We start from the raw sequence: 55,898 nt of genomic DNA, 5'->3' as shown, positions 1-55,898 counted from the left end.
GCACGGTACCGATGGGGCCGTTACGCTGCTTGCCCACGATGATCTCGGCCGTGCCCTTGTCGGGTGAATCGGGGTTATAGACTTCATCGCGGTAGATGAACAGGATCAAGTCGGCGTCCTGTTCGATAGCGCCCGATTCCCGCAAGTCGCTCATTACCGGCCGCTTGTTGGGCCGTTGCTCCAGGCTGCGGTTGAGCTGCGACAGCGCGATAAGCGGGCAGTTCAGTTCCTTGGCCAGGCCCTTGAGCGAGCGGCTGATTTCCGAGATTTCGGTGGCACGGTTCTCGCCGCCGCCATTGCCCGACATCAGTTGCAGGTAGTCGATGATGATCAGGCCCAGTTGCCCGCACTGGCGTGCCAGGCGACGCGCTCGCGCGCGCACTTCCATTGCGCTGAGCGACGGCGTTTCATCGATGTAGACCTGGGCGTCCTGCATGAGCTGTACCGCATGCGTGACGCGCGGCCAATCGTCGGCCACCAGCTTGCCGGTACGCATGCGATGCTGGTCGAGCATGCCCACTGAACCCAGCATACGCATCGCCAACTGCACGGCGCCCATTTCCATCGAGAACACGGCCACCGGCAGGCCCTGCTCGATAGCCACGTGTTCGCCGACGTTCATCGAGAACGAGGTCTTGCCCATCGAAGGGCGGCCGGCCACGATGACCAGGTCGCCCGCCTGCAGGCCTGAGGTCATCTTGTCCAAGTCGGAAAACCCGGTGGGCACGCCGGTGACGTCGGAGTCGCCCTCACGGTGATACAGCTCGTCGATGCGCTCGACCACCTGGGTCAAGAGCGGCTGGATTTCTTGGAAACCAGCCGAACCCTTCTCGCCTTCCTGGGCGATCTTGAATACCTTGGATTCGGCTTCGTCCAGCAGTTGACGCGCTTCCTTGCCCTGCGGATTGAGCGCGGCCGAAGAAATCTCGTCGGCCACCGACACCAGCTTGCGCAGCATCGCGCGCTCGCGCACGATTTCGGCGTAGCGACGGATGTTGGCGGCCGACGGCGTATTGTGGGCCAGCGCGTTCAGGTAGGCGAGCCCGCCCGTGTCGTCAGCCTTGCCTGCGCTGATCAGCGATTCGTTGACGGTAATGACGTCGGCCGGCCGTGCCAGGCCAATCAGGCGGGCAATGTGTTGCCAGATCAGGCGATGGTCGTGACGGTAGAAGTCCGCTTCGCCCAGCACGTCGGCAATCCGGTCCCAGGTGCTGTTATCCAGCAGCAAGCCTCCCAGCACCGACTGCTCGGCCTCGATGGAGTGTGGCGGCACGCGCAGGTAATCTAGCTGGGAATCGGCAGGAGTGTTCATCGAATGGACTAATAGAGAGTTCGCAGGGTGTCGGCCACCCGGAAGAAACCTTGGACATCGCGCCCCGGCAGCCAGCCGGCCACCGGGCGCAGCACGGCCGCGCTGGCGCACACCACCCGGGCCAGCCGCTGCAGCCGGGCGCGCACGGCAGGGGCTGGATGGGCCTCGAAATAGACGTCCAGCATCAGTTTACCCAGCCCGGGCAGATTATCGTCGTGCAACTTGCGCAACGCCATCAGCGAGGACACCAATTGGAATAGATCGTAGGCCTGCGCCAGGGGCAGCGACAAGGCGCCGCCGACGTTTTCTTCGAAGTCTATGCGCCACAAATCGCCGTCGCACAAGGTAATGTTGCGGATTTGAGCGCCGCCGTGCCAGTGCCCACCTGCATGAAAGGCGGCCAGATCGGCCGCCAGGGCACGCACCCACTGCACCCGTTGGGCAGGGTCGGCATGCCTGACCAGCCCGGCCAGGTCGTCGCCGACATGCTCGAGCACCAACAGGCCCGGCTCTTCCCACCATACCTGGGGAACCCGGCAGCCAGCCTGCCGCAAGCGGCGCAGGCGCCCGGCCTCGTAGGCCAGGCCGTTGCGCAGCAACACGCCCGGACGCGGAAATTCGCCCAGGAACAACTTGCAGCTCAGCGCCAGCACCAGCGCGCGCAGGTAGCGCAACAGATAACCCAGCGCCTGCAGCACCCCCGAGCGGCGCCGCTTCACCACGCAGGTCACGCCGTCGATCACGACTTCGCGCACGGATGGCTCGCGTGCGGCATCTACGCTGTCGAGCCATGCCCGCAGGCCAGGAGGCGCTTGATGATGCTGAGGCGACGGCTGGCTCAAGAGTATCCCCGAAGGCTGAGTACAGATGGGCTGCGGATGGGCCGCAATAAACAAAAAAGCCGGCACGGTCGCCGGCTTTTTTGCTTGGCGTAAACGCGGGTACTTAGGCGAGGTCGCCTTCGACCACGACGGTTACGTCCACCGTCACGTCGGCGTGCAGCGCGACCTGGATGGGATATTCTCCCACGGCTTTCAGCGGGCCGTTGGGCAGGCGAACCTGGCCCTTTTCAACGGCTTCGAAGCCGGCCTTCTTCAGGCCTTCGGCCACGTCGCCATTGGTGACGGAACCGAACAAGCGGCCATCGACACCGGCCTTTTGCTGGACCTTGAGCTGGTAGCCGGCCAGGCGGCCGCCCAGCGCTTCAGCGGCGGCCAGCTTCTCAGCCTGGACTTTTTCCAGTTCGGCACGGCGGGCTTCGAATTCCTTCAGGGCGGCGTCAGTGGCACGACGGGCCTTTTTCTGGGGAATCAGGAAGTTGCGGGCGTAACCATCGCGCACCCGGACGATTTCGCCCAGGTTGCCCAGGTTGACGACTTTTTCGAGCAGGATGACTTGCATTTCAGTAACCCCGGATCAGTTGTGGTTGTCGGTGTAAGGCAACAGGGCCAGGAAGCGGGCGCGCTTGATGGCGGTGTCCAGCTGACGCTGGTAGTGTGCCTTGGTGCCGGTCAGACGGGCCGGGATGATCTTGCCATTTTCTTGCACGAAATCGCGCAGGGTATCGAGATCCTTGTAGTCGATCTCGTCGACGCCGGCGGCGGTGAAGCGGCAGAACTTGCGACGCTTGAACAGCGGGTTCTGCTGCGTGAATTTACGTTTCTCTTTGCGTTTTCCGAAGAAAGCCATGATGTGCCTCTTAGTCTAGTCGGGTCGGGGCTTTATGCCGCTGGCCCGTAATCTGTGTCTGGTTCCGGTTAGCCTGTCATCCCACCAACGGATCGCGCCCTGCACTGCCGCCGACTTTGCGGGCAAGCTGCAAGTGCAGCTTGACCTTTACCGAATCTTTGCGGGCAGCGGCCAGAAAGCCCTGCACCTGCAGTTCGGTCCCCAGCGGGGTGCCGGCCAGCAGTTGTGCCAGATCGCCCAGGGCCACGGCGGTAATCGTGAGTTCGACGCGGCGCGGATGCCCTGCTTCGACGATTTCCGATTCGTGGGCCAGCAGCATTTCCAGCGCTGGCACGCCGGCGGGAGTATGGCGCAGAGGCTCGCATTCGAGAACGCGGGCGCTGAGTTCCAGGGTGTTCATCCGGCCGGTGCGTGGTGGTGAAACAGTATTGCCGGGTTACTTAGGCCTGGGCCTGGGCCTGGGCCGGAGCCGGGGCCTGGGCCGGTGCAGTCGCTTCCGTGCTGGCCTTGCGGGCCTCTTCGCGCTCGACCGACTTCATCATGATCGAGGGCGTGGTCTGAGCCTTCTTGGTCTTGATGACCAGGTGGCGCAGGACAGCATCGTTGTAGCGGAACGAATGCTCGAGTTCGTCGAGCGTGGCTTGGCCGCACTCGATGTTCATGCAAACGTAATGCGCCTTCACCAGCTTCTGGATGGGATAGGCCAGTTGGCGGCGGCCCCAGTCTTCCAGTCGGTGCACCGTACCGCTTTGGCCGGTAACGAGCGCCTGGTAGCGCTCGACCATGGCGGGCACTTGCTCGCTTTGGTCCGGATGGACAATGAACACTACTTCGTAGTGACGCATGGGTAAAACTCCTTGAGGATGTCTTGCGCGGCAAACCCGAACGCCTGGCTCGCCGCCTGGCTACCGGATAGCCCGCAAGGGGCAGCCCGCCACCCCACAAATAGGGCGATCGAGCAAAGAAAGCCCACGATTATCGCTGATCTTGCGCCATTGCGCAAGCTACGGCCACCTGGGGCGCCCCACCCGGCGCCCTGGGCCGGTTTACCACGCTGACCATCACGTAGCTGATGATCATGAGCAGGAACCACGATCCCAGCTTGGCCGGCGAGACCCAATCCCAGCCGTGCTGCTGGTTGGGGTAGCGCCAGGCATGCGCGAAGGTGCCGATATTCTCGGCAAACCAGATGAACAGCGCCACCAGCACGAAGCCCAGCAGCAGCGGCATGCGCCGGTGCACCTGCCAGATGCGGTAGTGCACCCAGGTGCGGGCAAATAATATGGCGGTCAGCACGAACAGCGCCACGCGCAGGTCGACCACGTAATGGTGAGTGAAGAAATTCGCGTAGATCAGCGCCGACAAGGCCAATGTGGCGCCCAGCGGGGGGTGCGCCGTGAAGCGGAAGTCGAACAGCCGCCAGACGCGCGCCAGATAGCTGCCCACGGCGGCATACATGAAACCCGTGAAGAGCGGCACGCCGCCCAGGCGCAGCACGCTGGCCTCGGGGTAGATCCAGGAGCCGACCGAGGTCTTGAAGAGCTCCATGGCCGTACCCACCACATGGAACATCAAGATGACCCGGGCTTCCGCCCAGGTTTCCATGCGCAAGGCCAGCAGCAGCGCCTGGACGGCCAGGGCCGCCAGCGTCAGGAAATCATAGCGCGCCAGCGCGGCGCCAGGTGGATACCACCAGTGCGTGGCCAGCAGCAGCGCGCACATCAGGCCGCCGAACAGGCAGGCCCAGGCCTGTTTCACACCAAAGCGAAAGAACTCGTACAGCGCCGCCGCCACGCGGCCACGCCCGGCCAGCCGCAAGGCCAGCCGGGATTCCCAGCCCTCGAGCCGCGCGATCAGCGGCCAGTCGCGGGCCGCCGGAGCCGGCGCCATGGCCGCGTTCAGCCCTCGACGACGGCGTACGCGGAATGGTTATGGATGGACTCGAAGTTCTCGGCCTCGACGCGATAGCGCGCCACGCCGGGATGCGCCGCCAGCCGGGCAGCCACGTCGCGCACCAGGTCTTCCACGAACTTGGGGTTGTCGTAGGCGCGCTCGGTGACGAATTTCTCGTCGGGGCGCTTGAGCAGGCCCCACAGTTCGCACGAAGCCTCGTCCTCGACCAACCGGATGATGCGGTCCATGGCCACGTCGCCGTTCAACACGGCCGAGACGGTGACATGCGAACGCTGGTTGTGCGCGCCATATTCGGAAATTGCCTTGGAACACGGGCACAGGCTGGTAACAGGCACCTGCACGACCAGCTCGAATTCGACCTGGTCGCCGGCTGCACGGGCTACCCACTGCACTTCGTAGTCGAGCAGGCTTTGCACGCCCGACACCGGTGCCGACTTGTTGATGAAGTACGGGAAAGCCGCCGTGATATCACCGCGCTCGGCATGCAGCAACGGCAGCATGTCGCGCGCCATGGCCGCAAACAGGGCCGGCGTCATGGGCACGCTGCGGTATTTTTCGAGCAGCGCCATGAATCGCGACATGTGCGTGCCCTTTTCTTCGGCGGGCAGGGCCACCGTCAGGGTCCAGGTGGCCACGGTGGGCTGTGGCGCGCCGTTGGCGTCCGCCACCAGCATGGGGTGCCGCACGCCACGGATGCCTACGCGCTGAATCGGGATGTGCCGCGTATCAGCCGAGCTTTGGACATCGGGCATGACCAGGGCGGGATCGATCGGAGAATTCATAGGGTTACCTGTCAGGGCGGAAAGGAATGAGAATCGCTGTTGCCCTGAAATATGTTAGCGGAGCCATTATTACCGAAAAGCCAGGCCGAAGGTGTGGAAAACCCTCCTACTAGTAGGTTGGTAATTCGGCTTCGCCCCCTATTTGGCCTGCGCAGCAGCCGGGCGGCGCTGCTTTTCAAAGCGGGCACGGATCGAACGCTCGATACCTGCCGCATCCAGCCCCACCCCGGCCAACAGGGCAGACTGCTCGCCATGGTCGATGAAGCGGTCGGGCAGGCCCAATTGCAGCACCGGCACGCCGAGGCCTTCCTGGTGCAGCACTTCGGTCACCGCGCTGCCCGCCCCGCCCATAATGGCGGCTTCTTCGAGGGTGACGATGGCCTCGTGGCCGGCAGCCAGTTCGAGGATCAGTTCGCGGTCGATGGGCTTGACGAAGCGCATATCGGCCACCGTGGCGTCCAATGCTTCAGCCGCGCCCAGAGCCGCCTGCACCAAGGTGCCAAACGCCAGAATGGCAATGCCGCGGCCTTGCCGCCGGACTACGCCCTTGCCCACGGATACGGTATCCAGGCCTGGCGATACTTCGGCACCACGGCCGGCGCCGCGCGGATAGCGCACCGAGGCCGGGCCGGGATGTTCATAACAGGTCGACAGCAGCAAGCGCGCCTCGTTTTCGTCTGAAGGCGTGGCCACCACCATGTTGGGCACGCAGCGCAGGAAGGCGATGTCGTAGTTGCCGGCGTGCGTGGCGCCGTCGGCGCCGACCAGGCCGGCACGATCCAACGCGAACGTGACATCCAGGTTTTGCAGCGCCACGTCATGAATGAGCTGGTCGTAGCCGCGCTGCAGGAAGGTGGAATAAATGGCCACCACCGGCTTCTGGGCCTCGCAGGCCAGGCCCGCGGCAAAGGTCACGGCATGCTGTTCGGCGATGCCCACGTCGAAGTAGCGGCGCGGGAAGCGCTGCTCGAATTCAACCAGGCCGCTGCCTTCGCGCATGGCCGGGGTGATGCCCACCAGGCGCTCGTCGTGCTCGGCCATATCGCACAGCCATTGGCCGAACACTTGCGTGAAGGTCTTGCGCGTGGACGGCTTGGCCTGCTGGATACCGATGGCCGGGTCGAACTTGCCCGGCCCGTGATACAGCACGGGATCGGCCTCGGCCAGCTTGTAGCCCTGCCCCTTGCGCGTCACCACGTGCAGGAACTGCAGGCCTTGCAGGGCCTTCAGGTTCTGCAGGGTGGGCACCAGGGCGTCGAGGTCATGGCCGTCGATCGGGCCGACATAATTGAAGCCGAACTCTTCGAACAGGGTGGCCGGCGTGACCATGCCCTTGGCGTGCTCTTCGAAACGGCGCGCCAGCTCGAGCACCGGGGGCACATGCTGCAGCATGGCCCGGCCCACGTTCTTGGCCGTGGCGTAGAAGCGCCCGGACATCAGGCGGGCCAGGTAGCGGTTCAAGGCCCCCACGGGCGGCGAAATCGACATGTCGTTGTCGTTGAGCACCACCAGCAGATTGATATCCGGCGTGACGCCGGCGTTGTTCATGGCCTCGAACGCCATGCCCGCCGACATGGCGCCATCGCCGATGACCGCGATGTGCTGGCGCTGCACGCCAGCATTGCGCGATGCGACCGCCATGCCCAGCGCGGCCGAGATCGAGGTCGACGAATGCGCCGTGCCGAAGGCGTCGTATTCGGACTCGCTGCGCCTGGGAAAGCCCGAGATGCCGCCTTCCTGGCGCAGGTGGGCCATGCCGGCACGGCGGCCGGTCAGGATCTTGTGCGGATACGACTGGTGGCCGACATCCCAGACGATGCGATCATGCGGTGTGTCGAACACGCTATGCAACGCCAGGGTGAGCTCGATCGTGCCCAGGTTGGACGACAAGTGGCCGCCCGTCCTGGATACGGATTCCAGCACGAAGCCGCGCAGCTCTTCGGCCAGCACCTTGAGCTCGCGGCGATCCAGTTGGCGCAGGTCGGCCGGCGTGTGGATACGGTCCAGTAAGTCTGTCGTCATGCTTGGTATCAACGATCTCTGAGTACGATGTAGTCTGCCAGGCGAGCCAGCATCAAGCCGGAATCACCCAGTGGCGCCAGGGCCGCATGCGCGGCAACGCGCAGCTCTTCGGCCAGCGCGCGGGCCTGGTCCAGGCCCAGCAGCGACACATAGGTGGGCTTGTTGCCTGCCGCGTCTTTGCCGGGTGTCTTGCCCAGGCTGGCGGTATCGGCGGTGACGTCGAGAATGTCGTCAACCACCTGGAATGCCAGGCCGACGGCCTGGGCATAGTCATCCAGCGCCTGCCGGGTACTGGAACTGGCACCGGACACGATGCCGCCCAGGGCGACGCTGCATGCCAGCATGGCGCCGGTTTTCATGCTGTGCATGGTTTGCAGCTCGTCGTGCGACAAGGCGTAGCCGACGCTGTGCAAATCGATGGCCTGCCCGCCCGCCATGCCCTGGCTGCCGGCCGCACGGGCCAGCGCCTGCGTGGCCTGCACCACCAACGCCGGTGCGATGGGCATGTCGGCCAACAGTTCGAAGGCCAGCGGCTGCAGGGCATCGCCAGCCAGCATCGCGGTGGCTTCGTCGAACTGCACGTGCGTGGTGGGACGGCCACGGCGCAGCGTGTCGTCGTCCATGCATGGCAGGTCGTCGTGGATCAGCGAATAGGCGTGGATCAATTCCACGGCGGCGGCGGCGCGGTCCATCGAGGCCTGGATGGCCGCTGCGCTGCCATTGACGGGGCAGGCCTGGCCCGCCGCATAGACCAGCGCGGCGCGAATGCGCTTGCCGCCGCCCAGCACGGCATAGCGCATTGCCTCGTGCAATCGCACGGGCAATGCGTCGGCGGCAGGCAGGCATTCGTCCAGCACGGACTCGATGTGCTGCGCGCGGCCCTGCAACCAGTCCGCGAACGCAAGGTGTTGTTGCTTCATCCGGTTATTCGTCGTCGAGCGCGCGAGGATCCAGCGGCCGCAGCAAACCGTCTTCCAGCACCTTGACCTGCTGCTCGGCTTGCGCCAGGCGCTCTTGGCAGACGCGGGTCAGCTCGACGCCGCGCCGATAGGCTGCCAGCGATTGCTCAAGGGGCAGCGATCCGTCTTCCATGGCGGCGACCAGCGTTTCGAGCTCGGCCAACGCCGTTTCGAAATCCTGGGGCAAGGGGCGGTCGTCATGCTGCGGATCGGTTTGCGGGGAAGTGGCCAAACGGGGGCTCCGTGCGCGGGAATGAATTCGATCCGTGAATTGTAGATGATGCGCGCTGTCCCGCCCGCTTTGCCGCGAACTCAGGAAGGATTGCCCGACAGTTGCCGTACCGCGGCGCGTAGTGCCGGGGCCACCCGCTCGCGCAGCACCGAGGCGGGCAGCAGCGATGCCGGCCCCCCGCAGCTCATGACGAGCAGGCCTTCGCCGGTCACTGACTGAAAGGGCACGGCCACCGCGTTGATATCGGCACGCCAGGCGCCCAGGGCAAAGCAGCAACCAGAGGCTTGCAGGTCGGCATGGGCTTGCGCCACGATGGCCGAGTCCGGGGCGCCCTGCCCCAGGCGCTCAAACAGCGCCGCGCGCTGCGTTTCCGGCAACGCCGCCAAATAGGCCCGTCCCATGGCGCTGTCCAGGCTGGCCCGGTACCCCACGGGTAGCCGCAAGTACAGCTCAGACGAGCCATGAATGGCCTCGACATAGACCATGGCGTCGCCATCGAACGCCCCCAATGCCACCGCACCGCCCGTATCGCGGGCCAACTGGGCCATCGATGCCTTGGCCAGTTCGCGCACTTCCAGCCCGGCCAGCAGCCCGAACCCCAGGGCCAGCACCGCGTAGCCAGGCGAATACTTGCCGCTGTCGGGGTGATAGCGCAAGTAGCCCAGTTCGGTCAGGGTATAGGTGATGCGGCTGATGGTGGGCTTGGGCAAGCCGGTCAGGCCGGCCAGATCCTGGTTGCCCAGTGTGGCGACGCCCGGCCCGAAACAGCGCAGGACGTCCAGCCCGCGCGCCAGCGCCACGATGAAATCGGGCGTGGTCCGGCCCTGGCTGCCGCCGCGGCGGCGCCGGGCCGGGCCACTGCGCTGCGCGAACTCGGCAGCGGGATCAGAAGAATCGAAAGGGGCTTGCATCGCGGCGGCTTCGTTCTTATAGTTTATTTCGTTTAACAAAATTAAATTCCATTCTACGGAATTTACGAGAGGCCGACCACCTCTTTTCACCACTGCTCAGGGGAAAACATGTTCAAACGCATTTCTACACTGGCGGCCGCCGCGGCCCTGTCGGCCTGCGCCGGCCTGGCCCATGCCGCTTATCCCGAACGGCCCATCACCATCATTTCGCCGTTTCCTGCCGGCGGCGCCACCGACGTGCTGACGCGCATCCTGGCCGACCGCATGAGCAAAGCACTGGACCAGAGCATCATCGTCGAAAACAAGGCCGGAGCCGGCACCACCATCGGCGCCGCTTATGTCGCCCGCGCACAACCCGATGGCTACACCCTGCTGATGGCCACCAACTCCACGCTGGTCACCAACCGCTTCCTGTACAAATCGCTGCCGTACGACCCGGACAGCTATGCACCGGTCGGCATGGTGGGCGTCGGCCCGCTGATTCTGCTGTCAAACGACAAGCACGGCTTCAAGAGCACCGCCGACGTCGTGGCACAGGCCAGGCAGCATCCCGGCAATCTGACCTTCGCCACCTTCGGGCCGGGTACTTCTTCGCACCTGGCCGGCGAGCTGTTCAAGCAAGAGGCCGGCATCGATTTGCTGCACGTGCCCTTCAAGGGCGCCACGCAGGCCTTGCCGGCCTTGATCAACGGCGACGTCGACCTGTTCTTCGACATGGTGGCCACCGGCATGCCGCAAGTCGAGGCAGGCAAGCTGAAAGTCTTCGGCATCACCAGCAAGACCCGCCTGCCCAGCTTGCCCAACCTGCCCACCTTGGCCGAACAAGGCTATCCGGCGTTCGACCTGACCGCCTGGTTCAGCTTCGTGGCCCCGAAGGGTACTCCGCCCGACGTGCTGGCCACCTTGCAGCAAGCCCTGACCACCACGCTGCAAGATCCGCAGGTGCGCGACAAGCTGCTGAACATGGGCATCGAGCCGCGCTCGGGCACCGCGCAAGAACTGACTCAGCAGATCCGCAACGAGCAGCCGGTGATCGAAAAGCTGGTCGAACAGGCGGGCCTGGAGCGTCAATAAAGCCGCGCCAGTTGCAACAAAATGCCCCCGTGCCGTGCGCATCGGCGGGCATGCTTGCGTTTGCAAGCCGGGGTTAACGGTTCGAAACATCGCTCCTGGCGGGCACTGATAAGGTAGGGAAGACCCTAAGGCCACCAGGCCGCAGGGCTACTTTCCTGCAACTACCGCCGCACACGCCATGCCCCTCAGCCCAGACCGCCTTGATCGACTTGACGCCGCACGCTGGCTCGCCGCGTTAGCCGTGGTGCTGCTGCACAGCGCAGCCCAGGCCGTCTCGGATGCGGGCGCCTACGGTAGTGGCGACTGGCTGGCGGCCAACCTGTACGACTCGGCCGTGCGGTGGTGCGTGCCGGTATTCGTGATGGTCAGCGGCGCCCTGCTGCTCGACGGCGACCGGCCGCAAGATGCGCGGCGCTTCTACCTGCGGCGCGCCACGCGCATCTGCGCGCCACTGGTGTTCTGGACCTTGTTCTACCTGTGCTGGCGCAGCCTGCTCGACTGGTGGGACGATGGCCGCATCGATTTGTCGTTCTGGCCTCGCAAGGTCGTTGAAGGCGCGCCCTATTACCACCTATGGTACCTGTACATGATCGTGGGGCTGTACTTGTTCGCCCCGCTGGTGCGCGCGCTTTACCAGCGCAGCACGCCGGCAGCCCGCCGCTTGTGGGTGGTCGGCATCCTGGGGGTCGCCATCCTGGATGCGCTGTATCGCCAGGCGCTGAATGCAGGCCAGGGCTTTTTCCTGACCTGGTTCTTGCCCTACCTGGGCTACTTCGTGGCCGGGCGCATGATCTACGAGGGCGAGCTGCGCGTGCCACGCCCCGGCCTGGTACTGGCCATCAGCGTGCTGGCGACCGCATGGGGGGTGTCGACACTGTCCGAGGCCGGCAACCTGAACCTGTACTTCTACGATTATTTCAGCATCACGGTGCCGTTCATGTCGCTGGCCGCGTTCCAGTGGATCATGAACACGGCGCGCGTGCCACCGCTTTCGACATTGGCGCCGCTGACGTTCGGCGTATACCTGATCCACCCGCTATTCCTGGATCTGGCCGATCGCGCCGGTGCCCATGCGGGGCCTGGCGCGGCCTGGAATGTGCCCCTGCTGGCCGCGACAGTGTTCGGCCTGTCGGCGGCCAGCAGTTGGCTGCTGCGCCGCCACCCTGTGACACGGCGGCTGGTATAGCAGCGATGCATGGTGCGCATCGCAAGGGGTGCCCCAACGTAAGGGATAGGGTACAATTCACTGTTTGATCGGCCAGACCGATTTTTCTTCGCGCCAGAACGGAAACCCTGCCGTCCTGGCTTTTTTATCCGAGCGGAGGGAATCATGACCGACATTGGTCGGATGGCGCATGTCGTGCCAGCTCGCACCCAGCTACCCGTCAGCGCATACTTTGACGAAGCCCGCTTCAAGCGCGAGCAAGAACTCATCTTCAAGCAATCCTCGTTGTATGTCGGCCACCAGAAACTGGTACCCGAAATCGGCGATTGGCGCACCCTGCCGCACGAAGACGGCGGGCGCGTCTTGGTACGCAATGCCCAAGGCGTCGAATTGATGTCGAACGTCTGCCGCCATCGCCAAGCCCTGATGCTGGGCGGCCAGGCAGGCAACGTCACCGGCCCTGCCCCCGGGCATGGCAGCCTGAAAGAAACCGGGGGCAATATCGTTTGCCCCCTGCATCGCTGGACCTACAACAATACCGGCGAACTGCTGGGTGCCCCGCAGTTCGAATCCACGCCCTGCATGAACCTGCAGCGTTTCCGCCTGCGCGATTGCCATGGCCTGCTGTTCGAAGGCCCACGCGATCCGGCCAGCGACCTGGCGCCGCTGTTCTCCCGGCCCGAATTCGATTTTGGCGATTACGTGCTAGACCACGTCGAGGTGCACCAGTGCAATTACAACTGGAAGACTTTCATCGAGGTCTACCTCGAGGACTACCACGTCGGGCCATTCCATCCAGGCCTGGGCCGCTTTGTCACCTGCGACGACCTGAGCTGGGAATTCGACGACTGGTACAGTCTGCAACGCGTGGGCGTGCACAAGGCGCTGGCTCAGCCCGGCTCGGACATCTACAAGCAATGGCATGACCGCGTGCTCGACTACCGGGCAGGCGACGCGCCCGATTTCGGTGCGGTGTGGGTCACCTACTTCCCTACCCACATGATCGAGCTCTACCCGCACGTGCTGGTACTGTCCACGCTGTACCCCAAGAGCCCGCAAGAAACAGTCAACGTCGTCGAGTTCTATTACCCCGAAGAAATCGTGGCCTTCGAGCGTGAATTCGTCGAGGCGCAGCGCGCGGCCTATATGGAAACCGCGGTCGAGGACGACGAGATCGCCGAACGCATGGATGCCGGCCGCAAGGCCCTGATGCTGCGCGGCGTCAACGAGGCCGGGCCATACCAGTCGCCCATGGAAGACGGCATGCAGCACTTCCACGAGTGGTACCGCCGCATCATGCAAGAACACGACTCGGTCTGAACCCGATACATTGCTGCCGCTTGCAAGGGGCGGGCCTGCGGCCCGCCCTTTTTTCTTGCGCGCCTGGCGCATCGTCATCAAACCGTCAACTGCCTGCGATCTACTGACCCTCCTGCCCCGCGATGGTGCACCCGTGCGGGGCCGCACCGGGACTATCCCAGGGGCCCATCATGGCTTTTACTCTGCAAGACATCGAACAGTTGTTCGTCGAGCGCGGACACCGCGCCTATGATGGCGAGCCCATCACCCAACTACAGCATGCGCTACAGACGGCCACCCTGGCCGAGCAGGCGGGCGCATCGCCGCAATTGATCACAGCCGGCCTGCTGCACGACCTGGGCCACCTGATTGCCGACCGGCCGGGTACGCCATCGCTGGACGGCCTGGACGACAAGCACCAATACTTTGTGCTGCCCTTCTTGCGTGGCCTGTTCGGCGCCGCCGTGCTCGATCCGATCCGACTGCACGTCGAGGCCAAGCGCTACCTGTGCTTCGTGGAACCCGACTACGGCGACCTGTTGTCGGCCGATTCCCGTCGCAGCCTGGCCCTGCAAGGCGGCAGCTTCGACGCCGGACAGGCCGTCGATTTCGCCAGCATGCCCGGCGCACCCGACGCCATCCGGCTACGCCGCTGGGACGACCAGGCCAAGACCCCTGGCCAGGCTACCGAATCGCTGGACTATTTCCTGCATATCGCCGAGCAGGTGGCGACCCGCAGCCCGCAGCCCGCGACCGTCTGGTAGCGGCCGGTCAGGCGCCGCGCGCCACCGGCCGGGCCGGGTCGCTGCACCATTCGCTCCAGGAGCCGGGATACAGGCGTGAGCCCGCCAGGCCGGCAATTTCCATGGCCAGCAGATTGTGGCAGGCGGTGATGCCGGAACCGCATTGGTGCACCACCGTGCGTGGATCACGCTCGCCCAGCAGGCTGGCGAATTCGGCGCGCAGTTGCGCGGGCGTCTTGAAACGCCCGTCGGCCCGCAGGTTTTCGCCATTGGGACGGTTCAGCGCACCCGGGATATGTCCCGCCACCGGGTCCATGGGCTCGACCTCGCCCCGATAGCGGTTGGCGGCCCGCGCGTCCAATACGGTGAATGCCGGCTGCGCCAGGTTGGCCAGCACCGCCTGGGCATCGACCGTGTCGGCCAGCGCTTGCCCTGCGGGCGTCGCGGCGCTGTTTGCGCGAGTGGCCAGGACCGCCTCGCCGCTGACCGGCAACCCATCGGCTGTCCAGCCCTGCCAGCCGCCATCGAGCACAGCCACCTGCTCGTGCCCCAGCCAACGCAGCATCCACCACAGGTGCGCGGCAAACATGCCGCCGCTGGCGTCGTACGCCACGACCAGCGTATCGGGGCGGACGTCGTGGGCGGCCATCAGCGCCGCCAGGTCGGCCCGCGACGGCAAGGGATGCCTTCCGTTCTTGCCGGAGCGCGGTGCCGCCAATTCCGTTTCGTGGTCCAGGTAGCGGGCCCCGGGAATATGGCCCTGTTCGTAGGCACGGCGGCCGGCCGCGTGGTCGGCCAGGTCATGGCGCACGTCGAAAATGCGTACGCCTGGCGACTGCAGGCGATCGGCCAGGTCGGCGGCGGAAATCAGCGTCATGGTCATGCGAGCTCCTTCGTGGTGTTTGGCTCAGGCCTCGGGCGGCATCCGCATGGTGCGCCAGACCGACAGCAGGCCCGCCGCGATGATCAGGCTCATGCCTGCCCAGGCCAGATTATCGGGCCGGTCGCCCCACAGGCCCATGCCCAGCAATGCGGCGAATATGATCGTGGAATATTGCAGCGCGGCCGTCAACAGGGCCGACCCGACGCCAAATGCCCGCGTCATGGTCAATTGTCCGAACAGGCCGGCCAGCCCCACGCCCACCAGCGCGGCATAGCCTGCCGGGTCGGCATGGCCCCAGCCCTCGATGCCCAGCCCTGCCGTGCTGCTCAGGCATACCGCCAGCGAGAAGAACAGCACGGTGCGCCATTCGGGCTCGCCAATGCGGCCAAGCTGGCGGATCTGCAGCATGGCCACCGCGGACATTGCGCCGGCGCCCAGGCCGAACAAGGCAGCCAGCCATTGATCGTCGTTGATGCTTGGACGCAGCACCGCGATCACCCCGCCAAACCCCAGGGCCACGGCGGCGATGCGCACCGGGTCGCGCTGCGCCCCGCCCCAACCCAGCATCCAGCAGGCGATGAACAGCGGCGCCGTGTAGTTCAGGCTGGTGGCAGTGGCCAGGGGCAGGTGCGAAATGCAGAAAAAGCCCAGCCACATGGACGTGACGCCGGCCACATTGCGCCACAAGTGCAGCCGCCAACTGGTGGGAATGATCGACTGCCGGGCGGCGCGCGCCCACAGCAGGAGCAGGATGACCGACGGAAACCCGCGAAAGAGAACGATCTGGGGCAGTGAAGCGCCGTGTTCGGTTGCCAGCTTCACGAATGACCCCATCATGGCGAACATGGCGGACGCCACCAACATCCAAAGAGCCTGCATGGGGGTCTAAATGACGAAAAAAAAGAGGGAAATAAGGGAAAGCGATACTATACTCCGGGTCCGGAAAGCCTACCGCCGCCGCGGGGGGAACTGCCCCTTCCCGGTCCGGTCAAAACAGGCGCTCATCGCTCGCAGAGGACCAAAAAAGCATGAAACGCATTTTCCTGTTCGTCGTTACCAACCTGGCCGTCATGGTCGTGCTGTCGGCTACGCTGCGCATCCTGGGCGTAGATCGCATCATCACGGCGCAAGGCATCAATTTCCAAGCGCTGCTGATTCTGTCGGTGGTCATCGGCTTCGGCGGTTCCATCATCTCGCTGTTGATCAGCAAGCCCATGGCCAAATGGAGCACCGGCGCGCAAGTCATCGACCCCGCCGCCCCTGGTGACGCGCGCGCGGCGTGGCTGCTCGAGACCGTGCACCAACTGGCCGACCGCGCCGGCATCGGCCATCCCGAAGTGGCCATCTACGAAGGCCCGCCCAATGCCTTCGCCACGGGCGCCTTCAAGAACGACTCGCTGGTGGCCGTATCCACCGGGCTGCTCGACAGCATGACCGAAGAAGAAGTCGCGGCCGTGCTGGGCCATGAAGTCGCGCACATCGCCAACGGCGACATGATCACGCTTACCCTGATCCAGGGCGTGGTCAACACGTTCGTCGTGTTCCTGGCCCGCGTGGTGGGTTATTTCATCGACCGAACCGTCTTTCGCAACGAACGCGGCGTGGGCATCGGCTACTTCGTCACCGTGCTGGTCTGTGAAATCATTTTTGGCATCCTGGCTTCTATCATCGTGGCCTGGTTCTCGCGCCAGCGCGAATACCGCGCCGATGCCGGTTCTGCCCAGTTGATGGGCTCGCGCGAGCCCATGATGCGCGCCCTGGCGCGCCTGGGCGGCCTCGAACCGGGCGAGCTGCCCAAGTCGTTCGAAGCCTCGGGCATTACCGGCAAGGGTGCGCTGGCAGCCATTTTTGCCTCGCACCCGCCCATCCAGAACCGCATCGCCGCCCTGCAGCAGATGCGCGTGGCCTGAGCGCCACTTTGCAAGGGGCGACCCGGCGGGCCGCCCCTTGCCGCCCCGGTCAATCCAGGGTCAGCACGGTCGCGCCCGTGGTCTTGCGGGCAGCCAGCGCGGTCTGCGCCTGGCCGGCCTCGGCCAGGCTGTAGCGCTGGTCGATACGCACCTTGATCTTCTTCTTCAAGACCAGGTCGAACATTTCGCCGGCGGCGGCATTCAGCTTGTCCTGGGTATTGACGTGCAAGCCCAGCGACGGGCGCGTCACATACAGGCAACCCTTCTGGTTCAGCGTGGCCAGGTTCACGCCCGAGACCGGCCCCGACGCATTGCCGAAGCTGACCATCAACCCGCGCGGCTGGATGCAATCGAGCGAAGTTTCCCAGGTATCTTTACCCACGCCGTCGTACACGACCGGCACCTTCTTGCCGCCGGTCAGCTCCAGCACCCGCTCGACCACGTTTTCACGCGAGTAATCGATGATTTGCCAGGCGCCATTGGCGCGCGCCAGTTCGGCTTTTTCAGGGCTGGACACCGTACCGATCAGCTTCACGCCCAGCGCCTTGGCCCATTGGCACGCGATCAGGCCGACGCCGCCCGCGGCCGCATGGAACAGAATGGTCTCGTTTCCTTGCAGGCGATAGGTTTGGCGAAACAGGTATTGCACGGTCAGGCCCTTGAGCATCAACGCGGCGGCTTCGTCGAAAGCCACGCCCTTGGGCAGCTTGACGACCTGCGCGGCCGGCACGTTGCGGGCCTGGGCGTAGGCGCCGATGGGGCTTTGCCCGTAGGCCACGCGGTCGCCCTTCTTCAAGTGCGCCACATCGCTTCCCACCGCCTCGATCACGCCAGCGGCCTCGAAACCCAGGCCGTGCGGCAGCGGGTGCGGATACAGGCCCGTGCGGTAGTAGATATCGATGAAATTCAGGCCCGCCACATGCTGGCGGATGGTGACTTCGTTGGCAGCCGGCGGCGGAACTTCGACCTCGACGACTTTCAGGACCTCGGGTCCACCATGTTGCTCGATGCGCACTGCCTTGACGAGATTGCTGGCCATGCCGGCCTCCTTTGCGTGTTGAATTCTCAGACTGCGATACGGCGCCACGCCGCGATAGAGCTCAATACCGGTTTCATCCACCCGCGCCCACCCGGCGGCGGCCACCCATCAGCACGAATATGCCTGCCAGCACCAGCGCCGTGCCTGCCAGTTGCCAGCCCGTAATGGGCTCGTCGAGCAGCCACGCCGCCAGGAACAATACCGACACCGGCCCGACCATGCCCAGCAACGACGCCATGGGCGCCCCCACCAGGGCCACGGCCCACATCAGCATGAACACAGGTACAACAGTATTGAGGGTGGCGTGTACGAACGAATAACCATAGACGCCAGCCGGCTGCACCAGCATCGATGGCGGATGAATCAGGAAAAACTGGACGACGCAGGCCAGGCAGGACACCAGCATGGCGTAGGCCACCAGGCGCGTCGCCCCCACCCGCTTGACCAGTTCGCCCGAACAGATCAGGTACACAGCATAGCTGAGCGCCGACCCGAAAATGAATAAAGCCCCGAGCGCTACGTGGGAACCGGCGCCAAGCGCCAGGTCTCGCGCGAAAACCAGGACCACTCCCAGGTACGACGCCACCATGGCCACCCACTGGCGCGGCGACACCGGGCGCTTGAGCCACCAGGCGGACAACAGTACCACCAGCGTGGGCGACAGGAACAATATCAACCGCTCGAGGCTGGCCGAGACGTAGCGCAGGCCAAGGAAATCGAGAAAACTGGAAAAGTAGTACCCCAGCAGGCCCAGCAGGCATACCTGCATCCGCTCGCGCCGGGTCAGCGTGGGTATTTCGCCGCGCGCGGCGCGGCGCGATTCACGCCAGGCCACGATGGCAAAGAACGGCATGGCAAACATCATCCGAAACGCGATCAGCGTGACGGCGTCGATGCCATACCGGTAGGTGATCTTCACGACAATTGCTTTGGCCGCGAACAGCACGGCACCCAGCGTCGCAAGAAAAAAGCCCAGTGAACGGGACGAAACGAGGGTCATGACAAAGACCAGGCTGGGCGATTCATGCGATGATTTTATATTTTTCGGCGCGTGCCAGCGCGCCGGCCTTCGCCCACCTTGCCTCGCATGACTCGCCAACGCGCTCTCGTCTACATTCACTTTGCCGCCGTGCTGTTCGGCCTGACCGGCGTCTTTGGCGAACTGATCCAGGCTAGCGCGGCAGTGATCACGTTGGGGCGGGCGGTGTTCGCCGTGCTGGCGCTGGCGGGATTCGCGCGCATCCAGCGCCGGCCGTTGTTCAAGGCCCTGTCGCCGGCGCAATTGTTCGTGCTGATCGTGGCGGGCGGCCTGCTGGCCGCGCACTGGGTCACATTCTTCATCTCGGTCAAGACCGGCGGCATCGCCATCGCCACGCTGGGGTTCGCCAGTTTTCCTGCCTTCATCACCCTGCTCGAGGGCCTGCTGTTTCGCGAACGCGTGCGCCAGGCCGAATGGCTGCTGCTGGGGCTGGTCACGGCCGGCCTGGTGCTGGTGACCCCATCGTTCGATATTGCCGACCAAGGCACCATCGGCCTGGCCTGGGGCATCCTGTCGGGTCTGTCCTTCGCGCTGCTGGCCCTGACCAACCGGCGCTCGGCAGCGGGGCTGGATCCCATGCAGGTAGCCTGCTGGCAGAACATCGTCGTGGTGCTGGCCATGCTGCCCTTCGCCACTAGCCAACTGCCGCTGTTGCCCGCGCTCGACTGGTTGTGGCTGGCCTTGCTGGGCATCTTTTGCACCGGCTTGTCTCACTATCTGTTCGTGTCCAGCCTGACGCGGCTCAACGCACGCAGCGCCGGGCTGGTCATTGCGCTGGAACCTGTCTATGCCATCGGGTTCGCCTGGCTGCTATTCGCCCAGCAGCCGACCTTGCGCATGATCGCAGGCGCCGCCCTCATCGTGGCCGCCATCGTGTGGTCCGGGTTGCGCAAGGCCCAGCGCTAGGCCGGGCCTTCCGGCCAGTTTTATTGCATTGCAACAACACCTTGACAATATTTGCCTAGGCAATAAAATACGCCGCATGAACCCTCCCCGCTCTCCTTCCGGGTCCGACACGCCGGTACATTACCGCGGCACGGCGCGCTGCACCACTGACGACAACGTCGGCTTCATGATCAAGCTGGTGTACAACTCGCTCAACCGCATGCTCGACCTGGAAATGGCCCCGCTGGACCTCACTGCCATGCAATGGCGGCCCATCGCCATGGTGGCGCGCGGCAGCGCCGACACCCCGGCCGAACTGGCGCGCCTGCACGGCGTGGATACCGGCGCCATGACCCGCACACTCGATCGCCTTGAAGCCAAGGGCCTGTTGCGCCGCACGCGCAGCCAGGAAGACCGCCGGGTGGTAAAGATCGAGCTCACGGAATTGGGGCAGGAAAAGGCCAAGGCCATTCCGGCCAACATCGCCCGCGTGCTCAATCATCATTTGCGCGGGTTCTCCACCGACGAACTGGCCCAGCTCCAGCATTTGCTGGGGCGCATGCTGGCCAACGGCTCGGCCTCGGGTTCACCCGAGTCCTGACGGCGCGGCCCTCGGGTAAACCCGGGACCGGATCGGGGAGATTCGCACCCCATTTCCCAAATTGCGCCACACTACCTGCCTAGTCAAATACAGTTCAATCAACAACTTTCAGCAAAACGTCAGGATGAAATCCCTAATTCCCATGGTTCTGTTACTGGCCTTGGGCGGTTGCGCCTCAATGGACCCCGCCACCGAACCCGTGGCACAGCTCGACGCCGCGCGGCTCGGCCTGCAGGGCAAGTCTGTCACTTGGCCTGACACGCAATGGTGGCGGCGCTACGGCGACAGCCAGCTCGATACGCTGATGGCCGAAGCCCTGGCCAGCAACCCGTCGATGACCGCGGCGCAGGCAAGGCTGGCCCAGGCCAATGCCGCCGTGCGCGGTGCACGCGCGCCGCTGTTCCCGCAGGTGGACGCCAATTACGATCTCACCCGCCAGCACCTGCCCGAGAACTACATCTACCAGCCGCCGCTGGCCGGCAGCGTCAGTTCCGACAACCGCCTCGCGCTGGACTTCAGCTATGAGCTGGACTTCTGGGGCAAGAACCGCGCACGGCTCAGCGCTGCCGTCTCGCAGCAGGCGGCCGCCCAGGCCGACGCGCAGGCGGCGCGCAACCTGCTGGCACGCGCCGTGGCGCGCAGCTACCTGAACCTGCAGAATGCGTTCGCCCAGCACCAGGTACTGCAGCGCATCGTGGCCCAGCGCGAAGACGTGCTCAAGCTGACCCAGGGCCGCCAGAATGCCGGGCTGGACACGCAGGTCGAGGTCAAGCAGGCTGAATCGTCGCTGGCAGCCGCCAAGGTCGAACTGACCCAGACCGAGACCACCATCGCGCAATTGCGCAACCAGGCCGCGGCGCTGGCCGGTGCCGGCCCGGCACGTGGCCAGCAGTTGCAGCCGGTGGCGCTGGCCGCGCCGGCCGGCGTGGTGCCCGCCAGCGTGCCGCTGGACCTGCTGGGACACCGTGCCGATATCACGGCGGCACGGTGGCGTGCCGAGGCCGCCCGCCGCCATATCGATGCCGCGCGCGCCGAGTTCTACCCTAACGTCAACCTGGTTGCCTTCGCCGGTTTCCAGGCGATAGGCACCGGCAACCTGCTCGATGCCGGCAGCCGCAGCCTGGGCATCGGCCCGGCCATCACGCTGCCGATCTTCCACGGCGGCGCCCTCAATGCCAACCTGGCCGGCCGGCGTGCCGATGCCGACCTGGCGGTGTCGGATTACAACCAGAGCGTGCTCGACGCGGTACGCCAGGTGGCCGACGCGCTGGACGCGCTGGGGTTGCTCGGCCGCGAGACCGCCCAGCAACGGCAAGCCCGCGAGGCCATCGACGCCGCCTACGGCCTGGCCGTACAGCGTTATCGCGCCGGCATGGGCAATTACCTGACCGTTCTGGTGGCCCAGACCGGCGTATTGACCCAGGCCCGCCTCGATACCGACCTGCGCTTTCGCGCCTACCAGCTCGACGCCGACCTCGCCTATGCGCTAGGCGGTGGCTACACGCCGCCGGCCGCCGACCAGGCCCAGCCCTCTTCTCATTGACCGACCCGGATCCCGAAGTCATGACCGCAACTCCCGTAGCCAATCCCGCCCGCAAACGCCTGCTGCTGATCGCCGCTGGCGCCTTCATCGTGCTGGCTGTCCTGTATGCCATCTGGTGGGCACTGTTCGGTTCCCGCGTGGAAAGCACGGACGACGCCTACGTACACGGCAACCTGGTGCAGATCACGCCGCAAGTACCCGGCACCGTCATTGCCATCGAGGCCGGCGACACCGAACTCGTGCGCGCCGGCCAGCCGCTGGTGCGGCTGGATCCGGCCGACACCGAAGTGGCGCTGCAGCAGGCCGAAGCCCAACTGGCCCAAACCGTGCGCCAGGTACGCACACTGTATGCACAGAACGACTCCCTGGCCGCCGACGTCGACGTCCGCCAGGCCGATATCGCGCGCGCCCAGGCCGACCTGAACCGCGCCCAGGCCGATCTGCAGCGCCGCCAGACACTGGCCAAATCCGGCGGCGTCAGCGGCGAAGAATTGCTGCACGCCCAGACCGCGCTGAAATCGGCGCAGTCTGGCCTGGCCCAGGCCAAGGCGGCCCTGGCCGCCGCCCAGGCCAGGCTGGCCACCAACCAGGCCCTGACCGACAACACCACCATCGCCGACCATCCCGACGTGCGCCAGGCCGCCGCCAGGCTGCGCGACGCGTGGCTGGCCCGCTCGCGCACGGTGCTGCCGGCGCCGGTGGACGGCTTGATTGCACGCCGCAGCGTGCAGGTGGGCCAGCGCGTCGCCCCGGGATCCACGCTGATGAACGTGGTGCCGCTGGACCAGGTCTGGGTCGAGGCCAATTTCAAGGAAGGTCAGCTACGTCGCATGCATCCCGGCCAATCGGTCACCCTGACGGCCGACATGTACGGCAACTCGGTCACCTACCAAGGTACCGTGGCGGGCCTGGACGCGGGCACCGGCAGTGCCTTTGCGCTGCTGCCGGCGCAGAACGCCACCGGCAACTGGATCAAGGTGGTGCAGCGCGTGCCCGTGCGCATCGAGCTCGACCCTGAAGAACTCAAGACGCACCCGCTGCGCGTCGGCTTGTCCATGGACGTCGAGGTCGATGTCAGCAAGGGCGGCGACCAGCTCGCCCCACTGCCGCAGCGCCATGAGCCGGCATGGTCCACCCAGGCCTTTGCCGATACACAAGCCGAGACCGACGCCCTGATCGCCAAGATCATCAAGGCCAACCTGGCATCATGAGCATCACGTCCCGTCCTTCTTCGGCAGGCGGCGCACCGCCCCCCCTCGAGGGGGCAACCCGCATCATCGGCTCGATCGCGCTGTCGACCGCGGTGTTCATGAATGTGCTGGACACCTCGATCGCCAACGTCTCGATCCCCACGATTTCGGGCGACCTGGGCGTAAGCACCAGCCAAGGCACATGGGTCATCACATCGTTCGCAGTGGCCAACGCGATCACGGTGCCGCTGACCGGCTGGCTGACCCAGCGTTTCGGCCAGGTGCGCCTGTTCCTGACGTCGACCCTGCTGTTCGTGATTGCCTCGTGGCTGTGCGGGTTCTCTCCATCGCTCGAGGCCCTGATCGCCTTCCGCGTACTGCAGGGCGCCGTGGCCGGCCCCATGATCCCGCTGTCGCAGGCACTGATGCTGTCGAGCTTTCCCAAGTCGAAGGCGGGCATGGCGCTGGCCGTGTGGTCCATGACCACACTGGTGGCGCCCGTGGCCGGGCCATTGCTGGGGGGATGGATATCCGACAACTACACCTGGCCATGGATCTTCTACATCAACGTACCCGTAGGCTTGCTGGCGGCATGGATCAGTTGGCGCATCTATCGCGACCGTGAATCGGCCACCCGCAAGCTGCCGATCGACAAAGTCGGGCTGGTGCTGCTGGTCGTGTGGGTGGGCTCGCTGCAGATCATGCTGGATAAAGGCAAGGAACTGGACTGGTTCGCCAGCCCGGTGATCCTGGGCCTGGCCCTGGTGGCGGTTGTCGCCTTCGTGTTCTTCCTGATCTGGGAACTGACCGACGCGCACCCGGTAGTCGACCTGCGCCTGTTCAAAGAGCGCAATTTCACGGTAGGCGCGCTGACGCTGGCCGTGGCCTATGGCGTCTTCTTCGGCAACGTGGTGCTGCTGCCGCTCTGGCTGCAAAGCAACATGGGCTACACCGCCACCTATGCCGGCCTGGTAACCGCGCCGGTCGGACTGCTGGCCATCCTGCTCACGCCCTTCATAGGCAAGGCGCTGGCCACGCGCGACGCGCGAGTGCTGGTGACGGGGGCCTTCCTGATCTTCGCGCTGGTGTGCTTCATGCGCGCCAACTTCACCCCGCAAGTCGACATACGCACGCTGATGATCCCCACCATCATCCAGGGCGCCGCCATGGCGGCGTTCTTCGTGCCGCTGACGTCGATCACCTTGTCGGGGCTGGAGCCCTGGCGCATCCCGGCGGCGTCGGGCCTGTCGAACTTCGCCCGGCTGACCGCCGGCGCGTTCGGCACCTCGATCGCCACCACGCTTTGGGAAAACCGGGCCTCGCAGCACCACGCCCGCCTGACCGAAATCGCCTCCCCCGGCCACCAGCCGTTCGACCAGGCCGTTGCCACGTTGCAGAACAGCCTGGGGCTGTCGCACCAGGAAGCCATCACGCGCCTGGACGGCATGATCAACACGCAAGCATTCACCATGTCCGCGCTGGACGTGTTCTATGCGTCAGGGGTGATCTTCATCCTGTTGACCGGCCTGGTGTGGTTTGCCCACGGGCGGGAAAAAACCGCGGCCGGCGGCGGTGGCGCGGCCGAGGCTGCCGCCGGAGCGCACTGAGCAGGCCTACGACGGCACGGCCAGGGTCTGATACCGGGGCAGCGTAGCCTGCCGGGTATCCGACACTTGCGGTTCAGGCGATCAGCCTGCCGCCACCAGTTCGGCAATGGCCTTGCCCACATCTTGCGTGGAGGCCGTGCCTTTCATGTCGCGGGTACGTGGCCCGTTGGCCAGCACGGTTTCAATCGCGCTGACGACGGCCTGCGAAGCCTGCGGATAGCCCAGGAAATCCAGCATCAGCGCACCGCTCCAGATCTGGCCGATGGGGTTGGCAATGCTCTTGCCATAGATGTCAGGCGCCGAACCATGCACCGGCTCGAACAGCGACGGGAACTTGCGCTCGGGATTCAGGTTGGCCGACGGCGCGATGCCGATGGTGCCGGTGCACGCCGGCCCCAGATCCGACAGGATGTCGCCGAACAGGTTCGAGGCCACCACCACGTCGAACCAATCGGGGTGCTGCACAAAGTGCGCGCACAGGATGTCGATGTGGTACTTGTCCCAGCGCACGTCCGGATACTGGCCGGCAATGTCGGCCACGCGCTCGTCCCACCAGGGCATGGAAATGGAAATGCCGTTGGACTTGGTGGCAGCGGTCAGGTGCTTGCCGCGCTTTTGCGCCAGTTCGAAGGCAAACTTCAGCACCCGATCGGCACCCACGCGGGTGAACACGCTTTCCTGAATCACCACTTCGCGCTCGGTGCCCGCGAACAGCCGGCCGCCGCTGTTGGAATACTCGCCTTCGGTGTTCTCGCGGACGATGAAGAAATCGATATCGCCCGGTTTGCGATCGGCCAGCGGCGACGGCACGCCCGGCATCAGCCGCACGGGGCGCAAGTTGATGTACTGGTCGAAGTCGCGGCGAAAGCGAAACAGCGATCCCCACAGCGCCTCGTGGTCGGGCACGGTGGCGGGCCAGCCGATGGCGCCGAAGAATATCGCTTCGTGGCCGCCGATCTGGGTAGCCCAGTCATCGGGCATCATCTTGCCGTGCTTGGCGTAGTAATCGCAGCTCCAGTCGAAATGGTCCCACTGGAAGTCGATGCCGAAGCGCGTGGCCACGGCATCCAGTACGCGCAACCCCTCGGGCACCACCTCTTTGCCAATGCCATCGCCAGGGATGACCGCGATCTTGTGTTTATTTCCTGCCACCGATGTTCTCCAGTTGATGTCTGCCTTGGTCCGGCGCGGCTGGCGGCACAACAGGGTGCTGCTAGGCTCCGCTCCACGCCTCGGCGTTCAGTTTATCGCTGTATACGGCCTGGCGCTGCGACCGTTGCATATGCTCCAGCGCGGGCGTAATCACCTGCACCAGCCGGTCGAAGGCCGGACGGATCTCCGCCTCGGGCACACAAGCGTACCCCAGCAGCAACCCGGGCCGGGCATCGCGCTCACTGGCATAGTAGCGGGACAGGGGCCGTGCGTGCAGGTCCAGCGTGCGTGCCGCGATGGAAATACCCAGGTCATCGGTGCCGTCGGGCAGGTGCATGACCAGGTGCAGGCCCGCCTCATGGGTGGAGATCGGCCAGTCGGTGCCGAAGCGTGCCGTGATGGCGTCGCGCAACAGCGCCTGGCGGGCCGAGTAGCGTTGCCGCATGCGCCGGATATGGTTGGCGTAGTGCCCGCCCTCGATGAAATCCGCCAGCACCGCCTGATCCATCAGGCGCCCTTCCCGGTATAGCTCGGACAACCCCGTCGCCATGTGGCTGGCCAGCGGCTTGGGCAAGACCATATAGCCCAACCGGAAGCCGGGGAACAGGGTCTTGGAAAACGTGCCCAAGTACAGCACCCGGTCATGCTCGTCCAGGCCTTGCAGCGATGCAATAGGCCGGCCGTCGAAGCGGAACTCGCTGTCGTAGTCATCTTCGACAATCCACGCGCCACGCGTATGGGCGTATTCGAGCAACATGCGGCGCCGCGCCAGGCTCATTACCATGCCCAGTGGATATTGATGCGACGGGGTAACGAAAATGAAGCGTGGCGGCTCGCGCAGTTGCAAAGTACTGGGGGCCATGCCCTCGCCGTCGACCGCCACCGGTACAGGCGTAATGCCACAGGCTTCCAGGGTCGAGCGCGCGCCCCAATAACCAGGGTTCTCCATCCAGGCCGTATTGCCGTGGTCGCCCAGCAGCCGCGCCAGCAGGCTCAATGACTGGTGGATGCCGCTGGTCAGCACGATCTGGTCGGCCTCGCATTTCACCGAACGCGACAACCTCAGGTGCTCGGCCAGCGCACGGCGCAACGGCATATACCCGGCGCCGTGCGCATAGGTCAACAGTTCGGGCTGGGGTTGCCGCCACCGGCGCCCCTGCAGGCGGGCCCACACGGCACGCGGAAACAGCGAGACATCGGGTACGCCCGGCACAAAGGCGCCCCATTGGCCGTCCGAGGCCGATGCCTCATGTACCAGCCGCGACCCGCGCCGCGACAAGGCGAACTGCGGCGGCAATACTGCCCCGGGCTGGCAATCGGCAGCGGGGGGTTGCTGTGCGGCCGGCACGGTATCGGAAACAAAGGTACCACTTCCGAATGCCGAAACCAGGTACCCCTCGGCCAGCAACTGATCGTAAGCGTGCAGGACGGTATTACGGGATAACCCTGTATCCGTGGCCAATGCGCGGGTGGCGGGTAGCTTGGTTCCGGCGGGCACGTCGCCGTCCAGGATCAGCCGCCGCAGAATGTCGTAGATCTGCCTCGACAGTGGAATGGCTGTACCGCGTTCCAATCGCTGCAACAGGCACTCGGACAGAATCAGTTCTTTCAAAGTGGCACCAGAAACAAAAAACGATTTGGACCTATTGAGAGTACCAAATATCCGATACGCTGCCTCAGCGCAAGCAGAAAACGTCCACATAAACGCCAAGGGGAAAACCATGCAACCGGACTTGCCGCAACTTGCCGCCGTCGTGCCCTGGCCCGCTTGAGGCCCGCGCAACACATCACGCTTTACCTGTTCCACCCGTAGCACCCGCGTGGCGGCGTGGCACGGTTGCCCGCGCACAGGAGCCTGGCGCCGTCCACTCGCCTTCCATTCAATGCCCGGAGGTTCACAGTGAAACTAACAACACGCCTCAAACTGTCCCTAGGCGCGCTCGCCCTGATAGCCGCCGTACCCATGGCCGCAGTGCAGGCTCAGACGCGCGGCGGCACGCTCAGGATGATCGTCCAGCCCGAGCCGCCCATCCTGATCCCCGCGCTCAACCAACAGGCGCCCACACAGTTCGTGGCGGGCAAGATCTACGAAAGCCTGCTGACATACTCCTTCGACCTCAAGCCGCAGCCCGGCCTGGCCAAATCGTGGGAAGTCACGCCCGACGGCATGGCCTACACCTTCCACCTGCAAGAAGGCGTCAAGTGGCATGACGGCAAGCCCTTCACTGCCGACGACGTGGTGTTCTCGCTCAGCGAACTGCTGCCCAAGACGCATGCCCGCGCCCGCGTGATCCTGGGCCGTTACCTCGACAAGGTCGAGAAAGTCGACGACCACACAGTCACTATCCGGCTGAAAACTCCCTTTCCCGCCTTCATGCTGATGTTCGAACCGGGCTTTGCCCCGATGATGCCCAAGCATATCTACGCTGGCACCGACTACATGAAGAATCCGGCCAACCAGAAGCCGGTGGGCACGGGCCCGTTCATGTTCAAGGAATGGAAGCGCGGCGAATACATCAAGCTCGAGCGCAATCCGAACTACTGGAAAGAAGGCCAGCCCTACCTGGACGAGCTGGTGTTCAACGTGATTCCCGATTCGGCCTCGCGCGCGGTGGCCTTCGAGCGCGGCAGCGTGGACGTACTGCGCGGCGGCGATATCGACAATGTCGACGTCAAGCGCCTGCGCGCGCTGCCCAATGTCGAGTACACCACCAAGGGCTGGGAAATGTTCTCGCCCCAGGCCTACTTGATGTTCAACATGCGCACGCCGCCCTTCGACAACGTCAAAGTGCGCCAGGCCGTCATGGCGGCGCTGAACCGCAAGCTCATCGTCAACAACATCTTCTTCGGCCTGGGCCAGGTGGCCACCAGCCCGTTTGTGACCACCGAGATGTTCTATGACAAGAACATGCCGCCGATCGATTTCGACATGAAGAAGGCGCGCGCACTGATCAAGGAATCGGGTATCGACCCGGGCGCTTACACCGTGCGATTCCTGGGCTTTCCGTATGGTCCCACCTGGGACCGGCTGGGCGAGTACATCAAGCAGTCGATGGAACAGCTGGGCTTCAACATCAATATGGAATCCACCGACGCGGGCGGCTGGGCCAGCCGCACCGGCAACTGGGATTTCGACCTGACGCTCAACTACACCTACCAGTACGGTGACCCGGCGCTGGGCGTGCAGCGCCTGTATGCCGCCGCCAACATGGTCAAGGGTTCACCCTTCGCCAATGTGCAGGGCTACGACAATCCGGAAGCCGACAAGCTCTGGACCGCGGCAGCCTCGGAAGTCGATCCCGCCAAGCGGCAAGAGCTCTACAGCAAGATCCAGACCATACTGGTCAACGACGTGGCCAACGGCTTCCTGGTCGACATGGAGTTCCCGACGCTGTATCGCAGCAACGTCAAGAACCTGGTGCAGACAGCCATCGGCATGAACGAGACGTTCGGCGACGTCTATATCCAGAAATAAGGGCGGGCGCGCCTCGCGCGCCCGGTCTGCCGCGGGGCTGTCCTGCGGCAGACCGCCGCAACCCGCGGCCCGCCGGGCCGCGGTGTTCCGACGGAGATGCATCGCATGAAATTCCTGTCCTTTTTCATCTCGCGCTTGAGCAAGGCCCTGGTGGTGGTGCTGGGCGTGGTCATCATCAACTTCTTCATGATCCGCCTCGCGCCTGGCGATCCGGCCGCCGTGCTGGCAGGCCAGGCAGGCGCGGGCGACGCTACCTACGTGGAAAACCTGCGCGCCGAGTTCGGCCTGGACCAGCCGCTGCTGACCCAGCTCTGGCTGTATCTGAAGGGCGTTTTCCAGCTCGACCTGGGGTTCTCGTACCGCAATCATGTACCGGTACTGGACCTGATACTCGAGCGCCTGCCGGCAACCTTCCTGCTGATGTCCTGCGCGTTCCTGTTCTCGATCGTGTTCGGCGTGCTGCTTGGCGTGATTGCCGCCAAGGCGCGCTACAGCAACAAGCGCCGCTGGATCGACAGCAGTGTCATGACCGGCGCGCTGCTGCTGTACGCCACGCCGCTGTTCTGGCTGTCGCTGATGGGCATCCTGCTGTTCTCGGTACTGCTGGGCTGGCTGCCGGCCTTCGGCATGGAATCCGTGGGCGCCAGCCTGACCGGCTGGGCGCGCGTGCGCGATGTTGCCATGCACCTGGTCCTGCCCACCGTGACCCTGGGCTGCTTCTTCATGGCGGTCTACGTGCGCCTGACGCGCGCCTCGATGCTGGAAGTGATCGGCATGGATTTCGTCAAGACCGCCCGCGCCAAAGGCGTCAGCCCCAACCGCGTGATCCGCACGCACGTGCTGCGCAATGCCTTGCTGCCGGTGGTCACGTTCGCCGGCATCCAGCTCGGTCAGATGGCCGGCGGCGCCATACTGACCGAGACCGTATTCGCCTGGCCCGGCATCGGCCGGCTGATGTTCGACGCCCTGCTGCAACGCGACTACCAGTTATTGCTGGGCATCTTCCTGGTCACCTCGATCATGGTGGTGGTGTTCAACCTGCTGACTGACCTGCTGTACCGGTACATCGACCCCCGCATTTCGGCGGGTTCGCCGGAGGCCGCAGCATGAAGCCATTCCTGAAACGCTACATGCGCAACTACGGCGCGGTGGCCGGCCTGGCCGTGATGCTGGTGGTCGTGGCCGCCGCCCTTGCAGCGCCGCTGCTCTACCCCGAATCGCCCTGGATGATGGTGGCCGAACCGCTGATCAAGCCATTCGCGGATCCGGCCTATCCGTTTGGCACCGACATGCTGGGCCGCGACATTACTGCCGGGCTGGTATGGGGCGCGCGCGTATCGTTGCTGGTGGGCCTGCTGTCCACCGGCGTGGCCCTGGCGTTCGGCATCCTGGTGGGCGCCATTGCAGGCTACTGCGGCGGCCGCATCGACGATGCGCTGATGCGGTTCACCGAGTTCTTCCAGACCATCCCGCAACTGGCCATGGCAGTCGTGCTGGTCGCGATCCTGAACCCCACGGTGTATTCGATCATGGGCGCCATCGCCCTGGTGTCATGGCCGCCGGCAGCGCGGTTGGTGCGCTCCGAGTTCATGACGCTCAAGCAGCGCGAGTTCGTGCAGGCCGCCATCGTCATCGGCCAGACGCCCTCGCGCATCATCTGCACGCAGATCCTGCCCAATGCCATGTCGCCCATCATCGTGTCGGCCTCGTTCATGGTGGCCACGGCCATTCTTACGGAATCCGCGCTGTCTTTCCTGGGGCTGGGCGATCGCAATCTGATGAGCTGGGGTTTCATGATAGGCGCGGCCCGCACCATGATCCGCGAAGCCTGGTGGATGAGTGTCTGGCCCGGCGTCGCCATCCTGCTGACTGTGCTGGCCATCAACCTGATCGGCGAAGGCCTGAACGACGCCCTCAACCCCCAACTGCGCAAGCGCGGCGAATAAGAGGCCACCATGAACGACAACACCCCTTTGCTGTCGGTGCGCAACCTGACCATCGCCTTGCCTGCGGGCGGCGACCGCCCCTATGCGGTGCGCGATATCTCGTACGACGTGCGCGCGGGCGAGATCCTGTGCATCGTGGGCGAATCCGGTTCGGGAAAATCCATGAGCGCCAACGCCATCATGGGCTTGTTGCCCGATTACCTGACGCCGCAGGGCGGCCAGATCCTGTTGCGCGGTACCGACTTGCTCAAGCAGGACGAAGCACGCCTGCAAGCCATGCGCGGCAAGGACATGGCCATGATCTTCCAGGAACCCCTCTCGGCGCTCAATCCGCTGATGACCGTGGGTGAGCAGATTGCCGAAGTCATGCGCGTGCACAATGCCTACCCCGGACAGGCACGCATGCGGCGTGTGCACGAACTGCTGGAGTTCGTCGGCCTGCCCGACCCGGCCACGCTGTATCACGTCTATCCTTTCCGTCTGTCCGGCGGCCAGCGCCAGCGCGTCATGATTGCCATGGCCCTGGCCCTGGAGCCGTCGCTGCTGATCGCCGACGAGCCGACCACTGCCCTGGATGTGACCACCCAGGCGCAGATACTGGCGCTGATCGCCCGCATCCAGAAAGAGAAAGGCATGGGCGTCATGTTCGTGACGCACGACTTCGGCGTGGTGGCCGAAATCGCGCATCGCGTAGCGGTGATGGAACATGGCGAACTGGTCGAGCAAGGTCCGGCCGAACAGATCTTGAATGCTCCCCGGCATCCCTATACCCAGCGCCTGATCGGGGCGGTGCCGCGGCGTCGGGCCGATGCCGGCGACACGGCCGGCGACGGCCCGCCCGTGCTGGAAGTGCGCAACCTCAGCAAGACATACGTCACGGGCCGCGGCTGGTTTGGCCACAAGCGGGTGGTGCGGGCGGTCGACGGCGTCAGCTTCACCGTCAGGCGCGGCCAGACACTGGGCATCGTCGGCGAATCGGGTTCGGGCAAATCCACGATCGGCAAATGCCTGCTCAAGCTCATCGGAGTCAATGGCGGCGAACTGATCTTCGACGGCCGCGACATCGCCGGCCTGAGCGAAAGCCAGTTCCGGCCGATGCGAAAAGACATCCAGATGATCTTCCAGGATCCGTTCGCCTCGCTCAACCCGCGCCATACCGTGGGCCGCATCATCAGCGACGGCCCCGTCGCCAGCGGCCAGCCACGCGCCCGGGCCGAAGCCCGCGCCCGCGAACTGCTAAGCCTGGTCGGCCTGGACGCCTCGACATTCGACCGCTATCCCAACCAGTTCTCGGGCGGCCAGCGCCAGCGTATCGGCATCGCCCGCGCGCTGGCGCTCGAGCCCAGGATACTGGTGGCTGACGAATCGGTGTCGGCCCTGGACGTATCGGTGCAGGCCCAGGTGTTGCAACTGCTGCACCAGCTTCAGCAGCGGTTGCAGATCGCGCTGATTTTCATCACCCATGATTTGCGGGTGGCCGCGCAGATCTGCAACGCGGTACTGGTCATGCACCAGGGCAAAGTCGTGGAATACGGCAGCCCTGGCCAGATCTTCGACCAGCCCCAGCACGCCTACACGCAGAAATTGATCGCGGCCGTCCCCGGCCAGCACTGGAATCCGCCGGCCGCGCTGCAACCGGAGCCTGCCCCATGAGCAACGCCGACCTGACGCGCCGCAAGGACGCCGCCACGCCGCGCGGCGTGGGAGTCATGTGCAATTTTTACGCCGACCACGCCGACAACGCCGAATTGTGGGATATCGAGGGCCGCCGCTATATTGATTTCGCCAGTGGCATCGCCGTGCTGAATACGGGCCATCGCCACCCCCGCCTGGTCCAGGCCATCGAAGCGCAGCTCAAGCGCTTCACCCATACTGCCTACCAGATCGTGCCCTATGCCAGCTATATCGAGCTGGCCGAGCAGATCAACCAATTGGTGCCAGGCGATTTTCCCAAGAAGACCGCGCTCTTCACCACGGGCGCCGAGGCAGTCGAGAATGCCGTCAAGATTGCCCGCAGCGCCACCGGACGCTCGGCGCTGATCGCCTTCAGCGCCGCGTTTCATGGCCGCACGTTGCTGGGCATGGCGCTGACCGGCAAGGTAGTGCCCTACAAGGTGGGCTTCGGCCCGTTTCCCGCCGATATCTACCACGCGCCCTACCCCGATCCAGCGCATGGCGTTTCAGTAGCCAACGCGCTGGCCGGCCTGCAAAAGCTGTTCAAGACCAATGTCGACCCGCGCCGCGTGGCCGCCATCGTCATCGAGCCCGTACAAGGCGAAGGCGGCTTCAATATCTGCCCGCCCGACTTCATGCAGGCGCTGCGCGCGCTGTGCAGCGAGCACGGCATCCTGCTGATCGCCGACGAAGTCCAGACCGGCTTTGGCCGCACCGGCAAGATGTTCGCGATGGAACACTACGGCGTCGCAGCAGACCTTACCGCAATGGCCAAGGGCCTGGCGGGCGGCATGCCGCTGTCAGCCGTGTGCGGACGCGCCGAAGTCATGGACGCGCCTGCTCCGGGCGGACTGGGTGGTACCTACGCCGGCAATCCGCTGGCCGTGGCGGCAGCCCTGGAAGTCGTGCGGCTGATGCAGGCCGGCGGGCTTCCGGCGCGTGGCGCAGTCCAGGGCGAACGACTGCGCCGCCATCTTGAAGCGCTGCGCCCGCGCGTGCCCGAACTGGCCGATGTACGTGGGCTGGGAGCCATGGTGGCAGCCGAATTCCGTCATCCCGCCGATGGCGGCCCGCATCCCGACTATACGAGTAGGATCCAGGCGCGCGCGCTCGAAAAGAACCTGCTGCTGCTGAGCTGCGGGGTGGACGGCAATGTTATCCGCTTCCTGTTCCCGCTGACTATTGCCGAGGACACCATGAGCGAAGCCATGGACATCCTGGCCCAGGTCCTGCCCGCATGACCCTCGCCCCATCACAAGGAGACAGCCTCATGAACCGCCCCGGCGCAGTGCCCACGGTACAGATCGACAATGAACATGTCAGGGTGACCGAATGGCGATTCCCGCCCGGCGGCGAAACCGGCTGGCACCGCCACGGCATGCCCTACGTCGTGGTGCCCCAGACCACCGGGCCACTGCTGCTCGAGACAGCCGAAGGACAGGTCTCCAGCGCGCTGCGCACAGGCATCTCTTACTACCGCCCCATGGGCGTCGAACACAACGTCATCAACCCGAACAGCACGGAATTCGTCTTCGTGGAAATCGAGCTCAAGCAAGCCTAGCCACAGCGAGGATCCTCATGAAGGCGTTTTTTTGCGAAGAACAGATGCTGCATGCGCCGCAGCAGTTCATGCGGCTGGGCCGCCTGTGCGCACCCACGGACACGCCGGCCCGCGCCCAGACGCTGCGCGCGACGCTGGCTGCCCGCGGCGTGCAGGTGCAGGCGCCGCCCGACTATGGGCGCGGCCCGCTGCACGGCGTGCACAGCCCCGACTACCTGGACTTCCTGGAGCATGCCTATACGCGCTGGCTGGCCCTGCGCGCCCAGGGCATGGACCCGGGCGACGAGGTACTACCCAACCTGGCTCCCTACTACAGTGGCCGCCCCGAGCAGGCCGAACGCGGCCCCTGCCCGTCGGGTTGTATCGTGGCGCAGGCTGGCTATTATCTTGGCGATCTATCTTGCCCCATCGGCCCGCACACCTGGCGCTCGGCCCTGCGCTCGACCCATAGCGCCGTCGCCGCGGCCGACTGGGTCGCGCAGAACCAGGGCATGGCCTATGCCCTGTGCCGACCCTCGGGCCACCACGCCCACCGTGACCGCGCCAGTGGTTTCTGCTACCTGAACAGCAGCGCTGCCGCAGCCCAGCGCCTGCTGCAGACATACGGCAAGATCGCCATCCTGGACGTCGATGCCCATCATGGCGATGGCACGCAACAGATCTTTTATCAGCGCCCCGATGTCATGACCTTGTCGCTGCACGCCGATCCTACCGGGTACTACCCCTTCTATACCGGCCATGCCCATGAGCGCGGCTACGGTAGCGGCCATGGCTACAACCTGAATTTCCCGCTGGCTCACGGTTGTCCCGGCGAAACCTTCCTGGAAGCCCTGGACAGCGCTTTGGTGGCGCTGCGCGACTACCGGCCGCGCGCGCTGGTGCTACCCTTGGGATTCGATACCCACAAAGACGACCCTATCAGCGTGCTCGCACTGGACCTCGACGCCTACCGGCACATTGGCGAGCGGGTCAACGGGCTGGGCTTGCCCACGGTGGTCGTGCAAGAAGGCGGCTATCTGATCGAAGCGATCGGCCCCGCCCTGGATGCGTTCCTGCAGGGCATGGCCCAGGCTGTGTCGCACTAGCCATGCCTCCCCACCTTGCCGCCGACCTGCCCGGCCCGCCATCCTCGCCCCGGTCCGGCATCGCCTTGTACCTGGCGGCGCTGGTGCTGTTCGCCAGCTTCGATGCCGCGGTCAAGCACCTATTGACGCTGTATCCCGCGCCCTTCCTGAATGTCATGCGCTACCTGGCAGTTGCCACCATCGCCATATGCCTGGTGCTGCGCCACGGATTGCCCCGCCTGCCGGCCACGCCCGACAAGGGGCTGCTGCTGTTGCGCGGACTGATGCTGGGCACCGTGGGCACGTGCTTCATGACGGCCCTGATCTGGATGCCCCTGTCAGAAGCCACCGCCATCTATTTCACGTCGCCCCTTATCGTGGTGGCCCTGTCGCCCTGGCTGCTGCGCGAGCGCGTCGGCGCCACGCAATGGGCCGCCGTGGCGCTGGGTTGTGCCGGCATGCTGCTGATCGTTCGGCCGGGCAACAGCCTGCCATGGCTGGGCACGGTCTTGATGGCGGTATCGGCGGTCAGCTATGCGCTTTTCCAGGTGCTGACCCGCAAGCTGTCGGGGCGCGTGCCCAGCCATGTGCAATACGCGTATACCGCCTTCGTGTGCCTCGTCATCACGGCGGTGCCGGCGCCGTTCTTCCTGCCCGCCCCCTGGCCCGACCTGCGTGACAGCGTGGTGATCGTGCTGCTGGGCATCACGAATGGGTTGGGCCAGGTATTGCTGATCGCCGCATTCCGGCGCGTGCCCGCCTCGACCCTGGCGCCATTCAATTATTGCCACCTGCTGATGGCCGTGGCCTTCAGTACCTTTGTGTTCGGCCGTCCGCCAGACCTGCTGGCCATCGCCGGCATGGCGCTGATCGTGACAGCCGGCTTGTTCCTTGTGTCGCGTGCCCGCCACCCCGGCAGCCGCGCGAAGGCGGCAATCTAGACGATGCGCGAATACTGCGCCTGGGTACGGCGCTCACGCAGATGGCGGTCAAATATCATGGCTACCGCACGCACGAAATACCAACCCAGTCCGGTAACGTGCAATGCGCCCGGTTCGCGCTGCACCAGTCCCATGCCGGCCAGGTCCTGCAGCGCTTCGAGTTCGGCAGAAAAATAAGCGTCGAACGCGATGCCGTGCGCCTGCTCGATGGAATCGAATTCCAGGCCACCCTGGCACATGATGGCCATGATGACGTCGCGGCGCAGTTGGTCGTCGGCGCTCATGGCCAGGCCGCGCTCGACCGCGAACTCGTCTTGCTCGATGCGCGCGTAGTAGTCGTCCAGTGTCTTGGCGTTCTGGCCGTAGGCAGCACCCACCCGCCCGATGGCCGATACTCCCAGGGCGATCAGGTCGCAGTCGGGCTGGGTGCTGTAGCCCTGGAAATTGCGATGCAGGCACCCCTCGCGCTTGGCGCGGGCCAAGGCATCGTCGTGCAATGCAAAATGGTCCATGCCGATATAGTCGTAGCCGGCATCCAGGAAGCGCGCGATGGCCGTGCCCAGCAATGCGACGCGCGTCTCGCCGTCGGGCAGTTCGGCCGACACGATGCGGCGCTGCGGCTTGAAGCGTTCCGGCAAGTGGGCGTAGCCATACAGGGCGATGCGATCGGGTCGCAGGCCACAGACCTGGTCCAGCATGCGGGCGAATGACTCCGGCGTCTGCAAAGGCAGGCCGTAGATCAGGTCCATGTTGACCGAGGCGAACCCCAGCGCCCGGGCGCTGTGCATCAGGTCGCGCACGCTTTCGTACGACTGGATGCGATGCACGGCGCGCTGCACCGCCGGATCGAAGTCCTGGACGCCCAGGCTCAGGCGGTTGAAGCCCAGCCGGGCCAGCTGCGCCAGGCGTTCGGCCGACACGGTACGCGGGTCGACCTCGATCGAGACCTCGGCATCGGGCAACAAGCGGAAATGGCTGCGCAATGCCGCCATCAGGCCCCCGAGCTCTTCGTCAGACAAGAAAGTGGGCGTTCCCCCGCCAAAGTGCAGTTGCGACACGGGTTCGTCATTGCCGATCAGGCCCGCGTGCAGGGCCATTTCACGCTGCAGGGCGTCCAGGTAGCGTACGGCGCGCTCGTGGTGACGCGTGATGACCTTGTTGCAGGCGCAGTAGTAGCACAGCGACTCGCAAAAAGGGATATGCACGTACAGCGACAACGGCCGGGGGCCGTCCTGGGCAGAACCTTGCGCGCGACGGATCAGCGCCTCGCGGTATTGCGCTGGCCCGAAGCCGGTGTCGTAGCGATCGGCGGTGGGGTAAGAGGTATAGCGCGGGCCGTTTTTGTCGAGCCGGGCCAGGATCTCGCGCGAGAACGAAGGGGGGGATTGCATGAAGTGATTATGCAAAGCTCGACGGCCCGGCATCTTGATCAAACGCAAAATTAATGCAGATGAATGCCGCAGTTGCGTTGCATCAATCAGCCAGGCATTACTCACCGCCACGCCTTTCAGACCACATGATGTAGTAGTAGTCTACCCAGACCAACACTACATGAAGTATCCCGCCATGATGCCCCAGCAAATCCTCAAGCGCGACGGCCGCATCGTCGATTTCGACGGCGCCAAGGTCGTCCACGCCATCGCCGCGGCCGGCCAAGCCACCGGCGAAGTCGATCCCGCCGCCGCCGAGATACTGGGCGCGCGGGTGGCCGCGCGCCTTGCCGGTTATCCCTGCCCTGGCATCGAGGCCATCCAGAACCAGGTCGAAGACGCACTGGTCGAAGCCGGCTGCTGGCAGACGGCGCGCGCCTACATCGTGTACCGCGAACGCCACGCCCGCCTGCGCTCCCTGCAGCACACGCTGGTCGACGTCGAAAGCTCCATGGAAGAATACCTGGACCAGCGCGACTGGCGCGTCAACGCCAACGCCAACCAGGGGTACAGCCTGGGCGGCCTGATCCTGAACGTGGCCGGCAAGGTCACCGCCAACTACTGGCTGTCCCACGTCTACGCCCCCGCGGCCGGCCAGGCCCACCGCGACGGCGACATCCATATCCACGATCTGGACATGCTCAGCGGGTACTGCGCCGGCTGGTCGTTGCGGCAACTGCTCACCGAAGGCTTCAATGGCATCCCCGGCAAGGTCGAGGCCACCCCGCCACGCCATATGTCGGCCGCCATCGGGCAAATCGTCAACTTCCTGGGTACCCTGCAAAACGAATGGGCCGGCGCCCAGGCATTCAGTTCGTTCGACACCTACATGGCGCCCTTCGTGCGCTGCGACAGCATGAGCTATGCCGAGGTCAAGCAGGCAATGCAAGAGCTCATCTACAACCTCAACGTGCCCAGCCGCTGGGGTACCCAGACGCCTTTTACCAACCTGACCTTCGACCTTACCTGCCCGGCCGACCTGCGCGAGCAGATCCCGTATATCGGCGGCCAGGAAATGCCGTTCAGCTACGGTGACCTGCAGGTCGAAATGGACATGATCAACCGCGCCTACATCGAAGTCATGATGGCCGGCGACGCCAAGGGCCGGGTATTCACGTTCCCCATTCCCACCTACAACATCACCGCCGATTTCGACTGGAACCACCCCAATACCGAACTGCTGTTCGACATGACCGCCAAGTACGGGCTGCCGTACTTCCAGAATTTCCTCAATTCCGACCTCGAGCCGCACATGGTTCGATCGATGTGCTGCCGGCTGCAGCTTGATCTGCGCGAACTCCTCAAGCGCGGCAACGGTCTGTTCGGTTCCGCCGAGCAAACCGGCTCGGTGGGCGTGGTCACGATCAACTGCGCCCGCCTTGGCTACCGCCACGCCGGCGACGAAACCGCGCTTCTGCAGCAACTGAATGCGCTGCTGGAACTGGGTCGCGACGTTCTCGAAGTCAAGCGCAAGGTGGTGCAGCGCTATATCGACCAGGGCCTGTACCCATATACCCGGCGTTACCTGGGTACGTTGCGCAACCATTTCAGCACACTGGGCGTGAACGGCATCAACGAAATGGTACGCAACTTCAGCGGCGATGCCTACGACATCACCGCGCCGCAGGGCCACGCGCTGGCCGTGCGGCTGCTTGATCACGTGCGGGCCCGCATGACCGAATTCCAGGAATCCACCGGCCACCTGTATAACCTGGAGGCCACGCCGGCTGAAGGCACCACGTACCGCTTTGCCCGCGAAGACCGCAAGCGCTGGCCCGATATCCTGCAAGCTGGAACCGACGCCCAGCCCTACTACACCAATTCCAGCCAGTTGCCCGTGGGCCACACCGACGACCCCTTCGAGGCGCTGGCCATGCAGGAAACCCTGCAAAGCAAGTACACCGGCGGCACCGTCCTGCACCTGTACATGAACGAGGCCGTCTCTTCCGCCGCCACCTGCCGCCAACTGGTACGCCGGGCGCTCGAGAATTTCCGGCTGCCCTACATCACGATCACGCCCACGTTCTCGATCTGCCCCACCCATGGCTATTTGTCAGGCCGGCACGAGTTCTGCCCCAGATGCGATGCCGAATTGCTATCCCGGCAACAGGCATGCAGCAACAGCTAGGCGCCCCGCGCCCGGCACAGCCGGCCTGGCATCGTCGGGCCGGGCCATTCCCTCAACCCAGGAGCCGCTATGCAATCTCTTACCACCGCCCCCACCCGCACCGACATCCAACTCGACGACAGCCAGCGCGTACGCTGCGAGATCTGGACCCGCGTCATGGGCTATCACCGTCCGGTCACGTCATTCAACACAGGAAAACAAGGCGAATTCAATGAACGCCGCTTCTTCACCGAACGACGCGCCGCCTGACGTTCCCGAAACAGCCTCCAGGCGCACGGCGGCACCCGCCGCGGTGCCGTCCGTGCCGCGCGGTGAACCCGCCATCGGCGGCATCGTGCCTTATTCCAGTGTCGACTGGCCGGGTATGCTGGCCGCCGTGGTCTTCATTTCCGGCTGTCCATGGCGCTGCAGCTATTGCCACAATCCGCACCTGCAACGGCGCAGCGGCCACTACGACTGGAAGGCCGTCCTCGAATTCCTGAACGGACGGCGAGGCCTGCTCGATGCGGTGGTGTTTTCGGGGGGCGAACCCCTGAGCGAACCGCGCCTGCCGCAGATGGTACGCGCGGTCAGGGCGCTGGGGTTCCGCGTGGCCCTGCATACCGCCGGCATCTATCCATCACGCTTGCACGACCTGCTTGCCCACCTTGATTGGGTCGGCTTCGACGTCAAGGCCGATGCCGCAGGCCACGACGCCCTGACCGGACGCCCCGATACTTATGCAGCCACCCAGGCCTGCCTGGAATCGCTGCTGGCCAGCGGCATCCCGTTCGAATGCCGCACCACCTGGAGTCCACGCTGGCTGACCGAACCCGCGCTTGTCGATCTTGCCCGCGACCTGGCCCGACGCGGTGTACGCCATTACGCCGTGCAGAACCATCGCGCCTCACCCGAAGCCCCACCTTCGGCCGTGCTCAGCGCTACCACCCTGGCCGAGCTGCAGGCGCTCTTCTCCTGCTTCGCTTATCGCTAGTTGACATCGCGCAATACGCAGCATTGCCTCATCGCCTACTGTTGCGCAATCGCCCAAATTAGGGATTCTGTATCCATGTGGTTCAAAACACTGACTCTCGCCGGCCGTGACCTGCTCCCCATTGTCCAAGGCGGCATGGGCGTCGGCATCTCGGCACACCGTCTGGCCGGCGCAGTCGCAAGCGAAAACGCCGTTGGCACCATCGCCAGCGTCGACCTTCGCCATCATCACCCCGATCTGCTCGAGCAAACCATCAAGTGCCGCGACCGCCTGGCCATCGATCACGCCAATTGTGTCGCGCTCGACCGTGAAATCCGCGCCGCAAGAAAAATCTCCGGCGGCCGTGGCCTGATAGCCGTCAACGTCATGAAGGCAGTGCGCGATCACGCCGCCCTGGTGAAACAGGCCTGCGAAAGCGGCGCCGATGCCATCGTCATGGGCGCCGGCCTGCCGCTGGACCTGCCCGAAATGACGGCCGACCACAACAAGGTCGCCCTGATCCCCATCCTTTCGGAAGCACGCGGCGTGGGCATCGTGATCAAGAAATGGCTCAAGAAGGGCCGCCTGGCCTCTGCCATCGTCATCGAACACCCGGCCCATGCGGGTGGCCATCTGGGCGCCACCAAATTGTCCGAACTTGGCGACGATCGCTTCAGCTTCAGTCGCGTACTGGCAGAATGCCGCGCACTGTTCGACGAACTCGGCCTGAACCGAGATGCACCCAAGCTCATCGTGGCTGGCGGTGTAGGCAGCCATGACAAGGTCAGGCATTGGCTCGCCAATGGCGCCGACGCCGTGCAGGTCGGCACCGCCTTCGCCGTTACCAAAGAAGGCGATGCACACCCGAATTTCAAGCAAGTCCTGATCGGCGCCGACCCCACCCAGTTGAAGGAGTTCATCAGCGTGGCAGGCCTGCCGGCCCGCGCCGTGGCTACGCCATGGCTTACCCGCTACCTGCGCCAGGAAAAAAAGCTGCAAGACAATGCACGCGCCGATCCCCGCCGCTGCACCCAGCGCATGGACTGCCTGACGCAATGCGGCTTGCGCGACGGCCTGGCACGATTCGGACAATTCTGCATCGACTTGAAGCTGGCAGCTGCCGTGCGTGGCGAAGTCGACAAGGGCCTGTTCTTCCGCGGCGGTTCCAAACTGCCCTTCGGTGATGCCATCCGTCCCGTACGTGAACTGATCGACTATCTGTTGCACGGTGTCATGCCACCTACCCAGCCCGAGGCAGGCACGGACACGCAGCTCGCATTCACTTGAATCCGCGTCCCCGCCAGGCTGCGCCCCACTGGCAGGTGGCAGCCTGCCCCAAGCTCGCCTACGGCTGTGTGCTGGCCACTTCGCCCATCTGCTGCGCCATGATGAACACAGCTTGCCAAACCACAGTCCGCTCTGCTTCCGTACTTTCCTGGTGATACCGCTTGGTAGCACCAAACTGATTCAGCACCATATGGCGGGTCGGCTCAACGCCCACTTTTTCCAGGCAGGCCTTGACACAAGCCAGTACGCAACCATCCAAGGCCAGAATGGGCCGCCCGCTGCGAGCCCGCTTTACCAGCAGCGGCACACCCCCGCCCACACCACTGATACATGACATTTCGGCCACGCTCTCGTGGTCGAGCCGCACGGCCAGATAGTTGGCCAACTGAGCCACGCTCGAACAACCCGAGCAAGAGTAAACCAAAGGCAAGGTCGGACTGGACATGGCTACAGTGTCAAGCCGGTTGGTCGCAGCCAACTGGGCCGTTCGGTGGCATCAAGCCAGTTCTTGACAATCAATCCCAGTTCGGTATCGCCAGCAATGCGCAGGCGGCGCTGAAAGAACAAGGTATCCGCATCTGAGGTTCCGCGCACCAAGGCCAAGAAATCACCCAGAGAGGCGCCCAGTTGCAGGTCGACCTCGGTCGTCCATAGTGGCCGGAAGCGACCCCGCCGACAAGTGAAGCAACTGCGCAGGCCCAAGTCGTCGACCTTGATGGCAAAGCGCTTGCCTTCGATTTCCACGGGAGGCAGCAGCCACTTCAAGTATCTTGCGATTTCCAGGCCCAAGGCAAAGTGCGCCGAAACCAGGGGCGCGGGCAGCACGCGATCAAGACGTGCGAGAACGGCGGAAAATCGATTCATGTAGAAGTTTCCAGGTAGTCAATGCCAGCGCGGCCATGCCAGTATCCATTGCAGCGGCCGATGTCCGCAGGCGGCGACACCGGGTCGTACCCCTGCCCTTGGCGTATCTGATCCAATGCAAGCACAGCCTGCAAAGTATTTTGCGACTGCGGGCTGACACGCAATACGTCGACGCCCATGGCAACCAGATCGTCCGTGTGTTCAAGCAGGTCGAGACAGGCAGCCGATTGGGTCTGGATGCCGTTGAGAGCAAGGAATTCCTGGCCTTCGCGCGTACGCATGTTCATGCCATCGGGGTAATCGATACAGCGAAACTCGCAGGCGTCTTTCTTCAGGCGAAAATGGCGCGCGGTAAAGCAGCGAGCAGAAAAGGCCAACGGCAAGCGCCCCCACACCATGACTTCCGCCTGCAAGCCAGCCGGCCGGTCTTGTAGCAGATATTGCAAGGTATCGCGGTCCATTTCAACCGAGGCCACAAACCGCATGGCACCCTGCGAAGCAAGCCACGCCAGCGTATCGCCATGGTAGGCGTTGATATGCGGGCCCGCCACGAAATGACGGCCCGTCATGTGGCGCAAGGCCCCGACTTCGCCGGCCTCGAGCATGAAATCGTCGTGTTCGCACAGGCGCCGTAGCGCATGCGCGTCGGCGCTGGTCTCGATGAGTGTCTGGCTGGACAACACGACAGTCTTGCCGGCATCACGCAGGGCGCGAGCAAGATCCAGCCAGTCGGTGGCGCGCAGTTCGTGGCGGCGGCTGCAGACGGTTTCCCCCAGATAGATGATATCGACCGGACTATCGATGGCGGCTGCGTAGAAATCCAGCACGGTGCGCCGGGGCCAGTAGTACAACAATGGGCCCAACGAAATTTGGTAAGACATTGGATTATTTCCAGGGGCGATCGAAGGCGCCTTGGGTGACTTGGGACCCTTCAGCTTGGCTTGCCAGTGCGGTCATCCAGTCAGGCTTGACCGAATAGCGCGCCGCATCGGCCTGCACGGCGTCCAGGGCCGCGCGCAGTGTGGCAACCACCTGGCTGACATAGGCGGGGCTACGCTGGCGCCCTTCGATTTTTACGGCGGACACACCCATGGCGTGGATGGCGGGCAGCAAGCCCAATGCATTGAGGCTGGCGGGCTCTTCGATGGCATAGTCGGCCTTGCCTTCGACCTCGAAGCGGCCCTTGCACAAGGTGGGATACGCGGCAGGCTCGCCTTCTGCATAGCGATCGATCAGGATTCCGTTCAGGCGTGCGTCCAGGCCGGTATCGGTTTCATACCAGCGCACCGCATGTGCCGGCGAACACACTCCCTTGTTATTGGGCGAATCGCCGGTGGCGTACGACGACAGCAAGCAGCGGCCTTCTGCCATGACACACAAGCTGCCGAAACCGAAGACCTCGATCTCGACCGAGGTCTGCGCACAGATCTTGCCGATCTCGGCCATGGTGAGTACGCGCGGCAGCACCACGCGGCTGATGCCGAAGTGCTCGCGCATCAGTTCGATTGCATCGACATGCGTGGCCGAGCCTTGCACGGACATATGCAGGCGCAAGCCCGGGTAGCGATCGCGGGTGTAGGCCATCAGGCCGGGATCGGCCATGATGACCGCATCGGCCTGCAACGCGTGGGCGGCATCAACCGCGGCGCGCCATTCGTGGGTACGGCCTGCCTGCGGAAAGGTATTGATGGCGAACAGCACCTGGCGCCCCATGGCGTGGGCCAGTTCGACGCCGGCGCGGACGTCGGATTCGGTGAAGTTCAGGCCAGCGAAGTTGCGAGCGTTCGTGGCATTTTTCAGGCCCAGGTACACGGCGTCGGCGCCGGCGTTCAGGGCGGCCTTCAGGGCAACAAGGCTGCCAGCGGGGGCCACCAGGTCTAGGGCAGAGGTACGCGTTTCCATGCGGCAGTGTAGGAGTCAGTCCTGCACTTTCGCCTTGTCGCAGATCAAGGCCCGCCGGCCGCTCAGCCTGGAGGGGCCTTGCGGCTGAACGGAACCCGCTGGCCCTAGTATCCGCGGTCGCGCGCCACCATGCCGGTAAGCGGTTCGCCACGCATGAAACGGCCGATCTTGTCGGCCACCTGCGCAATGGTCTCGCGCCGCAGGCTCAGGGCTGCCACATGAGGGGTCAGGGTCACGCGCGGATGGCTCCAGAATGGATGCCCCTTGGGCAGCGGTTCCTGGCGAAAGACATCCAGCGTGGCGCCGCGCAGGTGGCCGGATTTCAGCAAAGCCAGCAGGTCTTCTTCAACCAGGTGCTCGCCGCGCCCCATGTTCACCAGGTATGACTGGGGTAACAACTGCTGTAGCGTATCGCGGCGCAGAATGTCGCGGGTTTCGTCGGTCAGGGGCAAGGTATTGATCAGCACGCGAGTACGCGCCAGGAACGCCGGCAGACGCCCCACACCGGCAAAACCCTGCACGCCGGACGGCACCTTGCCGCTACGCGACCACCCCGCCACCGGATAATCCAGCGCCGCGAGCGTTTGCGCCACGCGCGTACCCATCACCCCGGTTCCCAGTACCCCGATCGGCCATTGCGTGCGGTCGAGCTCCGGCAAAGCTTGCCATACCCCCGCCTGTTGCTGCGCAGCATAATCATCCAGTTGCCGGCTGGCGCGCACCACGGCCCATACCGCGTACTCGGCCATTTGCACGGCCATGCCGGCGTCTTCCAGCCGCACGATCGGCAGGTCGGGCGGCAGGGTGGGCAGCCTGAACAAGGCATCGACACCCGCGCCCAGGTTGAAAACCGCGCGTAATTTACGTTCACGCTCGAAGAGCGCCGCCGGCGGCCCCCATACCACGGCAACATCTGCGTCCTGCACGGGCAGATCGGGCCGCCACAGCACAACCTTGGCACCCGGCAGGGCGGCCTCGAGAGGGTCTATCCATTCATGCGGCGTGATTTCGTGGCTGGAGGCAAAGACAATCTTCATGGCAGGCAGGTTCGGGTCGGATGATTGGGCAGGATGGTGGCGCAGCCGGCGGGCGGCGCACGACATGATCCGATGATGATATAACAGGCTGAACCGGCGGCGGCCCATCGCCGCCTCCCTCTAGCCAGGCCACGCCCATGACATCCCTGAACGAAACTCAGTTGCGCGACGTGCAATATCAATTGCACCCCTACACCAATGCTGTCGCGCACCAGCGCACCGGCCCGATCGTGATCGAGCGCGGCGAAGGCATCTATGTTTACGATGATCAGGGTCGCCAATATCTGGAAGGCATGGCCGGCCTGTGGAGCGTGGCGCTGGGTTTTGGCGAACAGCGGCTGGTGGACGCCGCCACGCGCCAACTGCAGAAGCTGCCCTACTACCACACGTTTACGCATAAATCGCACACGCCGGCGATCGAACTGGCTGAACGACTAATAGGCTACACCGACGGACGCATGGCCAAGGCGTTCTTCACCAACTCGGGATCGGAAGCCAACGACACGGTCATCAAGCTGGTGTGGTACTACAACAATGCGCTGGGCCGGCCCGACAAAAAGAAAATCATTGCCCGTCAGCGCGGCTACCACGGCGTCACGGTGGCCTCGGCCAGCCTGACCGGTCTGGCAGGCAATCACAAAGACTTCGACCTGCCCCTGGCGCGCATGCTGCACACGGCATGCCCGCATCATTATCGCAACGGCCTGCCCGGCGAGTCCGAGGAAGACTACGCCACCCGCCTGGCCAACGAACTGGAAGCACTGATCGTGCGCGAAGGGTCGGAAACCATCGCGGCCTTCATCGGCGAACCGCTCATGGGCGCCGGCGGTGTCATCGTGCCGCCCCGCACGTATTGGCAAAAAGTGCAGGCGGTATGCCGCAAATACGATGTGCTGATCATCGCCGACGAGGTCATTACCGGCTTTGGGCGATTGGGCCAGCGCTTTGGTTGCGATGTGCTGGGTATCGATCCGGACATCATGGTGCTGTCCAAGCAGATCACGTCCTCGTATCAACCGCTGGGCGCAGTGCTGCTCAATGCCAAGGTGGCCGATGCGATTGCCACCCACAGCGGGCGGCTGGGCACATTCGGCCATGGTTACACTGCCAGCGGCCACCCGGTGGCCACCGCCGTGGCGCTGGAAAACCTGAAAATCATCGACGAACGCGGGCTGATCGAACACGCGGCCGAGATGGGTCACTTGATGCAGCAAGAACTGCGCGCCCTGGCCAACCACCCATTGGTGGGCGAGGTACGCGGCCTGGGCCTGATCGCCGGCGTCGAACTGGTGGCCGACAAAGAAAGCCGCCGCCCGTTCGACCCCCTGGGCAAGGCTGGCGTCTACGCCTACGAGCGTGCCCATGCGCACGGCCTGATCGTGCGCGGCATCCAGGACACCGTGGCGTTCTGCCCGCCCCTGATCATCCAGCCGGGCCAGGTGCGCGATATGATCCGGCGCTTTGCCGCGACGCTGGACGATGTCAGCGCTTTCGTGGCGGCCTGAGCCCTAGCGCCGCCGCGAACCCAGCAACGAGCCCAGCATGCCGCGCACGAGCTGGCGCGCCAGCGTACGCGCGGTACTCTTGACCACGGACTGCACCACGCCATCACGCCGGCCGCCGCGCGGGCCCGTAGAACCGAACAACACGTCGTTCAGCCCGTCCATCACACCGCCGGACTCGCCTTGGCCGGCAGTGTCTTTCGACGAACCGGTCGTATCTTTGGACCGGCCGGCGGGCGCACCCGCATCCGGCGCTTCGGCGCTGGCCCTGGCGGTGAGCACTTCATAAGCGGATTCCCGGTCGATGGCCTGCGCATATTTGCCCGCCATCGTCGGATCCTGCCGCAATGCCTGGCGCTCGGCATCCGTGGCTGGGCCGATGCGGCTGCCTGGCGGCAGGATCCAGGCCCGCTCGGTGGGCGCGGGCCGGCCCTTGGCATCCAGCAGCGAGACCAGCGCCTCGCCCACCCCCAATTCCGTAATGGCGGCCTCGATGTCCAGGCCGGGATTCGGGCGCATGGTCTGCGCCGCGGTCTTGACAGCCTTCTGATCGCGCGGCGTGAAGGCCCGCAGCGCATGTTGGACTCGGTTGCCCAACTGGCCCAGCACCGAGTCCGGGATGTCCAGGGGATTCTGCGTAACGAAATACACTCCCACCCCCTTGGAGCGCACCAGGCGCACGACCTGCTCGATCTTGTCCAGCAAAGCCTTGGGTGCATCGTCGAACAGCAGGTGCGCTTCGTCGAAAAAGAACACCAGCTTGGGCTGCTCGCGGTCGCCGACTTCGGGCAGTTTTTCGTACAGGTCGGCCAGCAGCCACAGCAAGAACACACCGTACAGGCGTGGGGATTGCATCAGGCGATCGGCGGCCAGGATGCTGACGAAGCCGCGACCCTGCGCATCAGTACGCATCAGGTCGCTGACGTCGAGCATCGGCTCGCCGAAGAACTGCTGCGCCCCTTGGGATTCCAAGGTCAGCAGGCTGCGCTGAATGGCGCCGACCGACGCCGAAGATACATTGCCATAGCGGGTCTTGAGTTCGGCGGCCCGATCGGCCACGTTTTGCAGCATGGCCCGCAAGTCTTTCAAGTCCAGCAACAACTGGCCTTCATCGTCGGCGACACGAAACACCAAGGTCAGCACCCCTTCCTGGGTGTCGTTGAGTTCGAGCATGCGCGACAGCAGCAGCGGCCCCATATCGGATACCGTGGCCCGCACAGGCAGCCCTTGCTCGCCGAATACGTCCCACAGCACCGCCGGGCTGGCGCCCCAAGTGGGCTCGGGCACGCCGATCGCCTTCAGACGCTCTTGCAGCTTGGGCGACGAGGCGCCAGGCTGGGAAATGCCGGTCAGGTCGCCCTTGACGTCAGCCATGAACACCGGCGTGCCGATACGCGAAAACGCCTCGGCCAGCACTTGTAACGTTACTGTCTTGCCTGTGCCGGTGGCACCGGTAATGCACCCGTGGCGGTTGGCCAATGCCGGCAGCAAGGCCAGTTGAGTCTGGGCGTTCTGGGCAACGATGATGGGATCGGGCATGGTGGCTCTCCGGGCGATGCAAAAATGGTGCCACAAGTGTATTGCGTGCGCCACGACTTGTGCGCATCAACGCGCACCCCCCGGGGGCAGGCTGGTCCAACCACGGTAAAATGGCTTTTTTGCCTATATCACCTTCTGGGACATCATGGCTGGACACAGCAAATGGGCCAATATCCAGCACCGCAAGGGGCGTCAGGACGCCAAGCGGGGCAAGCTCTGGACCAAAATCATTCGTGAGATCACCGTCGCGGCGCGGGCCGGCGGGCCCGACCCGGACAGCAACCCACGCCTGCGCATGGCCTGGGACAAGGCTACCGACGCCAATATGCCCAAGGACAACGTCCAACGCGCCATCCAGCGCGGCGCGGGCGGTGCCGATGGCGCCAACTATGAGGAAGTCCGCTACGAGGGCTATGGCATCGGCGGTGCGGCGGTCGTTGTCGATTGCATGACCGATAATCGAACCCGCACTGTGGCCGAAGTACGGCACGCCTTCGCCAAGAATGGCGGCAACCTGGGCCAGGAAGGCTCGGTGGCTTTCATGTTCAAGCATTGCGGCCAGTTCGTGTTCGCTCCCGGTACTCCCGAAGACACCGTGATGGAAGCCGCGTTGGAAGCCGGCGCCGAAGACGTCGCCACCGATGACGAAGGCGTCATCGAAGTCGTCTGCGCACCGACCGACTACGCCGCGGTACGCAAGGCATTCGAGGCCGCTGGCTTGAAGGCCGAGATCGAGGGCATCATCATGAAGCCCCAGAACGAAACCGAACTCACCGGCGAAGACGCCGTGAAAATGCAAAAGCTGCTCGACGCCCTGGAAGGTCTGGACGACGTTCAAGAAGTCTATACCACCGTCGTATTCGACGAAGCGCAATGACCTCTGCGGCACGGTGGGCTCGCCGTGCCGCCCCTCGTGCCATGCGTGCTGCGACACAACGCCATGGCCACTTTAAGAAGCAATAAAACATGAAACTCCTGGTAATCGGTTCCGGCGGCCGTGAACATGCCCTGGCTTGGCGCCTGGCCCGCTCCCCCCGCGTCCACAAGGTCTATGTGGCTCCGGGCAACGGCGGCACCGAGCAGGGCGACCTGCTGCAGAACGTGCCGCTCACCAGTCCTGAAGAACTGGCCGATTTTGTCCTACGCGAGAACGTTTCCCTGACGGTGGTCGGGCCCGAGGCCCCCTTGGCCGCAGGCGTCGTCGACGTATTCCGCGCACGCGGGCTCAAGATATTTGGCCCCACCAAGGCGGCCGCCCAATTGGAAAGCTCCAAGGACTATGCCAAGGCCTTCATGGTGCGCCATGGAATTCCCACTGCCCAATACGCAACCTTCACTGATCCGGCCAAGGCGCATGCCTATATCGACCAACAAGGCGCGCCTATCGTCATCAAGGCCGATGGCCTGGCCGCCGGCAAAGGCGTAGTGGTAGCCACGGACCTTGAGCAAGCCCACGCAGCCGTGGACGCCATGCTGGGCGACGGCAGCCTGGGCCAGGCAGGGGCGCGCGTCGTGATCGAAGAATGCCTGGTGGGCGAAGAGGCCAGCTTCATTGTCATGGTGGATGGCCGCAACGTGCTGGCGCTGGCCACCAGCCAGGACCACAAACGCCTGCAAGACGGCGACACCGGCCCCAATACGGGCGGCATGGGCGCCTATTCGCCGGCCCCCATCATCACGCCCGAACTGCACCATCGGATCATGCGCGAGATCATCCTGCCGACCGTGCAAGGCATGACGCGCGACGGCATCCCCTACACCGGCTTCCTGTATGCCGGACTCATGATTGCGCCCGGCGACGATCCCGACCGCCCGATCAAGACGCTGGAATTCAACTGCCGCATGGGCGACCCTGAAACCCAGCCCATCATGATGCGAGTCAAGAGCGACCTGCTCGATGCACTGGAACACGCGATCGAAGGCACGCTCGACCAGGCCGACATCATCTGGGATCGCCGCACCGCACTGGGCGTCGTGCTGGCTGCGCACAACTACCCCGGTACGCCGCGCAACGGCGACGTCATCGCCACGCTGCCCGCCGATACCGAAGACTGCGCAATTTTCCATGCCGGCACGCGGCGCGAAAACGGCCAACTCAAGACGGCTGGCGGCCGGGTACTGTGCGTGACGGCCCTGGGCGATTCCGTGCGCATGGCGCGCGAGCGCGCCTACATCGGGGTGGATGCGGTTCAATTTGCCGGCCGGCAGTACCGCACCGATATCGGTTGGCGCGCGCTCAAACCCTCGCAACAGAAAAACAAGTCGCCGGCTTGAGGTCCACGGGTAAAACGATGAGCGCAGCCCCAGTTTCCGCCGTACACGCCTACCTTGCGAGCTTGCAGGCGGACATCGTGCAGGCGCTCGAGCAGGCCGGCGGCGAGACCTTTCGCACCGACAGCTGGCAGCGCGCCGAAGGCGGTGGCGGCGTATCGCGCCTGATCGAAGGCGGCCAGTTGCTCGAGCGCGCGGGGGTGCTGTTCAGCCACGTGCATGGCACCCGGCTGCCACCATCGGCCAGTGCCCATCGGCCCGAACTTGCCGGACGCTCCTGGCAGGCCATGGGGGTATCGCTGGTGCTGCACCCCCGCAACCCCTACGTCCCCACCGCGCACATGAACGTACGCATGTTCGTGGCAGCCGCGCGCCCCGGGCACGACGAAAGCGAAGTCTTCTGGTTCGGCGGCGGACTCGACCTGACGCCCTGCTACGCCTTCGAAGACGACGCACGGCATTTCCACCAGGCCTGCCGGGCTGCGCTCGATCCGCATGGCGCGGCGTACTATCCGCAATACAAACGCTGGTGCGATGAGTACTTCTACCTGAAGCACCGGCAAGAAATGCGCGGCATCGGCGGTATCTTCTTCGACGATCTCAGTGAACCGGGCTTCGAGGCGTCGTTCGCGCTGCTGCGCTCGGTGGGCGATGCCTTCCTGCCCGCCTACCTGCCCATCGTGCAGCGCCGCCGCGACACTCCGTACGCACAGGCACAACGTGACTTCCAGGCCTACCGACGCGGGCGCTACGTCGAGTTCAACCTCGTCTTCGATCGCGGCACGCTGTTCGGCCTGCAGTCGGGCGGACGCACCGAGTCCATCTTGCTGTCGATGCCGCCCATGGCGCAGTGGCGTTACGATTGGCAGCCGGCTCCAGGCACTCCCGAGGCTGCATTGGCCGGCTTCCTGCAACCCCGGGAATGGGCGTGAATCGCATCGGCCTGCTCGGCGGCAGTTTCGACCCGGTGCACCTGGCGCACTTGGCGCTGGCCCGCGCAGCGCTCGACGAACTGCACCTGGCCCAGGTTCAATTCATCCCGGCAGCCAACCCCTGGCAGCGAGCGCCCCTGCGGGCAGCCCCCCGGCATCGGTTGCGCATGATTGAACTGGCTATCGATGGCCAATCCCGATTGGCCGCCAATCCCATCGAACTCGAACGCGGCGGCGCCACCTACACCATCGATACCCTGCGTGCCCTGCCCGCCAATGCCAACTATGTGTGGCTGCTGGGCACCGACCAGTTGGCCAATTTCTGCTCCTGGCATCAATGGCAGGCCATCGTCGAACGGGTCGACCTGGCCGTCGCCACCCGCCCGGGCACGCCGCTCGCCCCCCCCGCCGAATTGGCTGCCTGGCTGGCCACGCACGGCCGGGTACTGGCCGAGCTACCCTTCACGCCCATGGCGGTATCGGCCTCCGATATCCGTGACCGGCTGGCACAAGGCAAGGCCACGACAGGCCTGCTGCCGCCGCAAGTGGCCAGCTACATCGCCGATCACGGCCTATATCGGTAAATTCCGCCGCCTGGCGACACCAAACCGCCCTCCTGGGCGGGTTATATTTGCGAACATGGATATACAGAAACTACAACGTGCCGTCATTGACGCTCTGGAAGACGTGAAGGCGCAAGACATCAAGGTCTTCAACACGACCCATCTCACCAGCTTGTTCGATCGCGTCGTGATCGCCAGCGCCACATCGAACCGCCAGACCCGCGCATTGGCCTCCAGCGTGGCCGACCGTGGCCGGGAACTCAAACTGACCGGCGTCACCGTCGAAGGCGAAGATACCGGTGAATGGGTGGTGGTCGACCTGGGCGACATCGTGGTGCACGTCATGCAGCCCGCCATCCGCCAGTATTACAACCTGGAAGAAATCTGGGGCGACAAGCCGGTACGCGTCAAGCTGTTGCCAGGCTCGGGCACGGCGCCGTTCGCGAATGCCTCGAGTCATGCCGACGACCCAGACACCTGACACCGCGTGAAGCTGATCGTCATCGCCGTGGGCAATCGGATGCCAGCCTGGGTCCAGGCGGCCTGGGACGACTACGCCAAGCGCCTGCCGCCCGATTGCGCACTGGAGCTACGGGAAATCAAGCCGGAACCTCGCACTACCGGCAAGACGCCCACCCAGATGATGGCTGCGGAAGCCCGCCGCATCGAGGCCTCTATCCCTGCCGGCGCACTGCGGCTGGCCCTGGACGAGCGCGGCCGCGACCTTACCACGATGGCACTCTCGCAACGGCTCGAACAATGGCGTTCGGGAGGGCGCGATGTGGTTTTCCTGGTGGGTGGGCCCGACGGGCTGGATGATGCCCTGAAAATCGGCTGCGATGGCCAGATCCGCCTGTCGTCACTGACGCTGCCCCACCCAATGGTGCGGGTCGTTCTGGCGGAACAGCTCTACCGTGCCTGGGCCATCCTGGCCAACCACCCTTATCACCGCGCCTGAGGCCGCTCATGGCACAAGCTCCCGACCTCTTGACCCGCGCACCGCGCCTGTACCTGGCCTCGGCCAGCCCGCGCCGCCGCGAGCTGCTTACCCAGATCGGGCTGGCACACACGGTACTGCAAGTGCCCGCACCACCGGGGGAAGACGAGCCGCAGCATGCTGGTGAAACTGCCGCCCATTACGTGCGGCGCACGGCGCGCGACAAGGCTGAACGAGGCCGCCTATGGATGGCCGCGCAGCAATTGGCGCCCTTGCCGGTGCTGGCGGCCGACACCACCGTTATCCTGCAAGGTGCGGTATTGGGCAAACCGGCTGACCGGACGGATGCCATGCACATGCTGGCTCGCCTGTCCGGCGCCAGCCATCAGGTACATACCGCCGTGGCGCTGTGGCACCAGGGTCGATTGTACGAAGACGTGTCGATCTCCGAAGTACGCATGTGCGATCTGAGCGCGGACGACATTGCACGCTATTGCGATAGCGGCGAACCCTACGGCAAGGCGGGGGCATATGGCATCCAGGGGCTGGCCGGCACTTTCATTGCCCACCTGGCCGGCAGCTATACAGGCGTGATGGGGCTGCCGCTATTCGAAACAAGCAAGCTGCTACGCCGCATCGGCATCCTGCTGCCCTGATAGGTAAACCGGTGGGGCGCGCAACACTCTGAAGCAAGCGTCGGCCACCTGCCGGGGGGGCACAGCCTGGATGTCACTCAGCCCTGGAGGCGGACAAACATTGGCTGCGTATGGACGATCCCAGAACCATTCCGGATTGGACTCATTGAAAACACCCACGTAGGGCACGCATACCCCCTGCCCTATATGCGAAGGCCCGCAATCGTTGGCCACTACCAAGCGGGCATCCAACATCAGCGCGGCGAGTTCCGGAATGGGGCGGCCACTGACCAAATCGAAATCTGGCCGCATCAGCGCCTGCAGCATTGCCTGCTCAGCAGACTCGGCCGGCCCCAGCACGAAGCTAAAGCGTGTACCGCCCCCCAATCGCGCTTTCAGTAAATCAGCCAGTGCCACGAAATTATTGATTCCCCATCGCTTGAAATCGCCGTCCCCGCCACCGGGGATCAACACAATATCCGCCGAGGGTCGTCGTTCTGGCGCCAACGCGGCGATTTCCTCGAAACAACGACGCACTATCGTCTCGGCTTGTAGCGGCCGATATGTATTGAGCAGATACAAATTAGCCAGGCCAATATACTCGTTGATATTCTTGGGCCAGGCATGTGTCCAGGCGAAATCGAACAGCCGGCCGTTGCGAAAACCCAGCCTCGCCCTGGGCTGCCGTAGCAGGCTGATCAGGCCATAGCGCTCGCTGGTATGGTGCAGGCATACAGCCAGATCGGCCCGCTTGGGGATGGCCCGTAGCGCATCGCACAGCCCCTGGACCTGAACGCACTCATCTACCCAGGGCAGTTGTCGATAATAGCTGGCGACATCATGCTGTACCACCACCCGCAGCTTGGCTTGTGGCCACCATTGTTTTAATTGATACAGCGCGGGGAAAGAGACGACTTGGTCGCCGAACTTTGCTCGGCTACGAAGGTAGACGACGATATCTTGCATAGGCGCGGCAATAACCCCGTGGGGTAACCAGAACGAGGGCAATTCTAGCCGGCGCCACCCCGCATATAGGTCTGAATAATGAACAAACCGTTAGAATTCCTGCGCTGCCGCAAGCAAGTCATAGCAGGGGAACGGCTGTTTTTATTAACGTGGGGTAATAATCCGTGCGACGCGTCGAAAGCGTAGCCGCAAAGACAAAACCCCAGCACGAAGAGTGCTGGGGTTTTGGGGCATAAGAGCCTGACGATGACCTACTTTCACAGACGGGAAGTCCACTATCATCGGCGCGAAGGCGTTTCACTGTCCTGTTCGGGATGGGAAGGAGTGGGTCCACCTTGCTA

The 55,898-nt window shown here is 64.5% G+C and carries 56 protein-coding genes and 1 rRNA gene (1 of these 57 running past the window's edge); 30 read left to right on the top strand and 27 right to left on the bottom strand.

Annotation, left to right across the window (positions count from 1 at the left end):
- From KW845_RS29010 to KW845_RS28955, 12 genes are all read right to left on the bottom strand, one after another.
- Positions 1–1,312, bottom strand: partial view of a replicative DNA helicase gene (locus KW845_RS29010; protein ID WP_218372889.1) — the 5' portion only. The gene continues 62 nt to the left of window position 1, outside the view; the window shows 1,312 of its 1,374 coding nt (coding positions 1–1,312); its start codon is at positions 1,310–1,312; its stop codon lies beyond the left edge, outside the window.
- A gap of 8 nt (positions 1,313–1,320) precedes the next feature.
- A complete protein-coding gene (locus KW845_RS29005) occupies positions 1,321–2,154 on the bottom strand; it encodes a hypothetical protein (RefSeq protein WP_218372888.1) in 834 nt (277 codons plus the stop codon).
- 103 nt (positions 2,155–2,257) lie between these two features.
- Positions 2,258–2,713, bottom strand: coding sequence for a 50S ribosomal protein L9 (rplI, locus tag KW845_RS29000; RefSeq protein ID WP_218372887.1), 456 nt, complete (start codon positions 2,711–2,713; stop codon positions 2,258–2,260).
- Positions 2,714–2,728: 15 nt separating this feature from the next.
- On the bottom strand, positions 2,729–3,001 hold the full coding sequence (rpsR, locus tag KW845_RS28995; protein ID WP_209156411.1) for a 30S ribosomal protein S18: 273 nt from the start codon (positions 2,999–3,001) through the stop codon (positions 2,729–2,731).
- 76 nt (positions 3,002–3,077) lie between these two features.
- Positions 3,078–3,401 (bottom strand): primosomal replication protein N, encoded by a 324-nt coding sequence (gene priB / locus KW845_RS28990; RefSeq protein WP_218372886.1) that lies wholly within the window; start codon positions 3,399–3,401, stop codon positions 3,078–3,080.
- A gap of 40 nt (positions 3,402–3,441) precedes the next feature.
- Positions 3,442–3,846 carry a 30S ribosomal protein S6 gene (rpsF, locus tag KW845_RS28985; protein ID WP_218372885.1) on the bottom strand — a complete coding sequence of 135 codons (405 nt, stop codon included), beginning with the start codon at positions 3,844–3,846 and terminating at the stop codon, positions 3,442–3,444.
- 130 nt (positions 3,847–3,976) lie between these two features.
- The gene (locus KW845_RS28980; RefSeq protein WP_218372884.1) at positions 3,977–4,891 is read right to left on the bottom strand and encodes a DUF817 domain-containing protein; all 915 of its coding nucleotides are present in this window, start codon (positions 4,889–4,891) and stop codon (positions 3,977–3,979) included.
- Between the two features lie 8 nt (positions 4,892–4,899).
- Positions 4,900–5,697 (bottom strand): GTP cyclohydrolase FolE2, encoded by a 798-nt coding sequence (folE2, locus tag KW845_RS28975; protein ID WP_218372883.1) that lies wholly within the window; start codon positions 5,695–5,697, stop codon positions 4,900–4,902.
- 138 nt (positions 5,698–5,835) lie between these two features.
- On the bottom strand, positions 5,836–7,719 hold the full coding sequence (gene dxs / locus KW845_RS28970) for a 1-deoxy-D-xylulose-5-phosphate synthase (RefSeq protein WP_218372882.1): 1,884 nt from the start codon (positions 7,717–7,719) through the stop codon (positions 5,836–5,838).
- A gap of 8 nt (positions 7,720–7,727) precedes the next feature.
- Positions 7,728–8,639 (bottom strand): polyprenyl synthetase family protein, encoded by a 912-nt coding sequence (locus tag KW845_RS28965; RefSeq protein ID WP_218372881.1) that lies wholly within the window; start codon positions 8,637–8,639, stop codon positions 7,728–7,730.
- Between the two features lie 4 nt (positions 8,640–8,643).
- Positions 8,644–8,910, bottom strand: a complete 267-nt coding sequence (locus KW845_RS28960; RefSeq protein ID WP_012249967.1) for an exodeoxyribonuclease VII small subunit — start codon at positions 8,908–8,910, stop codon at positions 8,644–8,646.
- 80 nt (positions 8,911–8,990) lie between these two features.
- Positions 8,991–9,821: an IclR family transcriptional regulator gene (locus KW845_RS28955; RefSeq protein WP_218372880.1), complete on the bottom strand. Its 831-nt coding sequence runs from the start codon at positions 9,819–9,821 to the stop codon at positions 8,991–8,993.
- Positions 9,822–9,929: 108 nt separating this feature from the next.
- Between KW845_RS28955 and KW845_RS28950 the strand changes: the two genes are divergently transcribed.
- From KW845_RS28950 to KW845_RS28935, 4 genes are all read left to right on the top strand, one after another.
- Complete coding sequence (locus KW845_RS28950) at positions 9,930–10,895, top strand: tripartite tricarboxylate transporter substrate binding protein (RefSeq protein WP_218372879.1); 966 nt, start codon at positions 9,930–9,932, stop codon at positions 10,893–10,895.
- Between the two features lie 178 nt (positions 10,896–11,073).
- Entirely contained in the window at positions 11,074–12,081 is a 1,008-nt protein-coding gene (locus KW845_RS28945) for an acyltransferase (RefSeq protein ID WP_218372878.1), read from the top strand.
- Positions 12,082–12,225: 144 nt separating this feature from the next.
- Positions 12,226–13,380 carry an aromatic ring-hydroxylating dioxygenase subunit alpha gene (locus KW845_RS28940; RefSeq protein WP_218372877.1) on the top strand — a complete coding sequence of 385 codons (1,155 nt, stop codon included), beginning with the start codon at positions 12,226–12,228 and terminating at the stop codon, positions 13,378–13,380.
- A 170-nt stretch (positions 13,381–13,550) separates the two neighbouring features.
- Positions 13,551–14,123 (top strand): phosphonate degradation HD-domain oxygenase, encoded by a 573-nt coding sequence (locus KW845_RS28935; RefSeq protein ID WP_218372876.1) that lies wholly within the window; start codon positions 13,551–13,553, stop codon positions 14,121–14,123.
- A 7-nt stretch (positions 14,124–14,130) separates the two neighbouring features.
- Here KW845_RS28935 and KW845_RS28930 read toward each other — a convergent pair whose 3' ends face one another.
- Positions 14,131–14,985, bottom strand: coding sequence for a sulfurtransferase (locus KW845_RS28930; protein ID WP_218372875.1), 855 nt, complete (start codon positions 14,983–14,985; stop codon positions 14,131–14,133).
- 24 nt (positions 14,986–15,009) lie between these two features.
- Positions 15,010–15,864, bottom strand: a complete 855-nt coding sequence (locus KW845_RS28925; protein WP_218372874.1) for a DMT family transporter — start codon at positions 15,862–15,864, stop codon at positions 15,010–15,012.
- Between the two features lie 149 nt (positions 15,865–16,013).
- Between KW845_RS28925 and htpX the strand changes: the two genes are divergently transcribed.
- Positions 16,014–16,895: a protease HtpX gene (gene htpX, locus KW845_RS28920; RefSeq protein WP_218372873.1), complete on the top strand. Its 882-nt coding sequence runs from the start codon at positions 16,014–16,016 to the stop codon at positions 16,893–16,895.
- A 49-nt stretch (positions 16,896–16,944) separates the two neighbouring features.
- On the opposite strand, the gene KW845_RS28915 is transcribed toward htpX, so the two are convergent.
- Positions 16,945–17,934, bottom strand: coding sequence for a quinone oxidoreductase (locus KW845_RS28915; protein WP_218372872.1), 990 nt, complete (start codon positions 17,932–17,934; stop codon positions 16,945–16,947).
- A gap of 73 nt (positions 17,935–18,007) precedes the next feature.
- Positions 18,008–18,934 (bottom strand): DMT family transporter, encoded by a 927-nt coding sequence (locus KW845_RS28910; protein ID WP_218372871.1) that lies wholly within the window; start codon positions 18,932–18,934, stop codon positions 18,008–18,010.
- Positions 18,935–19,021: 87 nt separating this feature from the next.
- Here KW845_RS28910 and KW845_RS28905 point away from each other — a divergent pair, with 87 nt between their 5' ends.
- The 5 genes from KW845_RS28905 (at position 19,022) to KW845_RS28885 (ending at position 24,799) form a co-directional block, all read left to right on the top strand.
- Positions 19,022–19,879, top strand: a complete 858-nt coding sequence (locus KW845_RS28905) for a DMT family transporter (RefSeq protein WP_218372870.1) — start codon at positions 19,022–19,024, stop codon at positions 19,877–19,879.
- A gap of 76 nt (positions 19,880–19,955) precedes the next feature.
- Positions 19,956–20,459: a MarR family winged helix-turn-helix transcriptional regulator gene (locus tag KW845_RS28900; RefSeq protein ID WP_218372869.1), complete on the top strand. Its 504-nt coding sequence runs from the start codon at positions 19,956–19,958 to the stop codon at positions 20,457–20,459.
- Positions 20,460–20,583: 124 nt separating this feature from the next.
- On the top strand, positions 20,584–22,002 hold the full coding sequence (locus KW845_RS28895) for an efflux transporter outer membrane subunit (protein WP_218372868.1): 1,419 nt from the start codon (positions 20,584–20,586) through the stop codon (positions 22,000–22,002).
- 20 nt (positions 22,003–22,022) lie between these two features.
- Entirely contained in the window at positions 22,023–23,213 is a 1,191-nt protein-coding gene (locus tag KW845_RS28890) for an HlyD family efflux transporter periplasmic adaptor subunit (protein ID WP_218372867.1), read from the top strand.
- Complete coding sequence (locus KW845_RS28885) at positions 23,210–24,799, top strand: DHA2 family efflux MFS transporter permease subunit (RefSeq protein WP_218372866.1); 1,590 nt, start codon at positions 23,210–23,212, stop codon at positions 24,797–24,799. The genes KW845_RS28890 and KW845_RS28885 overlap by 4 nt, the downstream gene beginning before the upstream one ends.
- Before the next feature lie 81 nt (positions 24,800–24,880).
- On the opposite strand, the gene KW845_RS28880 is transcribed toward KW845_RS28885, so the two are convergent.
- Positions 24,881–25,951 (bottom strand): tartrate dehydrogenase, encoded by a 1,071-nt coding sequence (locus tag KW845_RS28880; protein WP_218372865.1) that lies wholly within the window; start codon positions 25,949–25,951, stop codon positions 24,881–24,883.
- Positions 25,952–26,012: 61 nt separating this feature from the next.
- Complete coding sequence (locus KW845_RS28875; protein ID WP_218372864.1) at positions 26,013–27,563, bottom strand: PLP-dependent aminotransferase family protein; 1,551 nt, start codon at positions 27,561–27,563, stop codon at positions 26,013–26,015.
- A 288-nt stretch (positions 27,564–27,851) separates the two neighbouring features.
- On the opposite strand from KW845_RS28875, the gene KW845_RS28870 reads away from it, so the two are divergent.
- From KW845_RS28870 to KW845_RS28835, 8 genes are all read left to right on the top strand, one after another.
- Positions 27,852–29,426 (top strand): ABC transporter substrate-binding protein, encoded by a 1,575-nt coding sequence (locus KW845_RS28870; protein ID WP_218372863.1) that lies wholly within the window; start codon positions 27,852–27,854, stop codon positions 29,424–29,426.
- 96 nt (positions 29,427–29,522) lie between these two features.
- Positions 29,523–30,536: an ABC transporter permease gene (locus tag KW845_RS28865; RefSeq protein ID WP_218372862.1), complete on the top strand. Its 1,014-nt coding sequence runs from the start codon at positions 29,523–29,525 to the stop codon at positions 30,534–30,536.
- The gene (locus KW845_RS28860) at positions 30,533–31,372 is read left to right on the top strand and encodes an ABC transporter permease (RefSeq protein ID WP_218372861.1); all 840 of its coding nucleotides are present in this window, start codon (positions 30,533–30,535) and stop codon (positions 31,370–31,372) included. Before KW845_RS28865 ends, KW845_RS28860 begins: the two co-directional genes overlap by 4 nt.
- A gap of 9 nt (positions 31,373–31,381) precedes the next feature.
- Positions 31,382–33,025, top strand: coding sequence for an ABC transporter ATP-binding protein (locus tag KW845_RS28855; protein WP_218372860.1), 1,644 nt, complete (start codon positions 31,382–31,384; stop codon positions 33,023–33,025).
- Positions 33,022–34,287, top strand: coding sequence for a 4-aminobutyrate--2-oxoglutarate transaminase (gene gabT, locus KW845_RS28850; protein ID WP_218372859.1), 1,266 nt, complete (start codon positions 33,022–33,024; stop codon positions 34,285–34,287). Before KW845_RS28855 ends, gabT begins: the two co-directional genes overlap by 4 nt.
- A 29-nt stretch (positions 34,288–34,316) precedes the next feature.
- Positions 34,317–34,607, top strand: a complete 291-nt coding sequence (locus KW845_RS28845) for a cupin domain-containing protein (RefSeq protein WP_218372858.1) — start codon at positions 34,317–34,319, stop codon at positions 34,605–34,607.
- A gap of 17 nt (positions 34,608–34,624) precedes the next feature.
- Positions 34,625–35,692 carry a histone deacetylase family protein gene (locus KW845_RS28840; RefSeq protein ID WP_218372857.1) on the top strand — a complete coding sequence of 356 codons (1,068 nt, stop codon included), beginning with the start codon at positions 34,625–34,627 and terminating at the stop codon, positions 35,690–35,692.
- 2 nt (positions 35,693–35,694) lie between these two features.
- Entirely contained in the window at positions 35,695–36,612 is a 918-nt protein-coding gene (locus KW845_RS28835) for a DMT family transporter (RefSeq protein WP_218372856.1), read from the top strand.
- On the opposite strand, the gene hemN is transcribed toward KW845_RS28835, so the two are convergent.
- Positions 36,609–38,003 (bottom strand): oxygen-independent coproporphyrinogen III oxidase, encoded by a 1,395-nt coding sequence (gene hemN, locus KW845_RS28830; protein WP_255593031.1) that lies wholly within the window; start codon positions 38,001–38,003, stop codon positions 36,609–36,611. The genes KW845_RS28835 and hemN overlap by 4 nt on opposite strands.
- 175 nt (positions 38,004–38,178) lie before the next feature.
- Between hemN and KW845_RS28825 the strand changes: the two genes are divergently transcribed.
- From KW845_RS28825 to KW845_RS28810, 4 genes are all read left to right on the top strand, one after another.
- A complete protein-coding gene (locus tag KW845_RS28825; RefSeq protein WP_218372854.1) occupies positions 38,179–40,170 on the top strand; it encodes a ribonucleoside triphosphate reductase in 1,992 nt (663 codons plus the stop codon).
- Between the two features lie 69 nt (positions 40,171–40,239).
- Positions 40,240–40,419 carry an anaerobic ribonucleoside-triphosphate reductase gene (gene nrdD, locus KW845_RS28820; protein ID WP_218372853.1) on the top strand — a complete coding sequence of 60 codons (180 nt, stop codon included), beginning with the start codon at positions 40,240–40,242 and terminating at the stop codon, positions 40,417–40,419.
- Positions 40,382–41,143 carry an anaerobic ribonucleoside-triphosphate reductase activating protein gene (locus KW845_RS28815; RefSeq protein ID WP_218372852.1) on the top strand — a complete coding sequence of 254 codons (762 nt, stop codon included), beginning with the start codon at positions 40,382–40,384 and terminating at the stop codon, positions 41,141–41,143. Before nrdD ends, KW845_RS28815 begins: the two co-directional genes overlap by 38 nt.
- Positions 41,144–41,218: 75 nt before the next feature.
- Positions 41,219–42,409, top strand: coding sequence for a nitronate monooxygenase family protein (locus KW845_RS28810; protein WP_218372851.1), 1,191 nt, complete (start codon positions 41,219–41,221; stop codon positions 42,407–42,409).
- Positions 42,410–42,467: 58 nt separating this feature from the next.
- Here KW845_RS28810 and KW845_RS28805 read toward each other — a convergent pair whose 3' ends face one another.
- The 5 genes from KW845_RS28805 to KW845_RS28785 all read right to left on the bottom strand — a co-directional run bounded on the left by KW845_RS28805 (position 42,468) and on the right by KW845_RS28785 (position 46,212).
- A complete protein-coding gene (locus KW845_RS28805; RefSeq protein ID WP_218372850.1) occupies positions 42,468–42,854 on the bottom strand; it encodes a putative zinc-binding protein in 387 nt (128 codons plus the stop codon).
- Positions 42,855–42,856: 2 nt separating this feature from the next.
- Entirely contained in the window at positions 42,857–43,273 is a 417-nt protein-coding gene (locus KW845_RS28800; RefSeq protein ID WP_218372849.1) for an SCP2 domain-containing protein, read from the bottom strand.
- Positions 43,270–44,154, bottom strand: coding sequence for a U32 family peptidase (locus KW845_RS28795; protein WP_218372848.1), 885 nt, complete (start codon positions 44,152–44,154; stop codon positions 43,270–43,272). The genes KW845_RS28800 and KW845_RS28795 overlap by 4 nt, the downstream gene beginning before the upstream one ends.
- A gap of 4 nt (positions 44,155–44,158) precedes the next feature.
- On the bottom strand, positions 44,159–45,175 hold the full coding sequence (locus tag KW845_RS28790) for a peptidase U32 family protein (protein WP_218372847.1): 1,017 nt from the start codon (positions 45,173–45,175) through the stop codon (positions 44,159–44,161).
- Positions 45,176–45,279: 104 nt separating this feature from the next.
- Entirely contained in the window at positions 45,280–46,212 is a 933-nt protein-coding gene (locus tag KW845_RS28785; protein ID WP_218372846.1) for a glyoxylate/hydroxypyruvate reductase A, read from the bottom strand.
- 137 nt (positions 46,213–46,349) lie between these two features.
- Between KW845_RS28785 and KW845_RS28780 the strand changes: the two genes are divergently transcribed.
- Positions 46,350–47,717, top strand: a complete 1,368-nt coding sequence (locus KW845_RS28780) for an aspartate aminotransferase family protein (RefSeq protein WP_218372845.1) — start codon at positions 46,350–46,352, stop codon at positions 47,715–47,717.
- A 3-nt stretch (positions 47,718–47,720) separates the two neighbouring features.
- Here KW845_RS28780 and KW845_RS28775 read toward each other — a convergent pair whose 3' ends face one another.
- Positions 47,721–49,253, bottom strand: a complete 1,533-nt coding sequence (locus KW845_RS28775; RefSeq protein ID WP_218372844.1) for a helicase HerA-like C-terminal domain-containing protein — start codon at positions 49,251–49,253, stop codon at positions 47,721–47,723.
- Positions 49,254–49,398: 145 nt separating this feature from the next.
- Between KW845_RS28775 and KW845_RS28770 the strand changes: the two genes are divergently transcribed.
- From KW845_RS28770 to KW845_RS28740, 7 genes are all read left to right on the top strand, one after another.
- Positions 49,399–50,130 carry a YebC/PmpR family DNA-binding transcriptional regulator gene (locus tag KW845_RS28770; protein WP_218372843.1) on the top strand — a complete coding sequence of 244 codons (732 nt, stop codon included), beginning with the start codon at positions 49,399–49,401 and terminating at the stop codon, positions 50,128–50,130.
- 89 nt (positions 50,131–50,219) lie between these two features.
- The gene (gene purD, locus KW845_RS28765) at positions 50,220–51,527 is read left to right on the top strand and encodes a phosphoribosylamine--glycine ligase (protein WP_218372842.1); all 1,308 of its coding nucleotides are present in this window, start codon (positions 50,220–50,222) and stop codon (positions 51,525–51,527) included.
- Positions 51,528–51,544: 17 nt separating this feature from the next.
- Positions 51,545–52,456: an oxygen-dependent coproporphyrinogen oxidase gene (gene hemF / locus KW845_RS28760; protein ID WP_218372841.1), complete on the top strand. Its 912-nt coding sequence runs from the start codon at positions 51,545–51,547 to the stop codon at positions 52,454–52,456.
- Positions 52,447–53,040, top strand: coding sequence for a nicotinate (nicotinamide) nucleotide adenylyltransferase (nadD, locus tag KW845_RS28755; RefSeq protein ID WP_218372840.1), 594 nt, complete (start codon positions 52,447–52,449; stop codon positions 53,038–53,040). Before hemF ends, nadD begins: the two co-directional genes overlap by 10 nt.
- Before the next feature lie 55 nt (positions 53,041–53,095).
- A complete protein-coding gene (gene rsfS / locus KW845_RS28750) occupies positions 53,096–53,500 on the top strand; it encodes a ribosome silencing factor (protein WP_218372839.1) in 405 nt (134 codons plus the stop codon).
- A gap of 6 nt (positions 53,501–53,506) precedes the next feature.
- Positions 53,507–53,977 (top strand): 23S rRNA (pseudouridine(1915)-N(3))-methyltransferase RlmH, encoded by a 471-nt coding sequence (gene rlmH / locus KW845_RS28745; protein WP_218372838.1) that lies wholly within the window; start codon positions 53,507–53,509, stop codon positions 53,975–53,977.
- Between the two features lie 8 nt (positions 53,978–53,985).
- The gene (locus KW845_RS28740; protein ID WP_218372837.1) at positions 53,986–54,612 is read left to right on the top strand and encodes a nucleoside triphosphate pyrophosphatase; all 627 of its coding nucleotides are present in this window, start codon (positions 53,986–53,988) and stop codon (positions 54,610–54,612) included.
- On the opposite strand, the gene KW845_RS28735 is transcribed toward KW845_RS28740, so the two are convergent.
- Positions 54,583–55,557: a glycosyltransferase family 9 protein gene (locus KW845_RS28735; protein ID WP_218372836.1), complete on the bottom strand. Its 975-nt coding sequence runs from the start codon at positions 55,555–55,557 to the stop codon at positions 54,583–54,585. The genes KW845_RS28740 and KW845_RS28735 overlap by 30 nt on opposite strands.
- Before the next feature lie 238 nt (positions 55,558–55,795).
- Positions 55,796–55,898, bottom strand: a 5S ribosomal RNA gene (gene rrf, locus KW845_RS28730); the annotation flags it as partial.

Source organism: Bordetella sp. BOR01, assembly GCF_019218885.1.
Taxonomy (GTDB): domain Bacteria; phylum Pseudomonadota; class Gammaproteobacteria; order Burkholderiales; family Burkholderiaceae_B; genus Bordetella_A.
This window is presented reverse-complemented; position numbering and strand designations above follow the sequence as displayed.

Excerpts from the sequence above, each read along its gene's own strand:
- rplI (WP_218372887.1), bottom strand. The coding sequence starts at position 2,713 with ATGCAAGTCATCCTGCTCGAAAAAGTCGTCAACCTGGGCAACCTGGGC.
- rpsR (WP_209156411.1), bottom strand. The coding sequence starts at position 3,001 with ATGGCTTTCTTCGGAAAACGCAAAGAGAAACGTAAATTCACGCAGCAG.
- priB (WP_218372886.1), bottom strand. The coding sequence starts at position 3,401 with ATGAACACCCTGGAACTCAGCGCCCGCGTTCTCGAATGCGAGCCTCTG.
- rpsF (WP_218372885.1), bottom strand. The coding sequence starts at position 3,846 with ATGCGTCACTACGAAGTAGTGTTCATTGTCCATCCGGACCAAAGCGAG.
- KW845_RS28980 (WP_218372884.1), bottom strand. The coding sequence starts at position 4,891 with ATGGCGCCGGCTCCGGCGGCCCGCGACTGGCCGCTGATCGCGCGGCTC.
- folE2 (WP_218372883.1), bottom strand. The coding sequence starts at position 5,697 with ATGAATTCTCCGATCGATCCCGCCCTGGTCATGCCCGATGTCCAAAGC.
- dxs (WP_218372882.1), bottom strand. The coding sequence starts at position 7,719 with ATGACGACAGACTTACTGGACCGTATCCACACGCCGGCCGACCTGCGC.
- KW845_RS28965 (WP_218372881.1), bottom strand. The coding sequence starts at position 8,639 with ATGAAGCAACAACACCTTGCGTTCGCGGACTGGTTGCAGGGCCGCGCG.
- KW845_RS28955 (WP_218372880.1), bottom strand. The coding sequence starts at position 9,821 with ATGCAAGCCCCTTTCGATTCTTCTGATCCCGCTGCCGAGTTCGCGCAG.
- KW845_RS28950 (WP_218372879.1), top strand. The coding sequence starts at position 9,930 with ATGTTCAAACGCATTTCTACACTGGCGGCCGCCGCGGCCCTGTCGGCC.
- KW845_RS28945 (WP_218372878.1), top strand. The coding sequence starts at position 11,074 with ATGCCCCTCAGCCCAGACCGCCTTGATCGACTTGACGCCGCACGCTGG.
- KW845_RS28940 (WP_218372877.1), top strand. The coding sequence starts at position 12,226 with ATGACCGACATTGGTCGGATGGCGCATGTCGTGCCAGCTCGCACCCAG.
- KW845_RS28935 (WP_218372876.1), top strand. The coding sequence starts at position 13,551 with ATGGCTTTTACTCTGCAAGACATCGAACAGTTGTTCGTCGAGCGCGGA.
- KW845_RS28930 (WP_218372875.1), bottom strand. The coding sequence starts at position 14,985 with ATGACCATGACGCTGATTTCCGCCGCCGACCTGGCCGATCGCCTGCAG.
- KW845_RS28925 (WP_218372874.1), bottom strand. The coding sequence starts at position 15,864 with ATGCAGGCTCTTTGGATGTTGGTGGCGTCCGCCATGTTCGCCATGATG.
- htpX (WP_218372873.1), top strand. The coding sequence starts at position 16,014 with ATGAAACGCATTTTCCTGTTCGTCGTTACCAACCTGGCCGTCATGGTC.
- KW845_RS28915 (WP_218372872.1), bottom strand. The coding sequence starts at position 17,934 with ATGGCCAGCAATCTCGTCAAGGCAGTGCGCATCGAGCAACATGGTGGA.
- KW845_RS28910 (WP_218372871.1), bottom strand. The coding sequence starts at position 18,934 with ATGACCCTCGTTTCGTCCCGTTCACTGGGCTTTTTTCTTGCGACGCTG.
- KW845_RS28905 (WP_218372870.1), top strand. The coding sequence starts at position 19,022 with ATGACTCGCCAACGCGCTCTCGTCTACATTCACTTTGCCGCCGTGCTG.
- KW845_RS28900 (WP_218372869.1), top strand. The coding sequence starts at position 19,956 with ATGAACCCTCCCCGCTCTCCTTCCGGGTCCGACACGCCGGTACATTAC.
- KW845_RS28895 (WP_218372868.1), top strand. The coding sequence starts at position 20,584 with ATGAAATCCCTAATTCCCATGGTTCTGTTACTGGCCTTGGGCGGTTGC.
- KW845_RS28890 (WP_218372867.1), top strand. The coding sequence starts at position 22,023 with ATGACCGCAACTCCCGTAGCCAATCCCGCCCGCAAACGCCTGCTGCTG.
- KW845_RS28885 (WP_218372866.1), top strand. The coding sequence starts at position 23,210 with ATGAGCATCACGTCCCGTCCTTCTTCGGCAGGCGGCGCACCGCCCCCC.
- KW845_RS28865 (WP_218372862.1), top strand. The coding sequence starts at position 29,523 with ATGCATCGCATGAAATTCCTGTCCTTTTTCATCTCGCGCTTGAGCAAG.
- KW845_RS28860 (WP_218372861.1), top strand. The coding sequence starts at position 30,533 with ATGAAGCCATTCCTGAAACGCTACATGCGCAACTACGGCGCGGTGGCC.
- KW845_RS28855 (WP_218372860.1), top strand. The coding sequence starts at position 31,382 with ATGAACGACAACACCCCTTTGCTGTCGGTGCGCAACCTGACCATCGCC.
- gabT (WP_218372859.1), top strand. The coding sequence starts at position 33,022 with ATGAGCAACGCCGACCTGACGCGCCGCAAGGACGCCGCCACGCCGCGC.
- KW845_RS28845 (WP_218372858.1), top strand. The coding sequence starts at position 34,317 with ATGAACCGCCCCGGCGCAGTGCCCACGGTACAGATCGACAATGAACAT.
- KW845_RS28840 (WP_218372857.1), top strand. The coding sequence starts at position 34,625 with ATGAAGGCGTTTTTTTGCGAAGAACAGATGCTGCATGCGCCGCAGCAG.
- KW845_RS28835 (WP_218372856.1), top strand. The coding sequence starts at position 35,695 with ATGCCTCCCCACCTTGCCGCCGACCTGCCCGGCCCGCCATCCTCGCCC.
- hemN (WP_255593031.1), bottom strand. The coding sequence starts at position 38,003 with ATGCAATCCCCCCCTTCGTTCTCGCGCGAGATCCTGGCCCGGCTCGAC.
- KW845_RS28825 (WP_218372854.1), top strand. The coding sequence starts at position 38,179 with ATGATGCCCCAGCAAATCCTCAAGCGCGACGGCCGCATCGTCGATTTC.
- nrdD (WP_218372853.1), top strand. The coding sequence starts at position 40,240 with ATGCAATCTCTTACCACCGCCCCCACCCGCACCGACATCCAACTCGAC.
- KW845_RS28815 (WP_218372852.1), top strand. The coding sequence starts at position 40,382 with ATGAACGCCGCTTCTTCACCGAACGACGCGCCGCCTGACGTTCCCGAA.
- KW845_RS28810 (WP_218372851.1), top strand. The coding sequence starts at position 41,219 with ATGTGGTTCAAAACACTGACTCTCGCCGGCCGTGACCTGCTCCCCATT.
- KW845_RS28805 (WP_218372850.1), bottom strand. The coding sequence starts at position 42,854 with ATGTCCAGTCCGACCTTGCCTTTGGTTTACTCTTGCTCGGGTTGTTCG.
- KW845_RS28800 (WP_218372849.1), bottom strand. The coding sequence starts at position 43,273 with ATGAATCGATTTTCCGCCGTTCTCGCACGTCTTGATCGCGTGCTGCCC.
- KW845_RS28795 (WP_218372848.1), bottom strand. The coding sequence starts at position 44,154 with ATGTCTTACCAAATTTCGTTGGGCCCATTGTTGTACTACTGGCCCCGG.
- KW845_RS28790 (WP_218372847.1), bottom strand. The coding sequence starts at position 45,175 with ATGGAAACGCGTACCTCTGCCCTAGACCTGGTGGCCCCCGCTGGCAGC.
- KW845_RS28785 (WP_218372846.1), bottom strand. The coding sequence starts at position 46,212 with ATGAAGATTGTCTTTGCCTCCAGCCACGAAATCACGCCGCATGAATGG.
- KW845_RS28780 (WP_218372845.1), top strand. The coding sequence starts at position 46,350 with ATGACATCCCTGAACGAAACTCAGTTGCGCGACGTGCAATATCAATTG.
- KW845_RS28775 (WP_218372844.1), bottom strand. The coding sequence starts at position 49,253 with ATGCCCGATCCCATCATCGTTGCCCAGAACGCCCAGACTCAACTGGCC.
- KW845_RS28770 (WP_218372843.1), top strand. The coding sequence starts at position 49,399 with ATGGCTGGACACAGCAAATGGGCCAATATCCAGCACCGCAAGGGGCGT.
- purD (WP_218372842.1), top strand. The coding sequence starts at position 50,220 with ATGAAACTCCTGGTAATCGGTTCCGGCGGCCGTGAACATGCCCTGGCT.
- hemF (WP_218372841.1), top strand. The coding sequence starts at position 51,545 with ATGAGCGCAGCCCCAGTTTCCGCCGTACACGCCTACCTTGCGAGCTTG.
- nadD (WP_218372840.1), top strand. The coding sequence starts at position 52,447 with ATGGGCGTGAATCGCATCGGCCTGCTCGGCGGCAGTTTCGACCCGGTG.
- rsfS (WP_218372839.1), top strand. The coding sequence starts at position 53,096 with ATGGATATACAGAAACTACAACGTGCCGTCATTGACGCTCTGGAAGAC.
- KW845_RS28740 (WP_218372837.1), top strand. The coding sequence starts at position 53,986 with ATGGCACAAGCTCCCGACCTCTTGACCCGCGCACCGCGCCTGTACCTG.
- KW845_RS28735 (WP_218372836.1), bottom strand. The coding sequence starts at position 55,557 with ATGCAAGATATCGTCGTCTACCTTCGTAGCCGAGCAAAGTTCGGCGAC.